Annotated in this window: 55 protein-coding genes (2 of these 55 only partly in view); 27 read left to right on the top strand and 28 right to left on the bottom strand. The window is 64.5% G+C overall.

Going from position 1 to position 56,389, the window contains the following annotated elements; genetic code table 11:
* The 3 genes in view from B5V03_RS18755 to B5V03_RS18765 are tightly spaced (at most 48 nt apart) and all read left to right on the top strand, a layout consistent with a single transcriptional unit that may run on beyond the window.
* On the top strand, positions 1-583 hold the 3' portion of the coding sequence (locus B5V03_RS18755; RefSeq protein WP_164988134.1) for an ATP-dependent DNA ligase. Its footprint begins 470 nt before the window's first position; 583 of the gene's 1,053 nt are visible here — the last part of the coding sequence; its start codon lies off the left edge, out of view; its stop codon occupies positions 581-583.
* Positions 584-631: 48 nt separating this feature from the next.
* Positions 632-799, top strand: a complete 168-nt coding sequence (locus B5V03_RS18760; protein ID WP_129271886.1) for a DUF2934 domain-containing protein — start codon at positions 632-634, stop codon at positions 797-799.
* 38 nt (positions 800-837) lie between these two features.
* Positions 838-1,230 (top strand): VOC family protein, encoded by a 393-nt coding sequence (locus B5V03_RS18765; RefSeq protein WP_129271887.1) that lies wholly within the window; start codon positions 838-840, stop codon positions 1,228-1,230.
* 18 nt (positions 1,231-1,248) lie between these two features.
* Here the strand turns inward: B5V03_RS18765 and B5V03_RS41525 are convergent, their stop codons facing one another.
* Together B5V03_RS41525 and B5V03_RS18770 are read right to left on the bottom strand one after the other, a co-directional pair.
* Positions 1,249-1,410: a hypothetical protein gene (locus B5V03_RS41525; RefSeq protein ID WP_164988116.1), complete on the bottom strand. Its 162-nt coding sequence runs from the start codon at positions 1,408-1,410 to the stop codon at positions 1,249-1,251.
* Between the two features lie 11 nt (positions 1,411-1,421).
* On the bottom strand, positions 1,422-2,306 hold the full coding sequence (locus B5V03_RS18770) for a hypothetical protein (protein WP_129271888.1): 885 nt from the start codon (positions 2,304-2,306) through the stop codon (positions 1,422-1,424).
* A 341-nt stretch (positions 2,307-2,647) separates the two neighbouring features.
* Here B5V03_RS18770 and B5V03_RS18775 point away from each other — a divergent pair, with 341 nt between their 5' ends.
* From B5V03_RS18775 to B5V03_RS41530, 3 genes are all read left to right on the top strand, one after another.
* Complete coding sequence (locus B5V03_RS18775) at positions 2,648-3,256, top strand: cysteine hydrolase family protein (RefSeq protein ID WP_129271889.1); 609 nt, start codon at positions 2,648-2,650, stop codon at positions 3,254-3,256.
* 96 nt (positions 3,257-3,352) lie between these two features.
* Positions 3,353-4,429, top strand: coding sequence for a flavodoxin family protein (locus B5V03_RS18780; RefSeq protein WP_129271890.1), 1,077 nt, complete (start codon positions 3,353-3,355; stop codon positions 4,427-4,429).
* Positions 4,430-4,448: 19 nt separating this feature from the next.
* Positions 4,449-4,622 carry a hypothetical protein gene (locus B5V03_RS41530; RefSeq protein WP_164988117.1) on the top strand — a complete coding sequence of 58 codons (174 nt, stop codon included), beginning with the start codon at positions 4,449-4,451 and terminating at the stop codon, positions 4,620-4,622.
* Between the two features lie 8 nt (positions 4,623-4,630).
* On the opposite strand, the gene B5V03_RS18785 is transcribed toward B5V03_RS41530, so the two are convergent.
* Entirely contained in the window at positions 4,631-5,353 is a 723-nt protein-coding gene (locus B5V03_RS18785) for a DUF72 domain-containing protein (protein ID WP_129271891.1), read from the bottom strand.
* 122 nt (positions 5,354-5,475) lie between these two features.
* On the opposite strand from B5V03_RS18785, the gene B5V03_RS18790 reads away from it, so the two are divergent.
* Together B5V03_RS18790 and B5V03_RS18795 are read left to right on the top strand one after the other, a co-directional pair.
* The gene (locus tag B5V03_RS18790; RefSeq protein ID WP_129271892.1) at positions 5,476-5,691 is read left to right on the top strand and encodes a hypothetical protein; all 216 of its coding nucleotides are present in this window, start codon (positions 5,476-5,478) and stop codon (positions 5,689-5,691) included.
* Positions 5,692-6,242: 551 nt separating this feature from the next.
* Positions 6,243-9,347 (top strand): DEAD/DEAH box helicase, encoded by a 3,105-nt coding sequence (locus B5V03_RS18795; RefSeq protein ID WP_164988135.1) that lies wholly within the window; start codon positions 6,243-6,245, stop codon positions 9,345-9,347.
* A gap of 31 nt (positions 9,348-9,378) precedes the next feature.
* Here the strand turns inward: B5V03_RS18795 and B5V03_RS18800 are convergent, their stop codons facing one another.
* The 4 genes from B5V03_RS18800 to B5V03_RS18815 form a co-directional block, all read right to left on the bottom strand.
* Positions 9,379-10,527, bottom strand: coding sequence for an amidohydrolase (locus B5V03_RS18800; RefSeq protein ID WP_129271894.1), 1,149 nt, complete (start codon positions 10,525-10,527; stop codon positions 9,379-9,381).
* A gap of 189 nt (positions 10,528-10,716) precedes the next feature.
* Positions 10,717-11,805: a mandelate racemase/muconate lactonizing enzyme family protein gene (locus B5V03_RS18805; protein ID WP_129271895.1), complete on the bottom strand. Its 1,089-nt coding sequence runs from the start codon at positions 11,803-11,805 to the stop codon at positions 10,717-10,719.
* A 155-nt stretch (positions 11,806-11,960) separates the two neighbouring features.
* Complete coding sequence (locus B5V03_RS18810; protein ID WP_129271896.1) at positions 11,961-13,166, bottom strand: M20/M25/M40 family metallo-hydrolase; 1,206 nt, start codon at positions 13,164-13,166, stop codon at positions 11,961-11,963.
* 56 nt (positions 13,167-13,222) lie between these two features.
* Positions 13,223-14,464, bottom strand: coding sequence for an MFS transporter (locus B5V03_RS18815; RefSeq protein WP_129271897.1), 1,242 nt, complete (start codon positions 14,462-14,464; stop codon positions 13,223-13,225).
* Between the two features lie 145 nt (positions 14,465-14,609).
* Here B5V03_RS18815 and xylB point away from each other — a divergent pair, with 145 nt between their 5' ends.
* The 6 genes from xylB (at position 14,610) to B5V03_RS18845 (ending at position 22,055) form a co-directional block, all read left to right on the top strand.
* Positions 14,610-16,055, top strand: a complete 1,446-nt coding sequence (gene xylB, locus B5V03_RS18820; protein WP_129272035.1) for a xylulokinase — start codon at positions 14,610-14,612, stop codon at positions 16,053-16,055.
* A gap of 220 nt (positions 16,056-16,275) precedes the next feature.
* Positions 16,276-17,799: a sugar ABC transporter ATP-binding protein gene (locus tag B5V03_RS18825; protein WP_129271898.1), complete on the top strand. Its 1,524-nt coding sequence runs from the start codon at positions 16,276-16,278 to the stop codon at positions 17,797-17,799.
* Positions 17,792-18,832 (top strand): ABC transporter permease subunit, encoded by a 1,041-nt coding sequence (locus B5V03_RS18830; RefSeq protein WP_129271899.1) that lies wholly within the window; start codon positions 17,792-17,794, stop codon positions 18,830-18,832. The genes B5V03_RS18825 and B5V03_RS18830 overlap by 8 nt, the downstream gene beginning before the upstream one ends.
* A gap of 66 nt (positions 18,833-18,898) precedes the next feature.
* A complete protein-coding gene (locus B5V03_RS18835; RefSeq protein WP_129271900.1) occupies positions 18,899-19,846 on the top strand; it encodes an ABC transporter substrate-binding protein in 948 nt (315 codons plus the stop codon).
* 244 nt (positions 19,847-20,090) lie between these two features.
* Positions 20,091-21,365: a PQQ-dependent sugar dehydrogenase gene (locus B5V03_RS18840; RefSeq protein WP_129271901.1), complete on the top strand. Its 1,275-nt coding sequence runs from the start codon at positions 20,091-20,093 to the stop codon at positions 21,363-21,365.
* Positions 21,366-21,485: 120 nt separating this feature from the next.
* Positions 21,486-22,055 (top strand): c-type cytochrome, encoded by a 570-nt coding sequence (locus B5V03_RS18845; protein ID WP_129271902.1) that lies wholly within the window; start codon positions 21,486-21,488, stop codon positions 22,053-22,055.
* A 111-nt stretch (positions 22,056-22,166) separates the two neighbouring features.
* Here the strand turns inward: B5V03_RS18845 and B5V03_RS18850 are convergent, their stop codons facing one another.
* The 4 genes from B5V03_RS18850 to B5V03_RS18865 all read right to left on the bottom strand — a co-directional run bounded on the left by B5V03_RS18850 (position 22,167) and on the right by B5V03_RS18865 (position 26,691).
* Positions 22,167-22,523, bottom strand: coding sequence for a response regulator (locus B5V03_RS18850; RefSeq protein WP_129271903.1), 357 nt, complete (start codon positions 22,521-22,523; stop codon positions 22,167-22,169).
* Between the two features lie 129 nt (positions 22,524-22,652).
* Positions 22,653-25,658 carry a hypothetical protein gene (locus B5V03_RS18855; protein WP_129271904.1) on the bottom strand — a complete coding sequence of 1,002 codons (3,006 nt, stop codon included), beginning with the start codon at positions 25,656-25,658 and terminating at the stop codon, positions 22,653-22,655.
* A gap of 161 nt (positions 25,659-25,819) precedes the next feature.
* Positions 25,820-26,089 (bottom strand): HGGxSTG domain-containing protein, encoded by a 270-nt coding sequence (locus B5V03_RS18860; protein WP_129271905.1) that lies wholly within the window; start codon positions 26,087-26,089, stop codon positions 25,820-25,822.
* On the bottom strand, positions 26,086-26,691 hold the full coding sequence (locus B5V03_RS18865) for a hypothetical protein (protein ID WP_129271906.1): 606 nt from the start codon (positions 26,689-26,691) through the stop codon (positions 26,086-26,088). The genes B5V03_RS18860 and B5V03_RS18865 overlap by 4 nt, the downstream gene beginning before the upstream one ends.
* A gap of 410 nt (positions 26,692-27,101) precedes the next feature.
* Here B5V03_RS18865 and B5V03_RS18875 point away from each other — a divergent pair, with 410 nt between their 5' ends.
* On the top strand, positions 27,102-28,085 hold the full coding sequence (locus tag B5V03_RS18875) for a Bug family tripartite tricarboxylate transporter substrate binding protein (protein WP_129271907.1): 984 nt from the start codon (positions 27,102-27,104) through the stop codon (positions 28,083-28,085).
* Between the two features lies 1 nt (position 28,086).
* Here the strand turns inward: B5V03_RS18875 and B5V03_RS18880 are convergent, their stop codons facing one another.
* From B5V03_RS18880 to B5V03_RS18895, 4 genes are all read right to left on the bottom strand, one after another.
* Positions 28,087-29,058, bottom strand: coding sequence for a lytic transglycosylase domain-containing protein (locus B5V03_RS18880; RefSeq protein ID WP_129271908.1), 972 nt, complete (start codon positions 29,056-29,058; stop codon positions 28,087-28,089).
* A gap of 205 nt (positions 29,059-29,263) precedes the next feature.
* Complete coding sequence (locus B5V03_RS18885) at positions 29,264-29,539, bottom strand: hypothetical protein (protein WP_129271909.1); 276 nt, start codon at positions 29,537-29,539, stop codon at positions 29,264-29,266.
* Positions 29,540-29,615: 76 nt separating this feature from the next.
* Entirely contained in the window at positions 29,616-30,473 is an 858-nt protein-coding gene (locus B5V03_RS18890; RefSeq protein ID WP_129271910.1) for a VOC family protein, read from the bottom strand.
* A 141-nt stretch (positions 30,474-30,614) separates the two neighbouring features.
* Positions 30,615-31,805, bottom strand: coding sequence for a urate hydroxylase PuuD (locus B5V03_RS18895; protein ID WP_164988118.1), 1,191 nt, complete (start codon positions 31,803-31,805; stop codon positions 30,615-30,617).
* A gap of 236 nt (positions 31,806-32,041) precedes the next feature.
* Between B5V03_RS18895 and B5V03_RS18900 the strand changes: the two genes are divergently transcribed.
* Positions 32,042-33,373, top strand: a complete 1,332-nt coding sequence (locus B5V03_RS18900; RefSeq protein ID WP_129271912.1) for a PQQ-dependent sugar dehydrogenase — start codon at positions 32,042-32,044, stop codon at positions 33,371-33,373.
* A 165-nt stretch (positions 33,374-33,538) separates the two neighbouring features.
* Here the strand turns inward: B5V03_RS18900 and B5V03_RS18905 are convergent, their stop codons facing one another.
* From B5V03_RS18905 to B5V03_RS18915, 3 genes are read right to left on the bottom strand one after another with little or no spacing between them, the layout of a single operon-like run.
* Complete coding sequence (locus B5V03_RS18905; protein ID WP_129271913.1) at positions 33,539-34,339, bottom strand: SDR family NAD(P)-dependent oxidoreductase; 801 nt, start codon at positions 34,337-34,339, stop codon at positions 33,539-33,541.
* 1 nt (position 34,340) lies between these two features.
* A complete protein-coding gene (locus tag B5V03_RS18910) occupies positions 34,341-34,895 on the bottom strand; it encodes a carboxymuconolactone decarboxylase family protein (RefSeq protein WP_129271914.1) in 555 nt (184 codons plus the stop codon).
* Between the two features lies 1 nt (position 34,896).
* Positions 34,897-35,094 carry a hypothetical protein gene (locus tag B5V03_RS18915; RefSeq protein ID WP_245502267.1) on the bottom strand — a complete coding sequence of 66 codons (198 nt, stop codon included), beginning with the start codon at positions 35,092-35,094 and terminating at the stop codon, positions 34,897-34,899.
* 230 nt (positions 35,095-35,324) lie between these two features.
* On the opposite strand from B5V03_RS18915, the gene B5V03_RS18920 reads away from it, so the two are divergent.
* Genes B5V03_RS18920 through cyoD form a run of 4 tightly spaced genes read left to right on the top strand, consistent with a single transcriptional unit; the run spans position 35,325 to position 39,175 of the window.
* Positions 35,325-36,158: a cytochrome ubiquinol oxidase subunit II gene (locus B5V03_RS18920; protein ID WP_129271915.1), complete on the top strand. Its 834-nt coding sequence runs from the start codon at positions 35,325-35,327 to the stop codon at positions 36,156-36,158.
* The gene (gene cyoB / locus B5V03_RS18925; RefSeq protein ID WP_129271916.1) at positions 36,148-38,148 is read left to right on the top strand and encodes a cytochrome o ubiquinol oxidase subunit I; all 2,001 of its coding nucleotides are present in this window, start codon (positions 36,148-36,150) and stop codon (positions 38,146-38,148) included. The genes B5V03_RS18920 and cyoB overlap by 11 nt, the downstream gene beginning before the upstream one ends.
* A complete protein-coding gene (locus tag B5V03_RS18930) occupies positions 38,148-38,789 on the top strand; it encodes a cytochrome (ubi)quinol oxidase subunit III (protein WP_129271917.1) in 642 nt (213 codons plus the stop codon). The genes cyoB and B5V03_RS18930 overlap by 1 nt, the downstream gene beginning before the upstream one ends.
* The gene (gene cyoD / locus B5V03_RS18935; protein ID WP_129271918.1) at positions 38,786-39,175 is read left to right on the top strand and encodes a cytochrome o ubiquinol oxidase subunit IV; all 390 of its coding nucleotides are present in this window, start codon (positions 38,786-38,788) and stop codon (positions 39,173-39,175) included. Before B5V03_RS18930 ends, cyoD begins: the two co-directional genes overlap by 4 nt.
* Before the next feature lie 214 nt (positions 39,176-39,389).
* On the opposite strand, the gene B5V03_RS18940 is transcribed toward cyoD, so the two are convergent.
* Positions 39,390-40,178, bottom strand: coding sequence for a thermonuclease family protein (locus B5V03_RS18940; RefSeq protein ID WP_129271919.1), 789 nt, complete (start codon positions 40,176-40,178; stop codon positions 39,390-39,392).
* Positions 40,179-40,379: 201 nt separating this feature from the next.
* Here B5V03_RS18940 and B5V03_RS18945 point away from each other — a divergent pair, with 201 nt between their 5' ends.
* From B5V03_RS18945 to B5V03_RS18975, 7 genes are all read left to right on the top strand, one after another.
* Positions 40,380-41,978 carry a GMC family oxidoreductase gene (locus B5V03_RS18945; protein WP_129271920.1) on the top strand — a complete coding sequence of 533 codons (1,599 nt, stop codon included), beginning with the start codon at positions 40,380-40,382 and terminating at the stop codon, positions 41,976-41,978.
* Between the two features lie 7 nt (positions 41,979-41,985).
* A complete protein-coding gene (locus B5V03_RS18950) occupies positions 41,986-42,435 on the top strand; it encodes a hypothetical protein (RefSeq protein WP_129271921.1) in 450 nt (149 codons plus the stop codon).
* Between the two features lie 91 nt (positions 42,436-42,526).
* Positions 42,527-43,546, top strand: coding sequence for a S1C family serine protease (locus B5V03_RS18955; RefSeq protein ID WP_129271922.1), 1,020 nt, complete (start codon positions 42,527-42,529; stop codon positions 43,544-43,546).
* A 59-nt stretch (positions 43,547-43,605) separates the two neighbouring features.
* Complete coding sequence (locus tag B5V03_RS18960) at positions 43,606-45,327, top strand: FAD-dependent oxidoreductase (protein WP_129271923.1); 1,722 nt, start codon at positions 43,606-43,608, stop codon at positions 45,325-45,327.
* Positions 45,328-45,672: 345 nt separating this feature from the next.
* Complete coding sequence (locus B5V03_RS18965; protein WP_129271924.1) at positions 45,673-46,371, top strand: cysteine hydrolase family protein; 699 nt, start codon at positions 45,673-45,675, stop codon at positions 46,369-46,371.
* Between the two features lie 11 nt (positions 46,372-46,382).
* Positions 46,383-48,047, top strand: coding sequence for a regulator (locus B5V03_RS18970; RefSeq protein WP_129271925.1), 1,665 nt, complete (start codon positions 46,383-46,385; stop codon positions 48,045-48,047).
* Between the two features lie 135 nt (positions 48,048-48,182).
* A complete protein-coding gene (locus tag B5V03_RS18975; RefSeq protein WP_129271926.1) occupies positions 48,183-49,196 on the top strand; it encodes a hypothetical protein in 1,014 nt (337 codons plus the stop codon).
* A 7-nt stretch (positions 49,197-49,203) separates the two neighbouring features.
* Here B5V03_RS18975 and B5V03_RS18980 read toward each other — a convergent pair whose 3' ends face one another.
* The 9 genes from B5V03_RS18980 to B5V03_RS19020 form a co-directional block, all read right to left on the bottom strand.
* Positions 49,204-50,028 carry a carbohydrate ABC transporter permease gene (locus B5V03_RS18980; protein ID WP_164988119.1) on the bottom strand — a complete coding sequence of 275 codons (825 nt, stop codon included), beginning with the start codon at positions 50,026-50,028 and terminating at the stop codon, positions 49,204-49,206.
* Complete coding sequence (locus tag B5V03_RS18985) at positions 50,025-50,963, bottom strand: carbohydrate ABC transporter permease (protein ID WP_129271928.1); 939 nt, start codon at positions 50,961-50,963, stop codon at positions 50,025-50,027. The genes B5V03_RS18980 and B5V03_RS18985 overlap by 4 nt, the downstream gene beginning before the upstream one ends.
* Positions 50,960-52,282: an ABC transporter substrate-binding protein gene (locus tag B5V03_RS18990; RefSeq protein ID WP_129271929.1), complete on the bottom strand. Its 1,323-nt coding sequence runs from the start codon at positions 52,280-52,282 to the stop codon at positions 50,960-50,962. The genes B5V03_RS18985 and B5V03_RS18990 overlap by 4 nt, the downstream gene beginning before the upstream one ends.
* An 85-nt stretch (positions 52,283-52,367) precedes the next feature.
* Positions 52,368-53,147 carry a sulfur oxidation c-type cytochrome SoxA gene (gene soxA / locus B5V03_RS18995; protein ID WP_164988120.1) on the bottom strand — a complete coding sequence of 260 codons (780 nt, stop codon included), beginning with the start codon at positions 53,145-53,147 and terminating at the stop codon, positions 52,368-52,370.
* Positions 53,144-53,461 carry a thiosulfate oxidation carrier complex protein SoxZ gene (soxZ, locus tag B5V03_RS19000; protein ID WP_129271931.1) on the bottom strand — a complete coding sequence of 106 codons (318 nt, stop codon included), beginning with the start codon at positions 53,459-53,461 and terminating at the stop codon, positions 53,144-53,146. Before soxZ ends, soxA begins: the two co-directional genes overlap by 4 nt.
* Positions 53,461-53,928, bottom strand: a complete 468-nt coding sequence (locus B5V03_RS19005; RefSeq protein WP_129271932.1) for a SoxY-related AACIE arm protein — start codon at positions 53,926-53,928, stop codon at positions 53,461-53,463. Before B5V03_RS19005 ends, soxZ begins: the two co-directional genes overlap by 1 nt.
* Positions 53,929-53,936: 8 nt before the next feature.
* The gene (soxX, locus tag B5V03_RS19010) at positions 53,937-54,404 is read right to left on the bottom strand and encodes a sulfur oxidation c-type cytochrome SoxX (RefSeq protein WP_129271933.1); all 468 of its coding nucleotides are present in this window, start codon (positions 54,402-54,404) and stop codon (positions 53,937-53,939) included.
* Entirely contained in the window at positions 54,397-55,680 is a 1,284-nt protein-coding gene (locus B5V03_RS19015; RefSeq protein WP_206736165.1) for an NAD(P)/FAD-dependent oxidoreductase, read from the bottom strand. The genes soxX and B5V03_RS19015 overlap by 8 nt, the downstream gene beginning before the upstream one ends.
* A gap of 48 nt (positions 55,681-55,728) precedes the next feature.
* A protein-coding gene (locus tag B5V03_RS19020; protein ID WP_129271935.1) for a xanthine dehydrogenase family protein molybdopterin-binding subunit crosses the window boundary here: on the bottom strand, positions 55,729-56,389 show its 3' end. Its footprint extends 1,526 nt past the window's final position; only the last 661 of its 2,187 coding nucleotides appear in the window; the start codon falls outside the window, past its right edge — the gene reads right to left on this strand; it ends in the stop codon at positions 55,729-55,731.

A 56,389-nucleotide genomic window follows, 5' to 3' on the forward strand; every position in this document is an offset into this window, starting at 1 on the left:
AGCGTGGCTCCGGCGCGTGGAAGACGGTCACGATGGCGTGGTCGCGAAACGCCTGGACCTCGCTTATTGCAGCGGCACGCGAGACGGGATGCAGAAGATCAAGCTGCTGCGATCGGCCGATTGCGTGGTCGGTGGGTTCAGATATGCCGAGAAGAAGCAGGGTAGGCGCAAGGTGATCGGCTCGCTGCTGCTCGGGCTGTACGACGAATCAGGGCTCCTGCATCACGTCGGCTTCACCTCGGCAATCAAGACGTCGGACCGGCCTGGCCTCACCGACAAATTCGAGAAGATCATCAGCAAGAGCAGCTTTACCGGCAAGGCGCCGGGCGGTCCGAGCCGATGGTCGACGAAGCGATCTGCCGAATGGCAGCCGGTGCGTCCCGTTCGCGTCGTCGAGGTCTGCTACGACCACGTCTCCGGTGACCGGTTTCGTCACGGCACGAAGATCCTGCGCTGGCGAGCGGACAAGAAGCCGTCGCAATGCCGGATGGATCAGCTTCGGCAAAAGTCGGCGAAAGCCCGGCGGGGAATGGTTGTGAAGCCGGACGATCGACAAGGGCGCGAGGGTGCTCCTGGAACGTGACGCGCGAAAGCAGCGTTGGAAAGAACAGATATCGAGGAGAGACACCAAATGGCAAAGCCGACAGAAGAGGACATCCGGGCCCGCGCGCACGCGCTCTGGGAATTGGCGGGCAAGCCCGAAGGGCGGCAGGAGGAGTTCTGGCGCGAAGCGGAGCGGGAGCTTGCAACCGACCCAGCCATCAACGCCGAAGAATCCTCCGAGAAGTTCACGGAATAGCCGATCGCGGTTGATCGCGACGGCGGGAGAACGAGCCGATGATCCACCACGTCTCCGTCGGAACGAACGACGTGCACCGCGCGCGCGCGTTCTACGATCCGTTGATGGCGTTGATCGGCTTTCGGGTCCTCAAGTCCTCGGATCGCTCCGTTCACTACGGCGCATCCGACATCGTCTTCAGTCTCGAAACCCCGGTCAACGGCGAGCCCGCCAGTGCGGGAAACGGCATTCATATCGCCTTCCAGGCGCCCGACCGCGAGACCGTGCGGCGCTTCCACAGCACGGCCCTGGCGAATGGCGGGCGGGATGAGGGAGCACCGGGCATCCGCGAACAGTACAACGCCAATTACTACGGCGCTTTCGTGCGCGATCCCGACGGCAACAAGATCGAAGCCGTGACCTATACGGCGCGGGAGAGTTTTGGCCTTTGAGCGCGCCGGCGTCTGGTGTCAGTCGTCATGGCCGAGATCTTCCGGCTTCGCCGGACCCAGCGTGCCGCCTTCGCCGCGCCCGAGATCTGCGCCACATGTCTTGTCGGCGTCCTGAATGATGGCCCGCTCCATTTCGCGTTCAGTGTCTTTGCGACGCCCGGTCTTTTCTGCTTTCTGCAAGCTAAGCTCCGCTAGGGCATCGGCCGCGGTGCCGGCATTCGGCGCCGAGACCATCGGTTCGAATGGACCATCCAGTCCGAGATGGGTGCTCCGTCCCGATGTCGCCCGCCGGCCGCAGCGCCGGCCCAGGCAGCGACGGCGCCGAACAGCAACGCCGCGGCGGCAGAAAACGCCACGATGATGCTTGCCGCGCGCGCTCTTGAGATGGCACTCTTCGCATTGGCGATTGTCGTATCGACCCGCCTTTCCGCATCCCCTGCAGCGAGCCCGGTCAGAGCGGTCACCTGTTGAACGAGATAGGCCCTGTCGTCGGTCGCAACGCCGTTATGGCTGGAAGACGTCATCAAGATCCGTGCCGCCTCGGCTCGCTCCGCGGTGAGGTCGACATTGGGTGGTCGACGCGGTGCGCGAAACAAGTGATCGAGCTCGAAACTCAGAACCGATGGTTCCGACGCCGACGGCGGCTGCGTGGTCGCGGCTGGTTTGCTTGACGCCCAGGCAACGAGCGCGACGAGAACGGCGCCGATCAAGACGGCCAGCGCCCATGAGGCAACGCCATGAAATCCGTCGCGGGTCTCGGTATCGTCCGCGGCTGAGACATATGGGACGCGCACGCGTCCTGCGAAATATCCGCCGCAGCCGAAGCTGATAAGCGACTGAAGGATCAGATAGATGCCCGAGAGCAGCCAGAGTGCGAAGGAGGTATCCCGCCATGTCGGCGCCGTCGAGGCCACACCCAGGCCCAGAGCCGTCGCGAACGAAAGCATGATTAGCGAGAGCGCCGATGCGGCCAGGGCGCCGGCCACAATAGGGGTCCATTGCAGTCCCCACGGCTCGAGCCTCTCAGCCGGGCGAATTGTTGCCTCATTGGCTGCAACAAGCGTTTCCATTGTCATGGCCGCACTACCGCAGGCCGAACAAGGACAAGACGAACATGATGATGACGATCAAGCCGACAAGGTAGATGATCCCGTCCATGCTGGGTTCCTCCAATTTCTGACGTAACAATTCGATCTGTGTGCGGTGGTTCCTATGTGCAGCGCGGCAATCGTTGGGCCGGCGGCTGGGGAAATAGCGATGGGTTGCGGCCAATAGAGACTGGTTTTTTACGAGCGCGTGAGCGCTGCAAAATGGTCATGACTGGAACGGATGACTTTGGCCGCCATTTGATGTCACGCCGCCATCGCGTTCTGATTGCCCGGAGTTCTGATTTGCTCGCGCGCCCAGAAAGAAGACCATGAGAGATGAAAGTTCGGCTGTAAGCCCGATCCGGCAGGCCGTTCACCTCTGCATCGATATGCAGAACATCTTTGCGCCCGGAGGACTCTGGGAAACACCGTGGATGGAAAATGTCCTGCCGACCATCGCGTCGATCGCTTCTCGATATCAGGCCAGGACGATCTTCACGCGCTTCATCACGCCGCAGGATCCGGAGGATCGTCCCGGCCAGTGGCGAGCCTATTTTCAACGCTGGCGCGAGGCGACCCGGAGCCGCGTGGCGCCGTCCGCCCTCGATCTCGTCCCGGCGCTGGCGCGCTATGTCCCTCCTGCTGCGATCATCGACAAGCCGGCCTATTCCGCATTCAGCAATTCCAGTCTTGCAGGCCTGCTGATCGACAAGAATATCAGCACGATCGTCGTCACGGGTGCGGAGACAGATGTCTGCGTTCTCTCCACGGTCCTGAGCGCCGTCGACCTCGGCTTCAGGGTCGTGATCGTCGAGGACGCGCTGTGCAGCTCGTCCGACGTCGGCCACGATGCGTTGATGACGATGTACCGCACCCGCTTTCACGGTCAGGTGGATCTTGTGACCGCGGAGGAATTGGCGGAGTTCTGGCGCGAATAGGACATCGCCTGATGCCGCGGGTGAGAGGCCTCGTCTGAGGAACCGCTTCCGTCACCCCGGGTTGGTCGGGTTGCATCAATTTGACGGGGAGCGCGCATGACGGAACCGGACGTTCGCAAGGGAATGCCGCCCGTCAAACTATCGCGCGAGGCGTTCGAGAGGCGCTACAGGAGCCGGTTCGTCGATCCCGCCTTCATGTCGTTGCAGCGCGAGCTGGATGCCATCGTCGAGGCCGCCTGGGACGCCTACAGCCATTCGCGAAAAGCTCCGCTGACGCGGAAGGCGGGTGCCGGGTTCGCCGATCCTGATTACGACCTTGCGGTCGATTGGCTCGCTGCGCGTGCCGCCGTCCTGGAGGCGCAGCGGCGGCATGACGACGCCGACGCGACGCCGCGCATCCTCATCATCAACGGCTCGTCCCGCAGCGAGCACACCTGTCCCGGCGAGATGTCCAAGACCTGGCGCCTCGTCAAGCTGGCCGAGCCCGTCTTTGCCGAGATGGGATTGGCCGTCGACATCCTGGATCTCTCTCGCCTGACCTCGGAGTTCGGCAAGACCATCCATCCCTGCAAATCCTGCGTCTCGACTGCGATGCCGCTCTGCCACTGGCCATGCAGCTGCTATCCGAACTATTCGCTGGGCCAGACCGGCGACTGGATGAACGAGATCTACCCGCTCTGGGTCGCGGCGCACGGCATCCTGATCGTGACGCCGGTGAACTGGTATCACGTCCCTGGCGGTCTCAAGGCAATGATGGATCGTCTCGTCTGTGCCGACGGCGGCAATCCCGATCCGACATCGACGCACGGCAAGAGAGCGGCTGAAGCCAAGGCGATCGAGCTGAAGGGCTGGCCGTATCCGCGTCATCTCGCCGGCCGCCATTTCGGGCTCGTCGTTCACGGCGACAGTGTCGGTGCCGAGGGCGTACGGCGGACCTTATCCGACTGGCTGACCGACATGCACCTGGTCTCCGCGGGTCGCTTCGGCGAGGTCGACGGTTATGTCGGCTACATGGAGCAATACGCGACGTCCCATCGCGAACTCGATGAGGATGATGACTTTCAGCATGAGGTGCGCAATGCGGCGCGCGCGCTCGGCAGCGCGGTACGGCTCGCCCGGAGCGGGCGGCTCGACGAGCCCGGCGCCGGCCTTGCAGATCCAAATCCCAAATGATTGCCTGAAAGGACGGCAGATGCTGGAAGAGAAACTCAAGGAAGCCATCGTTGGTGAGCTCAAGCGTCAGGCCGCCAACCGGCCGCAATCGCTGAAGGTCGACGGCTCTTCGGAGGAGTTGGTTGTCAACGGAAAGATCGATCTTGCCGATCTGGTGATGGTGATCGCGGGCTCCGTTGCCGGGGGACCGTAGCTCGCCCGTCAAAGCAGGGCTTTCAGCTTCAGCGCATCGGCCGGCGCCGCGCTCTTCTGGTCGTTGTCGAAATAGACATAGACGTCGCAGCCTTGCCGTTTCCAGGATTTGATCCGCCGCGCCCATTGCGCGAGGGCCGCCGGCGAATAGTGACCCTGATAACGGCCGCCGGGGCCGTGTCCGCGGACATAGACGAAGTCCGCGGTGCGCTTCCAGGGCGCCGGCGCGTCGTGATGGTCCGACAGGCAGAGCGAGATATTTTCGTCGGCCAGCATCCGCAGGATACGGGGCTGATACCAGCTCGGGTGACGAAACTCGAAGCAGTAGCGACGCTTCTTCGACAGCAGCTTGAAGAAGGATGCGAGCCTGTCGGCGTTCGCCTCGAACTGAGGCGGGAGCTGGAACAGGATCGGGCCGGCCTTGCCGCCCAGCAGTGAGATCCGCTGCTCGAGCAGCTCGATGCTGTTGACGGAGCGGTCAGACAGACGTTTCCAATGCGTGATGAACTTGGATGCCTTCCAGGCGAAGACGAAGCCGCGGTCGGTCTGTTCGCGCCACGCTTTCACGGCTTCCGGCGTCGGCGTGCGGTAGAACACGCCGTTGAGCTCGGTGGTCTCGAACTGCCCGGCATAGTAGCGAAGCTGCTGCTTCAGCGGCAGGCCCTCGGGAAAGAACGGGCCTCGCCAGGAGTCGTAGTGCCAGCCGGAGGTTCCGATCAGAATACGCGCCATTGTCCAGGTGCCACCGATTGCGCGGCGGGAATGGGCCGCGCCTGCTCGGAGGAACGTCCATGGAGCAGATACGTTGCTGGAAGGGAGGCTCGACCTCCGTCCGATTCAGGCAGGCCTAATCGATGTACGCGCTGTTCGAAGGCAACAAGCAGATCGGCGATCCGTTTCCCACCGAGAAAGAGGTGTGGGAGGCTGCGCTGATCGAGGGACTGGTGACCGACGTTCCGGTGGCAGACGAGGAGGGCGGCCGGCTTCTGCCGGCCGGATATCACGTCGCGCGGGTGGCCGAGATTTGCGAGCCCCGACCGGAGTGGAAGCTGCCCCGCGAAATCTCGTGAGCGGGCTCGCGCTCCCCGCGTGTTCGCCGGCATTGCCGTCTCGACGACCCTGGCCATCCCGGTGAAGCCGCGCTGACGGGATCGTGCCCCATCCGCTCGATTCGCGCGAGATGGCGTCCTTGACAGCGCCGCGATGATGCCGCAGCGTGCGACGCATCGCGAGGCGCCCGCAATCCGGGTTGTCCCGGTACCGCCTTCGAACCAGATGCGGCGAGAACGCAGTGGGATCGAACCGATCCACGCTGCGGAATGCGTGCGTTCGCATGGCAAATCCCATATGCATGGCGACGGACCGCCGAATCGGCACGGGCTCGGCGCGCGTGCCATCGACGATTGTTGACGATTTGAGATAGATGAACGTGCGGCATTCCACAAAAACGCGGCTGGCCAAGAAGTCGGGAGACAAGGTCTCGCGCAAGGCTGCGCCAAAGAAGAGTTCGCCAAGGAAGAGTTCAAGGAACAGCTCGCGCAAGGTTTCGCCGCGCAAGAGCGCTACGGCGAAGGGCAAGGCATCGCAACGCGCCGCCGTCTCGTCATCGTCGCCGCTCGGCATGATGGCGCTGCATCTGCTCGAGCAATACAAGCAGTCCGGCAGCAGCGGCCTGGTGTTCCTCGCCGAGAGCGAGAACAGGGCGGAGCGGCTCGGCAGCATCCTTCACGGGCTCGATCCGTCCTGCGAGGCGCTGGTGTTTCCGCGGCTCAACACCTTGCCGTTCGACCAGTTGGAACCCTCTCATGAAATCGCAGGCCGGCGCGCCTCCGTGCTGCGGCGCCTGGCGAAATCCAAAAATCCGATCTTTCTGATCTCGACGGCGGAAGCCGTGATGGAGCGCTTGCCGCTGCCGGCGGGCCTGCTCCGCCTCAATACAAGTCTGAAGGTCGGCGGGACGTTCTCGGAAGCCGAGCTTCGCGGGCGTCTCGAGGCGCTGGGCTACGATCTGGAAGACGAGCCGGATTATCCAGGCGGCGCCCTGTTCCACGGGCAGACCTTCGAGATCTTCCCCGCGGGCGCGCTCGGTCCGTACCGGGTCGAGCATTCGGGGCGCACCATCAGCCGGATCGTGGCGTTCGACCCCAGAGAGCACGAGGTCATTTTCGAGACCAGGGAGCTTCTGGTCGATCCGATGTCGGAGCGACTCGCCATCGCCGGCCGCGGCAAGCGCGCGACGCTGTTCGACTATTGCGGGCGCGCCAAATGGATCGCGGATGCAGGGGTGCCGCTGCATGTCGACGGCTGGCTGGACACAATCGAGGATGCCGGCACGCGCGCGGACAGGGAGCGCGAATATCTCGGGCCGCGCGACTGGAAGCAGGCGACCCGGGGCATGAAGGTGCTGCCGCGGACGGCGCCGTTCCAGCCCACGCCCGAGTTCTCGAAGCTGACAGCGTCGCGCAAAGCCCTTCGCGCCTTCGTCGAGGAGACGCGGCGAGCCGATTCGCGCCTGATCCTCGTTGCCGCGCAGGAGGAGGATTTGCGCGCGATGGAGCGGATGAGCGGCGTGAAGGCGGAACGCGTCGCGGATTGGGACGAGGCCATGCGCGCGCGCGATCGTGACGCGGCACTGATCGCCGATCTCGACGCCGGCTTCGTCATGCCCGGGCGGAAGGCCGTCGTCGTCCTGACCGCGTCCGACGTGCTCGGCAGCAGGGCCCATCATCCGCAGCCGATGGCGCGCAGCTGGAGCGCGGCCTTCGATCATGCCGACGTCCCGGAGCAGGGCACGGTGGTGGTTCATCTCCAGCGTGGCCTCGCCGTGCTCGATGGCTTGCAGACCGTCAACACCGGCGGCGGCGCCTTGCGGGAGATGGTCAGGCTGGTGTTTGCGGGAAGCAATGCCGCGCTCGTGCCGCCGCCCGATCTCGGTTTGATGTGGCCTTACGCGACCGAGCCCGGCAAGCTCGCGCTCGACAAGGCGGACGGGAGCACATGGTGGGCCCGCCGCACCTCGGCCGAGCAGGAGATCCAGCTCGCGGGCAAGGCGCTCGCCAAGCACATCAGCCAGCGCCGGCGGCGGCGCGCTGCCAAGCTGGTGCCGCCGGGGTCGGCCTACGAGAAATTCGTCGCGCGCTTTCCTTACTTCACGACCGTCGATCAGGCCAAGGCGATCAACGACGTCCTGGACGATCTCGCATCCGGCCATCCGATGGACCGGGTGATCTGCGGCGACGTCGGGTTCGGCAAGACCGAGGTGGCGCTGCGCGCGGCGGCCGCCGTGGTGCTGTCGGGCCAGCAGGTGGCGATCGCGGTGCCGACGACAGTGCTGGCACGGCAGCATGTCGCAACCTTCCGCAAGCGCTTTGCCCCGTTCGACATCGACGTCGGCAACATGTCGCGTGCGACCTCGGGCGCGGAGTTGCGCCAGACCAAGGAGGCCTTGCGCAGCGGCCGGATGAAGATCGTGGTCGGCACGCAGGCGCTCGGCTCGAAGGACGTGAAATTCGACGACCTCGGCCTCGTCATCATCGACGAGGAACAGCATTTTGGTGCGGCCGAGAAAGCGAAGCTGTCGGGCCTCGCCAAGAATGTCCATACGCTCTGGATGAGCGCCACGCCGATCCCGCGCACGCTCGCCGCAGGTCTTGCCGGCTTCAGGGACCTCAGCATCATCGCCTCGCCGCCGGTTCACCGGCTTCCGGTCGCGACCAGGATCGCGCCGCTGTCGGATGCGGCGATCGCCTCGGCCCTGCTGCGGGAGCAGCGGCGCCACGGCCAGAGTTTTCTGATCTGTCCGCGCATCCAGGATCTGGAGCCCATGCTGGCGCGCGTGCAGGCAGTGGCTCCTGATCTGCGCATCGTCTGTCTCCACGGCAAATTGCCGGCCGACGAGATCGACGACCGCATGATGAGCTTCGTCGAGGGCGAGGCCGACGTCCTGCTCGCGACCAACATCGTGGAGAGCGGCCTCGATATTCCGCGTGCCAACACCATCGTGGTGTGCTGGCCGGAAAGATTTGGTCTCGCCCAGCTGCACCAATTGCGCGGACGGGTCGGCCGCAGCGGCATCCGTGCCTTCGCCCATTTGCTGACCGAGACCGGCTCCGAGCAGTCCGAGAAGCGGCTCGCCGTCCTCGAGGAGTTCAGCCGGCCGGGCGCGGGCTTTGCCATCAGCGAGCGCGATCTCGACTTGCGAGGCGCGGGCGATTTGTTTTCGGAGCAGCAATCCGGCCATGTCCAGGTGTTCGGGCCGGTGCTTTACAGCCACCTTCTGAAAATGGCCTCCGAGAAGGTCGATGACGGACGGGTCGAGATGTGGGTGCCCGACCTCAATCTTCCGATCGCGGATATGCTTCCCGAGACCTATGTGCAGTCCGAGCCGGTGCGTCTCGAGCTTTATGCCCGTGCCGCAAGGTGCAGCAGCGAGGACGAGCTCGTCGATCTCGAAGAGGAAACCTCGCGCCGGTTCGGGCAATTGCCGAAGGTCGCGCGCGACTTCTTCGCGGCGGCAAGGCTGCGGCTCGACTGCAAGCGCAGAGGAATCATCCGCCTCGACGTCGGCGCAAGTGCGGTCGCCGCGACATTCCTGCCCGGCCGTCTGCGCAAATCCCGCGGCAAATCGCTGCAACGCGACGGCGACCGCGTCGTCTATCACAGCCCGATGCGCGATGCCCCGTTCGATCGGGTCGAAGAATTGTTCGAGCTGCTCGACGAGGTGTGATGGCGGCGGCCGGATGGCCGTCGCGCGCAGTTTAGTTCGATGCCAGCGCCGTCTTCGCGACCTCGGCCATCCAGCCGGATGCGACCGGGAGGATCGCATCATTGAAATCGTAGCGCGGGCCGTGCAGCTCGGCGCCGTCGCGTAACTCGCCATTGCCGATCCAGACGAAGGCGCCGGGCCGCTTCTGCAGGTAGAAGGCGAAATCCTCACCGGCCATGCTGGGCGCGAGATCGCGGCGAACCGGCGTCTGCACCTTCTCGGCGGCGAGGCGCGCGAGGCCCGCTTCTGCGGGCGCGTTAATCGTGACGCCGACGCCCATCACGATCTCGGGCGTGACCTTGACGCCAAAGCTCGTGGCGATGCCGGCGCAGATCTCGCCGATTCGGGCGAGCAGGATGTCCTTCACCGCCTCGCGATGATACCGCAGCGTGCCGCCGATCGTGACACGTCCTGCGATCTGGTTGCGCGCCGTGCCGCCTTCGAGCGTGCACAGTGAGAGCACGGCGGTGTCGAGCGGATCGACGCCGCGCGACACGATCGATTGCAGCGCCACGATGAGGTGGCCCGCCGCCATCACCGGATCGCGCGTCAGATGCGGCATGCCGGCGTGACCCGCATGGCCCTCGATGGTGATGCTGACACGACCGCCGGAGGCCATGACGACACCGTCATGGACCGCAACCGTGCCGGCCTGAAGGCCCGGCCAGTTGTGGAAGCCGAACACGCGATCCATCGGAAAGCGCTCGAACAGGCCGTCGGCGACCATCGCGCGCGAGCCGCCAAAACCTTCCTCGGCCGGCTGGAAGATGAAATCGACCGTGCCGCTCCAGCTGGTGTCCGCGGCGAGCAGCGCGGCTGCCCCGAGCAGCGAGGCGGTGTGCCCGTCATGGCCGCAGGCATGCATCACGCCTGGCGACGTCGACGCATAGGGCAGACCGGTATCCTCGGTGATCGGCAGCGCGTCCATGTCGGCGCGCAGGCCGACGCGGCCCTGCGCAGAGCCTCGCGTCAAGGTCGCGACGACGCCGTGGCCGCCGATTTCAGCCTCGAAGGGAATGCCGAGCTCGGTGAGTTTTTCCTGCACGAAGGCGGAGGTCTCCTTTTCCTGCAAGGACAGTTCGGGGTGGGCATGCAGATGCCGGCGCCACGCGGTCAGTTTCTGGTGCAGCTCGGGTGTCAAGGCAGGGGATCTTTCGCAAGGAGGGCCGGCTGTTGCCAGCATAGCCGAATATCCGTGCCCTGCATCAAGCGCCTTGGAATGGCTCGCGTGCAGCCAGATCGTCATGGCCGGGCTTGACCCGACCATCCACGTCTTGCTTGTCGCACGAAGATCGTGGATGCCCGGGACAAGCCCGGGCATGACGGAGCTCTACGGCGCCAGCTTCGCCAGCCCGGTCCAGTCGAAGCCGATGCCGTGGCCCGGCCGCGACGGCGCTACGGCCTTGCCGTCCTCGAGCACCAGCGGATGCTCGATATATTTGTCCAGCCCGAAACCATGCGCTTCCAGATACGAGCGGTTCGGGCAGGCTGCGAGCAGATGCACGGTGACGTCGTGCGCGCCATGGCTGGTGACGGGCAGGTTGAAGGCCTCCGCCAGCCGCGCGATCTTCATGAAGGCGGTGACGCCGCCGCAATTGGTGACATCAGGCTCGGGATAGGACACCGCGCCCGCGGCGATGTAGTTCTTGAACTCCCACAACGAGCGCAGATTCTCGCCAGCCGCGATCGGTACGCCGCCAGCTTGCATGATGCGCGCATGGCCCGCGACGTCGTCGGGAATGATCGGCTCCTCCAACCAGGTGAGGTCGTAGGGCACGAAGGCGCGGGCGGCGCGGATCGCGTCCTCGACCGTCCACTTCATGTTGGCGTCCGCCATCAGCGGAAAGCTGTCGCCGAGATGTTGTCGCATCGCCGCGACGCGCGCGACGTCGGATTTCAGGTCGGGCCGGCCGACCTTCATCTTGATGGCACGAAAGCCCTTGGCGAGATTGCCGTCGGTCTGCGCAAGCAGCGCCTCGACCGAGAGATCGAGATCGATGCCGCCGGCATAGCACGGCACGCGCGAATCGAAGCCGCCGAGCAACTGGTACAGCGGCAGTTTCGCGCGCCGCGCCTTCAAATCCCACAGCGCGATGTCGAGCGCAGACAGCGCCAGCACCGCCGGCCCGCCGCGGCCGCCATAATGCAGGCCCCACCAAACGTGATGCCAGATCGCCTCCGTGTCATCGGCCTCGCATCCTTCGACCAGCGGCGGGATCTCGCGCTTGAGAATATCAGCGACCGCGCCCCCATTGCGGCCGACCGTGTAAGTGTAGCCGACACCCTCCGCGCCATCGGCATCGCGGATCCGGCAGGTGATCAGCTCGAATGCCGCGATCTCGCCATGCGTGGAGTCCGACAGCGTGACGGGGAGGGGGATCCGGTAGAGGCCGGACTCGATACTTGCAATGCGCGGCATGTTTGCCTCCCGATTTTTCTTTTTGTTCGCGGTTCGTAGGTGGGGTAGCGCAGCGTAACCCACCATGCTTCCGCATTTGCCGAACGAAGTTGGTGGGTTACGCCAGCGGACTGCGCTTCGCGCAGCCGCGGGCTAACCCACCCTACGAGTTCACCTCACCGCATCGTCGCGAGCTGCACGGCCAGCGCACACGCCCGGTCGTATTCGTCGAGGTTGATCCACTCGTCGATGGTGTGCGCCTCGTTCTGCCCGGCGCCGAAGGTCACGGTCGGAATGCCGTGGCGGACCATCCAGTTGGCATCGAGCCCGCCATTGGCGGCGCGGACGTTCGGGGTGCCGCCGACCGCGGACACCGCCTCGATCGCGCGTTTGACGACCGGCAGGTTCTCCTTCATGCGGAACGGAAAATAGTCGGTCTCGGCCTTGAACTTGACCTTGCCGGATTTGCCTTGCGCGTTCGTGACCTTCTTGGCCGCCTTCTCGAACGCCGCCTTGTAGGCTTTGGTGATCTCCTTGAAGAATTTTCCGTCATGGCTGCGGCATTCGCCGCGCACATGCACATAGTCGGTGACGACATTGGTGGCATCGCCCGCGGGGCGGCCTTCGCCGCCGGTGACGGGGCCGACATTGCTGGTGCCCTGCCGCGCGCTCGCGCCCTTGCCCTTCACCACCTTGCCGAACCAGCCGCCGGCCTTCACGTCTGCAAGCGCGAGTGCCATGATCATGGTCGAGGAGATGCCGCGCTCGGGCGCCACGCCGGCATGTGAGGCGCGGCCAAAAATCTCGACGGTCCAGCGATCCGCGCCGACCGCGCCGATGACGACGTTGGAGGCCGAGCCGCCGTCATAGTTGAAGGCCATTACCGGCGAGCCGAGCTCGTCCAGCTTGACGTGGCGCGCGCCATAGAGCCCGCTCTCCTCGCGCACGCAGAACAGCAGCGTGATCGGCGGATGATCGAGCTTCTGCTTTTCGAGCTCGGCCGCCAGCGTCACCAGCACGCCGCAGCCGCAGCGATTGTCGCCACCGAGCGCGGTCTTGGCCTCGTTGACGATTTTGCGGCCTGATTTCTTCGGCTTGGCGCCGGCGCACAGCGGCACTGTGTCCATGTGGGTCATGAACATGATCCGCGGCTGGTTGTGCAGCGCGCCGCGGCCTGGCAGGTCGACGATGAGATTGCCGGTTTCGGTCGGCACCGGAATGCGGGTGTTGGCGTCGTCGAGCCGGATCGCCTTGGCCGGCACGCCGGCCTCCTTCAGCGCTGCGGCAAGGTCACGCCCGATCGCCGCCTCCTGTCCGGTGACGCCCTCGATCGCGAGGAAGCGCATAAGACGGTCGGTGGCGGCTTTGGTGTCGACAGGCATGATGATTCCTTTGGTGCACGATCGCGTAGGATGGGTAGAGCGCAACGAAACCCATCCTACGAATTCGCCGTCGTATAAGTCAAAAAGATCAGCACGCCGACGATCAATGCCGCCGCCATGAACAGCAGCACCGCCGGCAGCCCCGCGAACGCGGCCACTGCGCCGGTGATCGACTGCATCAGCGCCGTGCCGAGGAAGAAGGCGAGATTGATTGCCGCCAGTGCCTTGCCTGCGACCTGCGCGTCGACGAGCTGCCTGGACATGCCGAACAGCAGCGGCTGCGCGGAGGTGAAGAGCCCGATGAGCACGAACAGTGCCAGATCGTAGGACGGCGGCATGACGGTCACGCCGAACAGCCATGCGACGGGAAAGTGCGGTGCGCCCAATGCCATCAGCGCGAGCAGCAGCGCGGCGAACGCGTGGGTGCTGGCCACCAGCGCGCGGCGGCGCCCGATCCTGCGGTCGATCATGCCGACCAGCAGGGGGCCTGCGATCATCGCCAGCGTGAACGCGCCGAGCTGGTTGCCGGCCTCGACCCGCGACAGTCCCTTGACCTGCATCAGCCATGGCCCGCCCCAGAGGCCGCGCAGCACCAGCGAGCTTGCCAGCGACACCAGCGCCAGCGCGATCAGGCCGCGCAGCGGCCGTGACAGGCCGAGCCTGAGCACCTCGATCATCTGCGACAGCGGCGAAGACTCATCCTTGTGCTCGGCCGGCTGGTTCGGCACCAGCACGAACACCGCGAGCGCCACCGCGATGCCGCCGATCGCCGAAATCCAGAATCCGGCGCGCCAGCCGTAAGTGTCGATCACGAAGGCGAGCGGGCTCGACGACAGCAGCATGCCGATATTGCCGATCGAGAGGATCGCGCCCGACCACAGACCGAAGCGCGCGGCCGACAATTGCTTGGCCGCCAGCGTCATCGGGCACATCAGCATGCCCGAAGTGGCAACGCCCAGTATCAGCTGCCCGACCGCAAAACTTTCCGGCCCCGTTGCAACCCCCGACGCGATCGCGCCGAACACGGTTCCCGCCAGCAAAGCGAGCGACACCGGCCGCACGCCAAACCGGTCCATCGCCGCCCCGACCGGAATCTGCGACGCGGCAAAGGCGAAATGATAGACCGAGGTGAGGCTCGCCAGCGCCTGCGGCTCGATGTGGAAATCCGCCGCCATCAAATCGAGGCTGATCGCCGGAATGGTGCGCAGCAAGGTCGAGAGCATGTGCCCGCAGGCCAGCGCAACCAGCGCGAAGATCAGCGCGCGGGTGGCGCCTCCCGCGTCGTCAGTGGCAGTCATGAGCGTTCCGTCCCGGCGAGGTTTTGGCTGGGGTACATGATTGGAGCGGCCGTGCCAACATCGGGAACAGCATGCGCTGCATGCGACAGCTTGAAATCATCGCGCCATGCCCGCAATGTCGCGCACGCGCAAGGCAAATGGCATCATGTATCTCGGTATCGACCTCGGCACCTCTGCCGTCAAAATCGTTCTGGTCGACGATTCGCAGCGCGTGGTGGCGAGCCGCAGCCGGTCCTTGACGGTCAGCTCAAAGCATCCCGGCCATAGCGAGCAAGACCCGGCGCAGTGGATCGAGGCCACGTTCGCGACGCTGGACGCGCTGAAGACGGATCACGCGCGCGAACTGGCCGCCGTCGCGGGCATCGGCCTGTCGGGCCAGATGCACGGCGCAACGCTGCTCGATGCCGGCCTGATGCCGCTGCGGCCTTGCATTCTCTGGAATGATGGCCGGTCCGCTGCGGAATGCACTGAGCTGGAACGGCGCTGGCCCGCCTTGCGGGCGACCACGGGCAACAAGGCGATGCCGGGATTCACGGCACCGAAACTGTTGTGGGTGGCCAGGCACGAACCGGAGATTTTTGCGGCCACCCGGCTCGTGCTGCAACCCAAGGCCTATCTGCGGCTGGTGCTGACCGGCGAGGCGATCGAGGATGTCTCGGACGCCTCGGGGTCGCTGTGGCTCGATGTGGCGCGGCGCGATTGGTCGGATGAGGGGCTCGCCGCGACCGCACTGTCGCGGCAACAGATGCCGCGTCTGGTCGAGGGCTGCGCGCCGGCGGCACGGCTGCGCAGCGAGATGGCGCAGCGCTGGGGCATGACCGGGCGGCCGATGATCGCCGGCGGGGCCGGCGACAATCCGGCGGGCGCTGTCGGCATCGGCGCCATCAATCCCGGCGCGGCCTTCATTTCGCTCGGAACCTCCGGCGCATTGCTGGTGCCGACCGACACCATCGCCGCCAATCCGGAGCGGGTCGTGCACACCTTCTGTCACGCCGTCCCCGACAGGTGGATTCAAGCCGGCGCGATCCTGTCGGCGGCCTCGTGCCTGGCCTGGATCGCGCGGCTGTTGGAGACCTCCGAGGCCGACCTGCTGGCGCCGCTCGGATCGCGTCCGAGCGCGCCGTCGCCGGTCAGCTTCCTGCCGTATCTCTCCGGCGAACGCACCCCGCATGATGACCCTGACGTGCGCGGCATGCTCGACGGGCTCAGTCACGCCACCGATCGTGACGCCATCGTGCAAGGTGTGCTCGAAGGCGTCGCCTTCGCGCTCGCGGATTGCCGGGACGTGCTTGCCGAGACCGGACTTGTCATCGCGGAAGCGGATGTCATCGGCGGTGGCTCGCGGTCGCGGTTCTGGCTGTCGGTGCTGGCCAATGTCCTGAACGTGCCGATGCATCGCTTTGCCGACGGCGAGACCGGTGCCGCGTTCGGTGCGGCGCGGCTCGGCCGCCTCGCCGTTACCGGAGAGGCGATCGAGGCCGTCTGCACCGCGCCCCGGCGCGTCGAGACGTTCGCGCCCGACCGCGCACTCGCGAAGGCCTATGCCGAGCGGCTTTCGCAATGGCGCCGCCTGTACCGGCCGCGGCGCTGATCGCGCACGCGGATGGTGCGCGATGATGTGGCGAAGAAAAGGCATCACCTCCGAGATCGGTTCCGTCTGCAAAAGATAAATCCGCGCCCGGTTGTTCGTCAGCATGCGGAAGGTATTGCCCTGCGCCGCGGCCTTTTGTTTAATGCGACCATCCGCGCCAGGGACCGAACGAGACGCGGGTGAGATTGCGATGCCGCCACTGGCGCGTCGGGGAGGTGTGATGAGCGAGCCCATCCTCGAGATGCGCCGGGTCTCCAAATCGTTCTTCAGCATCAAGGCGCTGCGCGACGTCGACCTCACCGTCTACGCGGGCGAAATCCACGCCTTGATGGGCGAGAACGGCGCCGGCAAATCCACCCTGATGAAGATCCTGTCGGGCGCCTACCGGCCGGACCCGGGCAGCGAAATCCGGATCGACGGCCAGCCGGTGCAGATCAGCGGCCCGCTCGGCGGCCGCGCGGCCGGCATCGCGATCATCTATCAGGAGCTCTCGCTCGCCCCCAATCTGAGCGTTGCGGAGAATATCTATCTCGGTCGCGAGACCTCCCGCGGCGGCCTGCTGGCGCGCGAGGCGATGCAGGCCGGCGCAGGGCCAATCCTGGCGCGGCTCGGCGCGGATTTCACGCCGCAGACGCAGGTTGCCAATCTCTCGATGGGCCAGCGCCAACTGGTCGAGATCGCGCGCGCGCTGCACGCCCGCTCCAGGATTTTGATCATGGACGAGCCGACCACGGCGCTGTCGGCCGGCGAGAGCGAAAGGCTGTTCGCCCTGATCCGCCAGCTCCGCGCCGAAGGTCTTGCCATCATCTACATCTCGCATCGCATGGACGAGGTCTACGCGCTCGGCGACCGCGTCACCGTATTGCGCGACGGCACGCTGGTCGGCTCGCTCGACAAGCCTGACATCCGCGCCGACACCATCGTCCGGATGATGGTGGGACGCGACGTCTCGTCCTTCTACAAGAAGGAGCATGATCCGAGCGCGCGGCCGGGCGCACCCGTGCTTGCGGCCGTCGACATCGCCGACAACAGCCGCGTCAAGGGATGTTCCCTGACGGTGCATGCGGGCGAGGTCGTCGGCCTGGCCGGCCTGGTCGGGGCCGGCCGCACCGAGCTTGCGCATCTCATCATCGGCGCCGCGCCCATGACCTCGGGCCATGTCGAGATCGAGGGCCGCGCGGTCAGCATCCGCACCCCCGGCGAGGCGCTGGACGCCGGCATTGCCTACCTGACCGAGGACAGGAAGGCGCTCGGCCTGTTCCTCGACATGTCCTGCCTCGACAACATCAATCTTGCGGTGCTGGGCCGCGATGCGAAATTCGGCGGCATCCTCGACCGCGACAAGGCCCGCGACCGCGCAAAGCGGGCGTTCGCGACGCTCGGCATCCGCGCCGCCAATGTCGGTGTCCCCGCCGGCGGGCTCTCCGGCGGCAACCAGCAGAAGGTTCTGCTGTCGCGGCTGCTTGCGATCGGCCCGAAAATCCTGATCCTCGATGAGCCGACGCGCGGCGTCGACGTCGGCGCCAAGTCGGAGATCTATTCGATCATCGACAATCTCGCCAAGTCCGGCACCGCGGTGCTCGTTATCTCGTCCGACCTGCCCGAGATCATCGGCATCTGCGACCGCGTCGTCGTGATGCGCGCGGGGCATATCGCCGGCCAGATCCGGCGGGACGCGACATCGCCGCTCAGTCAGGAGGAGATCATGGCCCTCGCCACCGGAACGGAGCAGCTCGATGCCTGACAACGGCGCTTCCGCCAAAGCCGCCCCCGCCGCCCCCGGTCTTGCCGCCGCGCAGGAGACCAAGCGGCAGCGTACGCGGGCGATCGTTCGCGCGGTCGGCATGCTGCCGGTGCTGCTGCTCCTGTGCATCGGCTTTCATGTCCTGTCGGACGGCCGCTTCTTCACCGGCCAGAACATTGGCATCGTGGTGCAGCAGTCCGCAGTCAACACCGTGCTGGCCGCAGGTATGACCTTCGTCATCCTCACCGGCGGCATCGACCTCTCGGTCGGCTCGATCCTGGCGGCGTCGGCGATGGCCGGGTTGATCGTCTCCAAATTCGCCGATTTCGGGCCGCTCTGGTTGCCGGTCGCGGTGCTCACCGGCGCCGTCTTCGGCATTCTCAATGGCGCCTTGATCGCGCTGTTGCGCCTGCTGCCCTTCATCGTCACGCTGGGGTCGTTGACCGCCGTGCGCGGCGCGGCGCGCCTGCTCGGCGCCGACACCACGGTGTTCAATCCGTCGGTACCCTATGCCTTCATCGGCAACGGTGCGCTCACGCTCATTCCCGGAATCGTGTCGATACCCTGGCTCTGGGTGATCGCGCTATTGGTCATCCTGGTGTCGTGGCTGGTGCTCAAGCGCACCGTGCTCGGGGTGCACATCTATGCGGTCGGCGGCAACGAGAGCGCCGCGCGGCTCGCCGGCATCAAGGTCTGGGCCGTGCTGATCTTCGTCTATGGCGTGTCCGGCCTGCTCGCGGGCCTCGGCGGGGCGATGCAGGCGGCGCGCCTCTACGCCGCCAATGGCTTGCAGCTCGGCCAGTCCTACGAGCTCGACGCCATCACCGCCGTGATCCTGGGCGGCACCTCCTTTGTCGGCGGCATCGGCTCGATCTGGGGAACGTTGGTCGGCGCGCTGATCATCGCCGTGTTGTCGAACGGCCTGATCCTGATCGGCGTATCCGACGTCTGGCAATATGTGATCAAGGGCCTGGTGATCATCGGCGCGGTGGCGCTGGACCGTTATCGGCTGCAGGGCTCGGCCCGCACGTAAAATCAGAGATCCGTCACGGCAACTGGTCGCCGTGCCGGAGATTGAAACAGACCAGGGAGGAAGCCAATGTTGAAGACGATCTCGTTTGCCGGCGCCGCGATGGCGCTCGTCCTGAGCTCTGCGCCGTCCTTCGCCAAGGAGCTCAAGTCGATCGGCATTTCGCTCGGCTCGCTCGGCAATCCGTTCTTCGTCGCGTTGTCGAAGGGCGCCGAGTTCGAGGCCAGGAAGACCAATCCCAACGTCAAGATCACCACCGTCGGCTTCGAGTATGATCTCGGCAAGCAGGTCACCCAGATCGACAATTTCATCGCCGCCGGCGTCGACCTGATCCTGCTCAATCCCGGCGATCCCAAGGCGGTCGGCCCGGCGATCAAGAAGGCGCAGGCCGCCGGCATCGTCGTCGTTGCCGTCGACACCGCGGCCGAAGGCGCCGACGCCACGGTGACCACCAACAACGTCCAGGCCGGCGAGATCTCCTGCCAGTACATCGTCGACAAGCTCGGGGGCAAAGGCGACGTGATCATCGAGAACGGCCCGCAGGTCTCCGCGGTGATCGACCGCGTCGTCGGCTGCAAGAACGTGCTCGGCAAGAACCCCGGCATCAAGGTCCTGTCCAACGATCAGGACGGCAAGGGCTCGCGTGAAGGCGGCCTCACGGTGGCGCAGGGCTATCTGACCCGCTTTGCCAAGATCGACGCCATCTTCGCCATCAACGATCCGCAGGCGATCGGCACCGACCTTGCGGCACGCCAGCAGCAGCGCACCGGCATCGTCATCACCGCCGTCGACGGCGCGCCCGACATCGAAGCCGCCCTCAAGGACCCGCAGGCGGCGCAGATCCAGGCCTCGGCCTCGCAGGACCCGTTCTTCATGGCCCGCCGCGCCGTGCAGGTCGGCGTCGGCATCCTCAACGGCCAGAAGCCGGCGTCCACAGTCGAGCTGCTGCCGTCGAAACTCGTGACGCGCGACAATGTCGGCGAATACAAGGGCTGGACGTCGGACCGGTCGCAGTAGAGGCGAGAGGACGGCCGGCGCCGGATGCGGCGCTGGCCTGTCGAGCGGAGTACAAAGCTGCTTGCATGGCGGGTAGCCTCGCCAACCGCACGCGATTCGAAGCGGAAACGACCGGACGCGATGTCAGGCGTCCTCAGCTTCGTTTCCGATTGCATTTGCTCGTGCAAATTCTCACACTGTCACTCGGAAAAGCCGCGGACGCGCCCGCGTCGGCAAGACGGCTTCCGCTTCTGGGGAGATCACCATGCTGGGACTTTCATCTGCGTCGCGCAGCCTGTTGCTGGCCGGCGTTGTCTTCGGTGCGTTCACACTGTCCGCTGCGGCGCAGCAGCCCGCAAGCCCGCCTGCCGCGGGCGCAGCGCCGGCCGCCCAGCCGCTTCCTCCGGGTTCCCCCATGATCGGGCGCCCGGATGGTGAGGCCGCCGCAAAACTCGCCCCCGTCGCGCCGCCGCCGATTCCGGCACAGGCCGACAAGCTGCCACTCGCCAAGCTCAAGGTGCCCGCGGGCTTCAATGTCGAGGTCTATGCGTCCGGCATGGCGAACGCGCGCTCGCTCGCGCAGAGCGACAAGGGCACGGTGTTCGTCGGCAGCCGCCTCGTCGACAAGGTCTATGCCATCACCAACAAGGACGGCCAACGCGCGGTCAAGGTGATCGCATCGGGCCTCTATCGCCCGAACGGTGTCGCCTTCAAGGACGGCACGCTCTACATCGCCGAATTGTCGAAGATCTCCAAGATCGAAAAGATCGACGAGAACCTGGACAACCCGCCGAAGCCGACCGTCATCTACGACAAGCTGCCGAAGGACGAGGCGCATGGCTGGAAGTTCATCGGCATCGGCCCCGACAATAAGCTCTATGTGCCGGTCGGCCAGCCCGGCAACAACGTGCTGCATGATGCCGATCACGGCCAGATCCGCCGGATGAATCTCGACGGCTCGGGCGCGGAGGTCTACGCGGTCGGCGTGCGCAACACGGTCGGCTTCGACTGGAATCCTGATACCAAGCAGCTCTACTTCACCGACAACGGCCGCGACTGGCTGTCGGAGACGGTGCCTGAGGACGAGCTCAACCGCGTCACCAAGGCCGGCGAGGACTTCGGCGCGCCGTTCTGCTACCAGGGCAACATCATCGACCAGGAGCTCGGCTGGGGCAAGGACTGCAAGAACTACACGGCGCCGGTCGGCCTGATGGGCCCGCACACAGCGGCGCTCGGCATGCGCTTCTACACCGGCAGCATGTTCCCGAAGCCGTACAAGAACGCGATCTTCGTCGCGCGCCACGGCTCCTGGAACAAGTCGCAGAAGCAGGGCGGTGACGTCGTCGTCGTCAAGCTGAACAAGGATGGTACCGTGAAGTCGATGGAGCCGTTCCTGACCGGCTTCATTGAGGACAACAAATATGTCGGCCGCCCCGTCGATGTGATGCTGCTGAAGGACGGCTCCATGCTCGTCTCCGACGACTGGAACGGCGCGGTCTACCGCGTCAGCTACGGCAAGCAGAAGGTCGCGGCGCAGTAGGTGCCAACCACACCGTCATTACGAGGAGCCCTTGCGACGAAGCAATCCAGAATCTCTCCGCAGGGACAGCCTGGATTGCTTCGCTCCGCTCGCAATGACGGAGTACGCAGGAAGCGGCTCATGCACAAAACAATTACCGCCGCTCTGGCGCTTGCCTCCATCGCATGCGCCGCGTCCGCCGAAACCACCCAGGAGCGCACCGTGCCGTGCCTTGCCTGCCACGGCGAGCGCGGCACGTCCGAGACCGAGAACACGCCGTCGCTTGGCGGCCAACAGGCGCCTTATGCGCTGATCCAGCTCTTCATGTTCCGCGAGAAGCTGCGCGTGTTCGAACCGATGAACGAGATGGCGAAGTCGTTGACGGACGATGATCTGCGCACCTTCTCCGACTTCATCGCCGCGTCGCCGAAGCCCGCAGCGCCGACGGATGCCACTGATGCCGCACGCATGGCGCGCGGTGAAGCACTGGCGGCGCAAAACCGCTGCAACACCTGCCACAACACCGATTATTCCGGAAAGGAAAACGTCCCGCGCATCGCCAATCAGCGCGAGGACTATCTCGCTAAAACGCTCGCCGAATACAAGGACAACACCCGCCACGGCTATGATGCGACGATGGCCGACGTGATGCAGACGGTCGGCAAAGACCAGATCGGCGATCTCGGTTATTATCTCGCGCATGTCCGCTGAGATATCCCGCCGCAAAACGAGACCTCATCCTGAAGAGCCCGCCAAGGCGGGCGTCTTGAAGGGTGGCGGCAAGGAGGAGAACGCTTTCCCCCGACGGACAGCAAACCGCTTCTATTGAGCAGCTTCCCCGAGCAGCGCTGCCGGGTAGACCGGTTTGGTGAAGAACTTTGCGCCGGGCGGCAGCGGCCGGGGGAGCGGGTGACCGGAGATCACGATGATCCGCACATTGGAGCTCTGCTGCTGCGCATAGTATGCGAGATCGACGCCGTCCATCTTTCCGACCAGGTTGATGTCGGTGATGATCAGGGACGGGTGCCGCATCTTCAGTGCCAGCGTCGCTGTCTCCGCATCCTCGCATTGCAGCACGTCGAAATTTCGCTCTTCAAGCATCAGCGCGAGCATCTCGCGCTGGATGTCGTCGTCCTCGACGACGATCGCGATCGGGCGGATCGGCTTTGACTGGCCCATGATTGCACCTCGCTGACACTATCATTTGTTAAGTGCGCAGGGAGGAGTCGGTTCCCGCCATGATGCGTCGAGTTCCGCTCACATCGGAGTGTTCACGGCAAAGTCATCCATCGTCGCACCGACCGCTCTTTACGCGGCGGCGGGCTTGGCCGCTGCGGGCTTCTGGCTTTTGAGCGTCTTCATGATCGACAGGAACGTGGGCGGCGCCTTGGTCGTCGGGTCGACCACAAGCCCTCCGCCGGATTGGAACGCGCGGTCTGCGATCTCGTAGCCGAGCGCACGGTAGCTCTCGAATTGCGATTCCGAGAAGAACTGGTTCAGCGTCGACTCATGCGGAAACGTCCCGTGGGCGATCGCATAGCTCAGGACGCTCATGGGCTCCGTGCCGTGCAGGCCCGACTTGAAGTACAGGAGCAGCCCGTCTTCTGAATCGCCCTCGTCGGCCTCGCTATAGCGAATGTCGCCAATCGCCCAGTACGGCGCTGCTTCAGCAGGGCTCGGACGTTCCTTGAAGCGCTTCTTGAGGAGGTCCAGCCCTTGCAGGTCGATCCGCACGCCGAGATCGATCCATATCTTGCGAAGCGCGTTGCCGAGGTCCTCGAAGGTGTAATCGGGATCACAGCCGGCGTCGCTGACCACGATCACGCGGCAGCGCCGGCGCACCATCTCGTAGAGGCCGAGATTCTCGAAGTGCCCACCGTCGGTCAGGTAGACCCAGCGTTCGGTCTCGCTCGTCAGGCCGAACATTTCCATGAAGAACGGCCGGAGCGCGAACCGCGGCTTGACCCTCGCGTAGTCGGTATTGTCGCCGCGCGGGTTGGCCAGCCACCAGCCGAGGCGCACGTTGAACAGCGCCATCAGGAAGGCGACGCCCGGCGATGAATTGTAACCCATGCTCGGGCTGACGGCAGCGCCCGAGATCGCCATGGCGGTCCCGAGCGTCAGGCCAAGCGGCGGTCCGCCGTAAGGATGCGGCTGCTTGGCCGTGGCGTACGTCGTGCGATACGCGCCATCGGAAAATACAGCGCTGCCGCTGCCGCAATGCAGAGGCGAGAACGTGAACGGCGCAGCCATCCGTTCCTGCCATGCCAGGTTCTTGGATGACACGAGGTTGAGCGCCGCGCTGATGACGTGGAACGGCTTCCAATGTGGGCCTCTCGGTTGAACGCCGTGCTCCCACAGCTCGTGTAGATACGGGCTGTCGCTGCTGTCGAAATCGGTAAAGGCATTCTTGGTCTTGTCGCGGTCTCTCTCGCGGCGTGAAGCACCCAGGAAGGCGCGCACCAGGCGATTCCGGTAAATGCTATGGAGCGAGTAGCGGTTGATGCTGAGCACGAGGGAGGCTGCGATGATCAGCCCCGCGAGCAAGACACCGACCAGGAGCACGATCCCCCAGGGCATATGATCGGCGCCAGCCTCGAAAGAGCTGAACGCCGCGTCCCAGCCGATGGATAGCAGAGCGACCAGGACTGCCGCGAAAATCGCGGCTGCGATTGCTGCGATCGTGTTGAGGCTGAGATATTGACGAAGGCCCGACACCTGCTCGGCGGCGGCCTTGGTCTTCGAGCTCGCGCCCAGGACGACTGAAATCAGTCCGGAAAGTCCTCCGCCGGCCACCAGCGAGGGGACGGATGCGGTGCCAAGATAGCTCTTGATCCATTCTGCGGCGGGCGGTGCGCCGAGCACGAGTCCGAACCACAGCAGCCAGCCGATATAGGCCAGCGTGAAAAGGCCGCTCGAGCGCGCCTGGAATTCGAGGCCCACGTCGACCTCGGACAGGAATTCGGCAAACGAGATATAGATCACGTCGGCGACGATGCGCGCCATCACGATCCAGGGCAGCCCGAGCACGCAGGCAAAACGCGCTGCCGCGGCGTCGGCGCCCGGTGGGCTGTAATACCAGAGCAAGGCGAGTCCTGCCGCACTCAGCAGGCCAAAAGCTGCGCCGGCGACGCACCAGGCGAAAAGATCGATCCATGGATGTTTGGGACGGTTCGCGAGCGATAGCTGGGCCGACCTTCCAAAAACAAATGGCCATGCGCGCGCCAGCACCCAGGACAAGAAGAAGAACAAAACGCCAAGGATGGCGCCGCGCATGACCACGTGGACGTAGAATTGAGCTCCCTTGTCCTGCGCGCCGAATTTGAATCCGAGGATATCGGTCACCTTCGTGAGGGTCGAGAGGCCGTATTCGCTTTGCAGCACGAAAACCAGCAGTGCGGCTCCGATGAGGAAGGGGGCGAGATCGCAAACAAGAAACCGCGGTTGCGGGACATTGATGCATCCGCGCGCGGGACGGTTCGCGGCGGAGAACGACAAGGACATCAGGAAGCAGAGGGTCGGTACGATCATCAGACCCAGAAACCACCCCGACGTATTGTCGGTTGTGATCTTGTGGGCATCGATGACGGCATAGGAGAGTGCTTTGGTGACGAGCACCGCAAGGATCATCGGCGGGACGAGCAGGATCCAGTTCAGGAACAGATTGCGCAGGACGCCGGCGACATCACTCCACAGATCGGGAGAGATCGACGAGAAACTTGGCGCGAGAAAGTGGGAGTTGCGCCGGAGGTTGGAGACCGGCTCGGCTTCCTCGTGATCCCTGATTTGGCCGACGGTGCACCGCTCGTTGAGCGCCGAAACCACCGGGTTCGCAGCACCCTGCTTGCGCTCCCGGCAGAGCCAGGCGGATAGCCAGCTGCCGATATAGCCGCCTCCTGATACGGTCGACAGATACTCGAACTGTGTCAGAGCCGGGCCGGCTTCCTCGCCCTGGCGCTTCGACGTCACGTTCAGGGCCGCGATCCTTTGCAGGATACCGAGGGCGAACGACGCACTGCGGATTCCGCCGCCGGACAGACACAGGGCCCATCGATCGTCAGCGTTCAGTGCCTGGTAGACTTTCTGGAGGTCGTCGGGGACCGCCGCGGTCGGCGGCGGGATTTTGGGAGGCGCATCGGCGAAGAGATAGACCGGTTCCGGCGAGGTCGCGGGTGCCGGCTTTGGCGGCTCTGGTTGCTTGGGCGGCTCTGGTTGCTTTGGCGAACCGTTGCCGTTTCGCTCGAATTGCAGAGCTGCGCCCGCGAGCGCGCGTCGCTCCTCCCAAAGCACCTGTGAAAGGTTCAATGCCCCCATGACGCCCCTCCGCCTGTTTCACCGAGACCGGCCCAAGCTACCGAGATCGGCGAAGGTGTACGTGTGAAGCAGTTCACACGCACGTGCAAATTGTTATGGCCGGCCGGACGGGATGCGAAGCCGATCAAGTCCAGGGAGAGGCGGGAAGGTTCGACGGCCGATCACTTCAATTTCTCCAGCAATTCTTGCGCGTCGCCGAGCAGGACCCGGATTTGATCTCGCTCGGCCGTCGCGTCCCGCGCGAACAGCCCATGCTTCCGGGCATTCCGGTTTCCTTTCGGCGCGCCGCACCTCCGCGCTCCCCCGTGCATACGGCAGCGAGTCTTGCCGATCACCGCCGGCGCGCAGCACGCGCCGCCCTCGCGGGTTTTGGCGCCGCAGCGGGGACTGGCCAGCATCGCCTCCGTGTTGCGGGCGTGCGAGCTGGTCATCGGCCGGCGCCTTGCGTTACCTCCCTCGGCCCCGTCTCCGCAACAAGCACGTTCGCATGCTGGGTGACGTTGCCCACGATCGCCCGTCCGCCGTCCTGCACGGACAGGTTCTTCACCGTGATCGCGCGCTCGTCGCTGTTGCGGTGGCGGCTCAGCGCCTCGACCTGGGCGGCGAAGGTGCGGGTGAGCCGGGTCAATGCGCGTGTGACGCCCTCCTGCTGCGGAAGATTGTCCGTGCAGGCGAGGCGACACGCGCAGCGCATCGCCGCCACGTGAACGGAGGCCATCTGCGACAGCAGCATGGCCTCGATGGAATCCCTCGGCGCGATGCTCCTGATCATCGAGATCATGAAGGCGAGGTTGGTCTCATCGGGGGTCTGTCCGACTGCGCTCGCCTTGGCCAGCTGCCTGAGCAGTCCGTGCAGCGCATCGCGGTCGACGGCGCCGAGCGCTTCGGACAGCAACTGTTCGCCGGCCTGTGGGTCGGGATGGCTGATCGCAATGCGGCGCTTGTAGAATTTGACTCGCGGATTCGCTGCGGGGGCGCTGCGATCGTTTGCCGCAAGCGGTGAGGCGATGTGAAGGCTTGGAACTGTCGTCATGGGCCGTGTCCTTTGTTGCTGGCGCAGGCGCGCGCGACCGTTCGCCGTCGCGCGCGGATGCGGATTTCGGGATGTCGATGAAGGGTTTACGCGCAACAACGCCGGGGCGGCCGTGGCCGCGCAGGGGAGCATGCTTGCTATTGTTGCGATGATGCCATTATGCCCCTGTTTTGCCCGACGAGTCAAATCGTTTTCGTAAAATCCGTAAGCGCTTGATTTTGCAGCGGCGCCCTACTGTGCATGGGGTTGTTTTCGCATTCTTGTTCGCAAGCGAGGCTCTCCTGCCGCACGGCGGAATGCCGGTGGGGAAACGCGATTGCGAAATCCGGCGTGACCGCTAATCATGCGGCCTGCATGCGCCGCACCAACAAACATGCACAAGCAGCGCATCGAGGTCCGGGAGAAAGCGAATGCAACGAACGGCTCGCCTGCTGGCGCTGATTGCCGGATTGTGCGCCTGTGCGCTGGCGACGGAGGCCGCCGCGCAAAAATACCCGACGCGGCCGGTCAAGATCATGGTCGGCTTCAGCGCAGGCGGTCCGGTCGATGTGGTCGCGCGCATCATCGGCGATCGGTTAGGTGCAAAACTCGGACAGCCCTTCGTGGTCGAGAACCGCGCCGGCGCCAACGGTATGATCGCCGCCGAAGGCGTCGCGCATGCGGACGCGGACGGCTACACGATGCTGGCCTGCAACTCGTCCACGATCACGCTCAACAAGACGCTGTTCAAGGACATCCGCTACGACCCGCAAGGCGACTTCGCGCCGCTGACCACCGTCATCTCGGCGCCGCTCGTGCTCGTGGTCAATCCCGAGAATCCCAAGACTGCGAACATCAAGACCCTCGCCGATCTCGTCGCAGCGGCAAGGGCCGCGCCGGGCGAGCTCGCCTACGGCTCCGGCGGCAACGGCAACCTCGCCCATCTCGCCATGGAGCTGTTGAGCCAGCGCGCCGGCATCAAGATGATCCACGTGCCCTATCGCGGCGGCGCGGCCTCCGAGGTCGGCATCCTCGCGCAGGAGGTGCTGGCGGTGTTCGATCCGCTCTCCGCGGTGCCGCTGGTGAAGGGCGGAAAGCTGCGCGCGCTCGCGGTGTCATCGGCCGAGCGGCTGCCGTCGCTGCCAGATGTGCCGACCGTCGCGGAAGCCGGCTATCCCGGCTTCGACCTCTCGTTCTGGGTCGGCTTCTTCATGCCGAAGGCTGTGCCCGCGCCGATCCTCGAGACGTTGCACCGGGAGATCGTCACGGCGGCCAAGGATCCGGCCGTCGCGGAGAAGCTCGGCTCGCAGGGCGTCGTCAACGTGCTCAGCCCGGCCGAGTATGCCGCGAAGATCGCGAAGGAGACAAAGGAGCTCGCTGAGGTCGTGGCCGCCGCGAACATCAAGGCGGAGTGATCTAGCCTGAGGAGCGTTCGCGCGCCGCCATGCGGATGGTGCGCGTTTTCGAAGCCTTCGCGGCGCGGGTCGCGATCATGCCGCGCGCCTTGCCATGGGCCGAGGCGTTCTTGCGGAGCAGGGACACGAACCGCTTGCGCGCTCGGTTGGCCGAGAGACGCGCGGCCAGCTGCTCGGCCTTGCGCATGATGATGACGACCGACGGCGTCAGGTTCACCGGAACCCAGGCCACATCCTTCGTCTTCGACAGGCGGCCGACGCCTTCGCAGGGTGCCTCGCGCGGCAGGTCGATCCGGATCGCGAGCGCCTCGGTGCGTTCGGTCCAGTCCTCTGCTTTGGTGCCGGTGATGATGCGGACATAGTCGCGCGTCTCTCGCGGGAGTTCGCTCTCGCGGGCGAGCCATTTCTGGATGCGGCCGGGCCCTGCGTTGTAGGCGGCCGCGGCGAGGCCGAGATTGCCGAAATCGTCGCGGAGCTTGCGCAAGAACTTTGCCGATGCCGGCAGCGCCTTCATGGCATCGAAGGGATCATCGAGCCCGACCTCGGCGGCCGTCTCAGGCATGAACTGCGCGACGCCCTGCGCGCCGGCGGGGCTGACTTCGTTCGACTTGAACCGGCTCTCCTGCCAGAGCAGACGCGCGAAGAACGGCACGGGAATGCCGCTCTCCTCGGCCGCCATTCTCAGTGCGTGGCAAAATTGCTCGGTCGGTGAAGCCGGGGCCTTGACTGCGGTTTCGACTGTGCGCTCCGGCTCGAACGTCTCCACGTAAGCCGCGCGTGCATTGGCGAGCTCGATGGCTTGCACGCTCGCAAGGAAGAGTTCGACGACGGGAACCAGAGAGGGCGCACGATCGGTCTTGCGATCAGTCTTGGACGTGGCGCGATTGAGGCTTGATGTTTGCAAGGAGGGCGACGAGCCGATGTCGCACATCAGAATCAGAAACGCAGCGCAAGCCGCGACGAGAAATCGCATCTCGGTAAGAGTCCTCGAACTGTGGGGAACAACCAGCGCGGGCGCCGGTGACGAGGACTTCATTAACCGTAATTGCGGCGAAGCTGCGATTCCGCGGAAGGGCAGGTGTTAGTACGGTGTTCCCGCGCGCCGACATGCGAAGTTGATGCCGCGGATCTACGGGGACCGCAGGACATGCCAGCGGTCGTGCGGCAGACTGTGGCGGCTACGCCTTGGGAAAATCCTTGCGCATCGCGATCTCGGCGGCATCGCCGGGCGACAGCACGGTCTGGTCGAAGGCTGGCTGCGGCCTCGTCATGATGTCGTAGAGCGAGATGCCCTTGATGGGCTTGCCCATCAGCTCGCGGACGCAATCGGCGAGTGTACCGTTGTAGACCATATAGGGCGGACCACGGTCCTTCTGTCGCTCGCCCTTCAGCGACGGCCACTTCTTCAGCTCGGCCGGCGCGTCATAGGCGATCGGCGATTCCTCTTTGAACATGCGCTTGGCCCCGACGGCTTGGACTGCGGGAATCCTAGAGCCGCCGGGTAAACACGCGTTAAAGAATTAGTTCAAATCAGCCGGCAATGAAGGCGAGCAGGGTGCCGTTGGCCTTGGCCGGCGGCACGCAGATCGCAGGCCCGCTGCGGACCGCGGCCGAGCCCAGTGCCTTCTCGGTCGCCGTGAGATCGCCGCTGACAAGCACCAGCGCCGCACCGCCGCGCTCGGAGAGACCGGCGAGCGGCACGCCGGGATAGCGCTTGCCGAGCTGGTCCAGCGTCAAATAGACGAAGTCGGCACGATCGCCGCCGGAGGGCACCGTGACCGCGCCATCCGCCTTGGCCTTCGGTTCGCGGTCGATCAGCCGGCCGAGATGCGCCGCGTCCTTCGCGGGCTCAGGCGTTGCGATCAGCGTCTGCTTGATCCGCTTGGCCGCATTGGCGTGCTTCATCAGTTCTGGGATCCACACGGTGTCGCGGGTCTTGTGCTGGCAGGCGAAGATGCGGACGCCGCCGGGTGCTTCCGCGGTCGGCCACATGAAGGTGCGGAATTTGGCCGCCGACACCGTGCCATCGGGCAGCGTCACCGGCCGTTCGAAATCAGTCGGGCCGATCGGCGTCAGGCCGCGCGCGCGAATCTCCTCCGCGCCGGCTGCGCTATCAATCGCGGTGAAGGCGATGCGCTCGATGCCTTCGCCATGCCTGTCGACGAAGGCACGGGCCGGCGCATTGTGCTCTGTTGCCACCAGAACGCCGAGCAGCTCCATATAGTCGGGGTCGAACATGATGGTGTAATTGCCGGTGCCCATATGCGCGCTGTGGGTGCCGCGCGGGGAGAGGGTGAAACCGAGCTGTCGGTAGTTCTCGGCGGCCTTGTCGAGGTCCTTCACCATGACGACGGCGTGGTCGATACCGATGACGTTCTTGAGGGCCACTGTTCTTATCCCCGAATGCAAACTGACTTTGGACCGCGTCTCGCGGCCGCTGATCCTGTCTACGCCGGATAGGCGGTCAAGTCATTTTCAAATCGGCGGGGAAGGCGGAATTTCATTCCGCGAAAGGTAGCCTCGATGGCCTCAGCGAGCCTGCTCGATATAGGCGGCGAGGATGGCGCGCTCCTCGCTGGTCATCTCGGTGATGTTGCCGGGCGGCATTGCCGTGGACCAGGCCGCGACGCGGCCGATCAGTCGGATGTTGCGATGGATGTGCTCGGGCGCATCGAGCAAAATGCCCTTCGGGGCGGTGACGATGCCGGCCCAGACCGGCTCGGCCGCGTGGCACATGCTACAGCGGGACATCACGATCTCCTCGACATTGGCGACCGTGACCGGCGCGGATAGCGCGCCGGACTTCACCTCGCGCGGGCCGGCGGCGGAGAGGAAGAGGATCGCGATCACGCCGATCGCGGCCACGCCCCACACCCACCATGGCGATTTGCGCCCGGCATGGCCCTCGTTGAAGAAGTGGCGGATCACCGGGCCGAGCGCCAGGATGATCGCGACGATGATCCAGTTGAAGCGGGTGGCGTAGAGCAGGGGATAGTGGTTGCTGATCATCAGCACGACCACGGGGAGCGTCAGGTAGTTGTTGTGGACCGAGCGCTCCTTGCTGGTCTTGCCGAGTTTCGGATCGGGCGCCTGCCCTGCAATCAACGCGGCCACGATCTTCTTCTGGTTCGGGATGATCACCGCGAAGACGTTGGCGACCATGATGGTGCCGATCAGCGCGCCGATCTGGTTGAAGGCGCCGCGGCCGCTCAAGACATGCGTGAAGGCATAGGTCAGCGCGACTAGGAAGACATAGCCGCCGATGGCGAAGGGCAGCTCGCGCTGCGCGAGCCCGGTGCGGCAGGCGGCTTCATATAGCAGCCACGCCAGCGCGAGGCTGAAAAAGCTGAACAGCCCGGCCTGAAATGGCGTGAGGTCGAGGATCGACCTGTCGACCAGGAACAGATCGGCCTCGAGATAATAGACCACCACCATCAGCGCGAAGCCGGACAGCCAGGTGGTGTAGGCCTCCCATTTGAACCAGGTCAGCTCGTCCGGCATCTGGCTCGGGGCGACCAGATATTTCATGATCCGGTAGAAGCCGCCGCCATGGACCTGCCAGGCTTCGCCCTGCACGCCGTCAGGCAGATCGCCCTTGGGCTTGAGACTGAGGTCGAGGGCGATGAAATAGAAGGAACTGCCGATCCAGGCGATCGCCGCCACCACGTGCAGCCAGCGGAGCAGCAGGCTCGTCCATTCCGATATGATGGATCCCCACATGATCACCCCATCAATTGCGACACCAAGGCCGCAGCTTTGATAACCGCAACCGGCGGCCACGCCCTTACAATGTGTCGCACCGATCAGCCACATTTTCCAGTATGATGGGTCGCGGCTGATGCACATCGTGCGGGCATGAGCTGACGTGGGATGCGGCAGGCGTTTTGCCTGTTGCAGACCCTTTGTGGGTCGATCGGCGTTGACGCGCGAGACATGCAGTCCGGGAGGACGACGGCGTGAAAAGCAGGATATCGTCCGTTGCGATGGCCGCGGGATTGCTGGTTGCGGCCGCGACCGCTGCGCAGGCCGAGCCGGTGCTACAGGGCAAGGACGCCTACGGCGATTGGCAGGCTGACAAGCCCGGCACGGTCAGATTGATCCGGCCGCAGGATCTGGTCAGGCCCGGCGCCACGAAGTCGGTTGCGAGCTCGTCGCGGGTGGTGCCGCGTCCGCCGGAGGCCGTGCTCCAGGTGCCGGCCGGCTTCAAGATCGAGTTGTTCGCGGAAGGTCTGCGCGCGCCGCGCATCATCAGGGTTGCACCGAACGGCGATGTCTTTGTCGCGGAGACGCGGGGCGGCACCATCCGCGTGTTGCGCGCGGGCGAGGGAGGCAAGGTCGCGACCAGCGAGATGTTCGCCAGCGGCCTGCGGCAACCATTCGGCATCGCCTTCTTCCCGAATGGCGACAATCCGCAATGGGTTTATGTCGCCAACACCGACAGTGTCGTCCGCTTTCCCTATCAGGCCGGCGATCTCAAGGCGCGCGGCAAGGCGGAGACGATCGTGGCGAGCCTGCCGCATGACGGTGGCCATTCCACCCGCGACATCGTCTTCACGCCTGACAACAAGCGCATGCTCGTCTCGGTCGGCTCACTCAGCAATGTCGCTGAGGGCATGGGCACACCGCCGGGCGGGTTGGATAGCTGGTCGAAAGCGCAGCCGCTCGGCGCGACCTGGGCAAGCGAGCTCGAGCGCGCCGCCGTGCTGGCTTTCACGCCTGATGGCAAGGAGCGGAAAATCTACGCCACCGGCATCCGCAATTGCGTTGGCCTTGCGATCCAGCCGCAGACCGGCCTGCCCTGGTGCTCGACCAACGAACGCGACGGCCTCGGCGACGATCTCGTGCCCGACTATGTGACGAGCGTGAAGGAGGGCGCGTTCTATGGCTGGCCGTGGTTTTACATCGGCGGCAACGAAGACCCGCGCCACGCCGGCGCGCGGCCTGATATCAAGGACAAGGTGACGGCGCCTGATGTCCTCATACAGCCGCACTCGGCCTCGCTCGGCATGACGTTCTATCAAGGCGCGCAGTTTCCCTCGGAGTATCAGGGCGACGCTTTCGCCGCCGAGCACGGCTCCTGGAACCGCTCCAAGCGCACCGGCTACAAGGTGATCCGTATCAGGATGAGGGACGGCAAGCCGACGGGCGAGTACGAGGATTTCGTCACGGGGTTCGTGGTGAGCGATACGGAGGTTTGGGGGAGGCCGGTGGGAGTCGCAGTGGCAAAGGATGGATCGCTGCTGGTGTCGGAGGATGGCAACGGGACGATCTGGCGGGTGACGCATTGACGCAGAGCGAGCCTTCTTCGCCTCTCCCCGCTTGCGGGGAGAGGCCGACGCGCGCAGCGCGGCGGGTGAGGGGGACTCTCCGCGAGTCCATCTGTCACCGTCCTTGCGGAGACTCCCCCTCACCCCGACCCTCTCCCCGCAAGCGGGGAGAGGGGGAAGACCGACCTACCCCCGTCTCACACTCGCCCCACCATCCACCGGCAGCGTCACGCCGGTGATGAAATTCGCTTCGTCCGACGCCAGGAACAGCGCGGCATTTGCGACGTCCCAGCCCGTGCCCATCTTCCTGCGCAGCGGTACCTTGCTGTCGCGTTCGGCTTCGACTTCGGCACGGGTCTTGTGCCATTCGCGGGCGCGGGTGTCGACGGCCATCGGCGTGTTCATCAGGCCGGGCAGGATGACGTTGGCGCGGATGCCGTATTCGGCGTTCTGGTAGGCGAGCTGCTCGGTGAAGGCGATCATCGCCGACTTCGTCGCCTTGTAGGCGACGTAAGGGTAGGTGGTGATCGCGGCCATCGAGGAGATGTTGATGATGGCGCCGCTGTTCTGGGCGCGCATGATCGGGATCGCTTCCTTCGCCGCCAGGATGCAGCTCTTCAAGTTGATGGCGACGACGCGGTCGAAGGCCTCCTCGGTGATTTGAAGCAGCTCGGCATCGCCGCCGGAGAGACTAACACCGACATTGTTGTGGAGCACGTCGATCCGGCCCCAGCGCGATTGCGCGTCAGCTACCATCGCCTTGATGTCGGCGGAGCTGGTGACGTCGGCCTTGAAGGCTGCGGCGGTGCCGTTCTTCTCGGCGATCATCGCGACGGTTTCCTGCGCCGACTCCAGATGATGGTCCACGCACAGCACCTTCGCGCCCTCGCGCGCGAAGGTGAGTGCCGTGGCGCGGCCGTTGCCCATGCCTTCGCCGGGGCTCTGGCCGGCGCCGACAACGATCGCAACCTTGTCCTTCAAGCGCATCTCACTTCACTCCCGGGATCGGGTACTGCTGGAGTACCTCTTTGTAATGGGGCTCGTTGTCGATCTTCATGGTGGCGAGCACGCGCACCACGCCGCAATAGAAGGCGATGGTGAGGACGAGGTCGACCATATGCTCGTCGGAAACGTTCTGCTTAATCTCGGCGAAGGTGGCATCCGACATCGCGAGCTCACGCACCATCTCGCGCGCGCCTTTGAGGATCGCCTTGGCGAGCGGATCGAGCTTCGACGGCTTGCCCTCGGTCTCCGCCATCAGGCCGGCAATGTCCTCGTCGGTGACCCCGAACTCCTTGCCGATCTTCACATGATGGGTGAATTCGTATTCCGACTTTTCCATCCAGCCGACCTGGAGGATGGCGAGCTCGCGCAGGCGCGGGTCGAGCTTGCTCTTGAAGCGGATGTAGCCGCCGATGCCGTTGAAGGCGCGCGCCATCTCCGGCGAATTGACCAGCAGCTTGTGCAGATTGGTGTTGCGCTTGAGCATGTCGCGATATTCGGGCGCGACCTGGTCGGCCTCGAGATAGGGCAGGCGGGCCATCTCAGTGTTTCCTCTCGTGTTCTTGGGACTCGCGTTCGGCGGGCTTGGGATCGCGATCGGCCACCAGCACTTTTGCGCCGGTGCGGGCCAATAAAATTGCTGCAGCGCGGCCGTTGCCGATGCCGCCGCCCACCGCGCCTCCGCCGCTGATCAGCGCCACCTTGCCGGCAAGGCGGGCATCGTCCTCAGGGCCCTGCATGTCGTTTCATCCGATATTTTCGTGCAAGTTAGCAATGCGGGGTGGACGTGAGAAGGCCGGTCGTCCCGCGCGGATGTCATTGACATCGCATGGAATTGCATGCCGCCACGCGGCATCGGGCACTTCTGAAAGACGGCTTCCGGAACCGTCGTCATACAACTGCGTTTGTTGCGGGGAGATTTTCGCGTTACGCTTCTCTCGGGGCTTCCCAAATCGCCAGTGGTGTATCGATGAATCTGCTCGATCCACAAGGGCCGGTGGCTGCCGCCAACAGCACCATCCTGGTCGATTCCGTCTTCATCATGCTCGTGATCGTGGTGCCCACGATTTTCGCGATCCTGGCGTTTGCGTTCTGGTTTCGCGCCTCGAATCCAAAGGCGCGTTACCAGCCCGGCTTCGTCTATTCCGGACGCGTCGAGATGGTGGTGTGGGCAATCCCCGCGCTCACCGTGATCCTGCTCGGCGGTGTCGCCTGGATCGGTTCGCACCAGCTCGATCCCGCCGCGCCCGTGCCGGGCACCGGAAGCCCGATGCGGATCCAGGCGGTCTCGCTCGACTGGAAGTGGCTGTTCATCTATCCGGACCAGCGCATCGCCACCGTCAACACGCTGACGGTGCCGGCAGGTGCGGAGCTGAATTTCCAGCTGACCTCGTCGAGCGTGATGAACGTGTTCTTCATCCCGCAGCTCGGCAGCATGATCTACACCATGAACGGCATGGTGACGCGGCTGAACCTGCGCGCTGACAATGAGGGCAAGTTGCAGGGCCTGTCGGCGCATTTCTCCGGCGACGGCTTTCCCGACATGATGTTCGACGTCAACGTGATCTCGCCGCTCGCCTTTCCGGATTGGGTGGTGGCCACGGCGAAAACCGACGCCGTGCTGAACGAGGAGAGCTACAAGAAGCTGATGCAGCAGGGCATCGAGAAAAACAGGCTGACCTTTCGCCTCGACGATCCCCGGCTGTTCGACCTGATCGCGACCCAGCACATTCCGCCAGGACCTGGTCCGGAACTGCTATCCGATGCGGGCCGCCCGCACAGTGGAGGCCACGATGCTCGGTAAGCTCGATTGGTCGGCCATTCCGTTCGACCAGCCCATTCCGCTCATCGCAGGCGCGATCGTGCTGGTTGCGATCCTCGCGGTGCTGATCTGGGTCGTGGTGAAGGGGCATCTACCCTACCTCTGGCATGAATGGATCACCAGCGTCGATCACAAGCGGATCGGCGTCATGTATATCCTGCTGGCCTCGGTGATGCTGCTGCGCGGCGGCAGCGATGCCATCATGATGCGAGTCCAGCAGGCGATCGCCTACCAGTCGAACGGCTTTCTGCCGCCGGAGCATTACAACCAGATCTTCTCGGCCCACGGCACCATCATGATCTTCTTCGTGGCGATGCCGTTCGTGATCGGGCTGATGAACCTCATCGTTCCGCTCCAGCTCGGCGTGCGCGATGTCGCTTTCCCGACGCTCAATTCGGTCGGTTTCTGGCTGACGGCAACAGGCGCATTGCTCGTAAACCTCTCGCTCGTGATCGGCGAGTTCGCGCGCACCGGCTGGCTCGCCTTTCCGCCGCTGTCGGGGCTGTCCTATTCGCCGGGCGTCGGCGTCGACTATTACGCATGGTCTTTGCAGATATCAGGCGTCGGCACGCTGGTGGCCGGCATCAATCTCGTGACGACGGTGCTGAAGCTGCGCACCAAGGGCATGAACTATCTGCGCATGCCGATGTTCTGCTGGACCACGCTGGCCTCCAACCTCCTGATCGTCGCAGCGTTTCCGATCCTCACCGCCACACTCGCGATGCTGCTGCTCGACCGCTATCTCGGCTTCCACTTCTTCACCAACGAGGCCGGCGGCAACGTCATGATGTTCATGAATTTGATCTGGGCCTGGGGACATCCGGAGGTCTACATCCTGGTGCTGCCGGCCTTCGGCATCTTCTCCGAGGTGGTCTCGACCTTCTCCGGCAAGGCGTTGTTCGGCTACCGCTCCATGGTGCTCGCGACCATGGCGATCTGCGTCATCTCCTTCATGGTCTGGCTGCATCATTTCTTCACGATGGGAGCGGGGCCCGACGTCAACGCCATCTTCGGCATCGCCAGCATGATCATCGCGGTTCCGACGGGGGTGAAGATCTACAACTGGCTGTTCACGATGTACGGCGGCCGCATCCGCTTCGCGACGCCGATGTTGTGGGCGGTCGGCTTCATGGTCACCTTCATCATCGGCGGCCTCACGGGCGTACTGGTGGCGGTCCCGCCGGCCGACTTCATGCTTCACAACAGCATGTTCCTGGTGGCGCATTTCCACAACGTCATCATCGGCGGCGTGCTGTTCGGCGCCTTCGCCGGCTTCGAATACTGGTTTCCGAAGGCGTTCGGCTTCCGCCTCGACGAGCGCTGGGGCAAGCTGGCGTTCTGGTTCACTTTCCTGGGCTTCTACGTCACGTTCTTGCCGCTCTACATCGCGGGCATGCTCGGCATGACCCGTCGCCTGCAGCATTACGATGTCGCGGCCTGGCGTCCCTGGATGTTCATTGCAGCGTTTGGCATGCTGATCCTGTCGATTGGGGTGATCTGCCAGATCATGCAGCTCGTCGTCAGCATCCGCAATCGTGAGGCCTTGCGCGACCGTACCGGCGATCCCTGGGACGGCCGCTCGCTGGAATGGGCGACCTCGTCGCCGCCGCCGGTATTCAACTTCGCCTTCCATCCCGACGTGCGTGGCGAGGACGCCTATTGGGACATGAAGAGCCGCGCCCAGCAGCAGTCGCTGGAGCACGAAGCGCCCGAGTATCAGGACATCGAGATGCCCCGGAACTCGCCGACCGGTTTCATCTGCGCGTTCTTCGCCACCATCATGGGCTTTGCGCTGATCTGGCACATCTGGTGGATGGTGATCCTGGGCGGCATCGGCGCATTCGCGACCTTCGTCGTGTTCGCCTGGCGCGACCATGACGAATACGTCATTCCGGCCGCGGAGGTCGCCCGCATCGATCGCGTCAATCTCGAGGAGCGTCGCAGCCTCGTCAGCATGGCGGGAGCGCTCTGATGGCGATGACGGCAACCGTCGGCCACGCCCACGCCGATCCCCATCACATCGGGCTCGTCATCGAGCATCCGGGACCAGCACCGAAGCGGATCGTGACCGCCTACGGCTTCTGGGTGTTCCTGCTCTCCGACATCGTGATGTTCTCCTGCTTCTTCGCGGCCTATGCGGTGCTGTCCGGCCAGACCGCCGGCGGCCCGAAGGGTTCTGAGATCTTCGAGCAGCGGAACGTCGCGATCGAGACGGTCTGCCTGCTGCTGTCGAGCTTCACCTGCGGTATGGCGAGCATTGCCGCCGACGTGCACAACCGCTTCTGGTTCTATCTCGGCATGGCCGTGACCTGCGTGCTCGGGCTCATCTTTCTCGCCATCGAGTTCAACGAGTTCGCCGATCTCATCGCCCGCGGCTATGGCCCGTCACGAAGCGCGTTCCTGTCGTCGTTCTTCTCGCTGGTCGGATGCCACGGCCTGCATGTCTCCGCCGGCGTCTTGTGGCTGCTCACCATGATGGCCCAGGTCTTTGCCAAGGGTTTTCGCGCCGACGTATTGCGGCGGATGATGTGCTTTGCGCTGTTCTGGCACGCGCTCGACATCATCTGGGTCGGGGTGTTCTCCGTCGTCTATTTGCTTGGAGGTAGCGTATGAGCGATCAGGCGCACGTACCGGCCAGCCATGACCTCGCGCCGGGCGATGAGGAACAACACAGTGTCGGCGCGCGTATCGTCGGCTACGTGGTCGGTCTTGCTCTCGCGTTGCTGCTGACGGCGACCTCATTCTTCATCGCCGGCACCGACCTGGTCTGGCAGCCCTCCATCCCCGTCGCGTTGATCGTGCTCGCGATCGCGCAGATGGGCGTCCACCTCGTGTTCTTCCTGCACATCACGACCGGCCCTGACAACACCAACAACGTGCTGGCGCTCGCCTTCGGGCTGCTGGTCGTCTTCCTGGTGGTTGGCGGCACCGTCTGGATCATGGGGCATCTGAACGCGAACATGCCGCCGATGGACCAGATCATGAAGACGCGGATGTAGGGGCGCCCAAAAAAGAAGAGCCGCTTGTTGTGACAAGCGGCCCAAGTCTAGGGAGGAAACGCCCGAGCAAAGACAATCCAATGAGGATCGTCTGCCAAGGAAACGCTCGCGCAAAGCGCTTGCGTACACATATAGGTGCCGCAACTCGCGTTGGAGTTCAATTCCGGATCAATACTGTCTCCGGCTACCGCTCACGGCTGCGTGAACCAATTGTTCACTTTGGCCGGCGGCAATTATAGGCCCTGCGGAAGCCGGCAGCCTGGGCGTCGTCCTCCGAGCAGAACCAGCGGTCCGGCTTGGTGGTCGCGGGATAGCTCGGGCAGCCCCGCAAATGATAGATGCCAATATTGCCGGTGACGCGAGCGCGCACCGCGAGCTTGCCTTTGATGCTGCAACTGGGCGGCATCGTCAGGTCTTCCGGAAACAGAACGCTGCGGATCTCCTTGTCGCGGTCGGCGCGGCAGGCAGCGCCCAGCAGCACGCCGTCCTTCTTGCCGGTGCGGAACTCTTGCGGCGCCACAAAGCAGCCCTTCCAGATGCCGGCCGAGGCGGACTTGGCGTCGGCTGCGGCGGGCTTGACGTTCGCCTTGATCGGCTCGCGGGCGATGGCATAGCCGAGCTTGACCAGCTGTTCGTTCAGGCTGGTCTTGTCGCCCTCGGCCGTGCAGATCGCGCGGTGGCGCTTGCCAAAGCTCTTTTCCGGCCCGACATCGTCGCAGCGCACGGAGCGCTTGTTGATCAGCTTCGCCAGCTGGTCGCGCGCCTCGATGCCGCAGGTCCAGGGATCGGCGTGATCATCGATGCAGACCTGGTCCAGCTCCGGCGCATCGACGCCGTCGAGCCGATAGGTAACGTCGCCGAGCTGGATCGAATTGGCATCCCGGACGGTCGCGGCCGCCGTCAGCGCGGAGACGGGGTTGGAGGCACCCAGAAATCCGGACAGAGCGAGAAACAAAACAAGCGCGAAAGCGCGGGCGGCGGCAAATGGATTCTCGAAGGACATACGGTCTCGCTACGATTGCTCTGACGCCTCGTTCCTAGCATCCGGACGTCACGATACCAATGGTCTGCGCCCTGCGAAGTGCGACATTCGCCCGCCAGCCTTTACTCGCCTGCCGGTCTGCCCCTATCGTTCGGCGCTGCAGACATGGCAGCAAAGGCCGAATCGCCCGGGAAGCGGCGAGGGCGGGAGGAAAATGCTTCGATGAAAGACCCCGTGGACGTCCTGATCATCGGCGCCGGCGCTTCAGGCGCGGCGATGGCGTGGTCGCTGGCCGAGACCAAGATGCACATCCTTTGCCTGGAGCAGGGCGGCTGGATGAACCCGGCGGAATATCCCAGCACGGGTCGGGACTGGGAGGCCAAGTTCTACGGGGAGTGGTCGTCGAGCCCCAACATTCGCGGCCGGCCCGAGGACTATCCGATCAACGACGACAATTCGCCGATCAAGGTCGTGAACTATAATGCGGTCGGTGGCTCGACGGTGATGTACACCGCGCACTGGCCGCGGCTGCATCCCTCCGATTTCAAGGTGAAGACGCTCGACGGCGTCGCCGACGACTGGCCGATCGACTACGACGCGCTGACCCCGTTCTTCGAAGAGAACGACCGGATGATGGGGACGTCAGGTCTGTCGGGCGATCCCCTCTCTCCGTTGACGCATCCGCCGATGCCGCAGCAGCCGATGGGATTGTCGGGCGCGATCATCGGCAAGGCCATGAACGAGCTCGGCTGGCATTGGTGGCCGTCGGACACGACGGTCGCGACCACAGACTATGAGGGGCGCGCTCGCTGCATTAATCTCGGCCATTGCACGCCGGCCTGCGCGCAAGGCGCAAAGTCCTCGACCGACATCACCTATTGGCCGCATGCGGTCCGCGCCGGCGTCGAGCTGCGCACCCATTGCCGGGTGCGCGAAATCACCACCGACGAGAACGGCATGGCCACGGGCGTGGTCTATTACGACAAGGACGGTGTCGAGCAATTTCAGCCCGCGCATGTCGTCATCATCGCCTGTAACGGCGTCGGCACGCCGCGGCTGTTGCTCAACTCGAAGTCCAACCGTTTCCCGAACGGCCTTGCCAATTCGTCCGGCCTCGTCGGCAAGAATTTGATGTTCCACCCCTATGCGCAGATCTACGGTTATGTGAAGGAGCCGACTGATAGCAACCGCGCGCCGCCGACCTGCCTGTGGAGCAAGGAGTGGTACGACACGGATCTCTCGCGCGGCTTCGTGCGCGGTTACGGCGTCCAGTTCGTGCGCGGCGCGGGGCCGGTATTTGAGGCCGTCGTCAGCGAGCAGAAGGGCATTCTGCCGTGGGGCGAGGATCATCACCGAATCTTCCGCAAACTCAACGGCCATCGGCTGGGTTTCTCCGCGATCTGCGAGGATCTGCCGGAGGAGCATAACCGGGTCACGCTAGATCCCGTCTTGAAGGACAGCCATGGCATTCCCGCGCCGAAGATCGACTATACGATCAGCGAGAACAGCCGGAAGATGATGGACCATGCGCTCGCCCGCGGCCGCGAGGTATTGGAGACGGCGGGGGCGACCGACATCTGCGTCAATTCCCCGATCCCTTGGGGTGGCTGGCATCTGCTCGGCACCGCGCGAATGGGCACCGACCCCAAAAAATCCGTCGTCAACGAATGGGGCCGCACGCACGACGTGAAGAATTTGTTCATCGTCGACGGCAGCATCTTCGTCACCTCGGGCGGCGTGAATCCGACGTCCACCATCCAGGCCCTCGCGCTCTACATCGCCGACCAGATGAAGCAGCGCCTCGCAAACTTGTTTGATTGAGGCCGTCATGTCCGCAGACAATCAACTCACACGCCTCCAGCGCGACGACCTCCGCACCGTCGCCGCGATGATCGTCCCCGCCAGCGACGAGTATAAGGTGCCCGGTGCCGACGATGCCGCGATCCAGGCAGATATCCTTGCGACGCTCGGCCGCGATACCAAATTAGTGGTAGCGGCGCTGGACCATCTGGCGCGGTTGGCAGGTCAGCCGCTCGCCGAGCTCGACGCTGCGAAGCGCGATGCGGTGGCGCAGGAGTTTCGCGGCACCGGCGGCGCGGCTGCCGCAACGCTCGTCCGCGTGGTGCTGCAATGCTACTACCGTGATGACCGTGTGCTGCGTTCGCTCGGGCTCGAGCTGCGCGCGCCGTTCCCCAAGGGCTATGCGCTCCCCGACGGCGACTGGTCACTGCTCGATCCGGTGAAGGCCAGGGCGGGCACGCTGCGGCGGGCGCCCTAGCCACCTTGGCAGTCCAGCCTTACGCCCCTGGCGAGCCACTTGCGCCGGGGGGAACAGGCCACCATCTGTGTGAGCCTCAAGGACTTTTGCCATGCTGGATTTTTCCTCAGATATCGCCGATGACGGACCGTCATCGCGAACGGCGGAGGCTGCCCCGGACAATGACCGGGCTTTGCTGGACGCCTATTCCAACGCCGTGATCGACGTGACCGACCGGGTCGGCCCTGCCGTCGTGCGCGTCGAGACCGGTCCAAAGGTACCGAACGGCCGCGAGCGCGGCGGGCTCGGCTCCGGCATCGTGATCTCGCCGGATGGGCTCGTGCTCACCAACAGCCACGTGGTCGGCTCGTCGAAAGAGATTCGCCTGCGGGATGTCGAAGGAAACGTCGGCGATGCCCGGGTGCTCGGCGTCGATCCCGACACCGACCTCGCGCTGCTGCGTGCCGATGGCGTGCGCGACTTGCCTTATGCCGCGCTCGGCAACTCCAAGAGTCTCAAGCGTGGCCAGCTCGTGATCGCGATCGGCAATCCGCTCGGTTTTGAATCGACCGTGACCGCCGGCGTGGTCTCGGCGCTGGGGCGCTCGATCCGCTCGGTCAGCGGGCGCACCATCGAGGACGTGATCCAGACGGATGCCGCGCTCAATCCCGGCAATTCCGGCGGGCCGCTGGTGTCGTCGAATGCCGAGGTGATCGGCATCAACACCGCCATCATCAACGGCGCGCAGGGCATCTGCTTTGCGGTGGCCAGCAACACCGCGCAATTCGTGCTGTCGGAGATCATCCGCCACGGTTACGTCCGCCGCGCCTTCATCGGCGTTGCCGGGCAGACTGCGCCGGTCCCGCGCCGGCACGCGGTGCTGGCCGGCGTCGAGAACAAGATGGGAGCGCTGCTCGCTCAGATCGAGCCTGATGGCCCGGCGGCAAAGGCGGGCCTGTTGCCCGGCGACGTCGTGATCAGGCTCGATGGCGTCGAGATCAACGGCGTCGACGATCTGATCCGCGTGCTCGACCGCGACCGGATCGGCCGGCGGCTCGCCATGGACGTGCTGCGGCTCGGCCGCCTGCGGGCGATCGATATCGACCCCATCGAGCGCAAGCCGGCCCGCTAGCGTTCGGCAGGCGAGGCGGGGTATGACGGTGTCATGCCTTGCTTCCAGAAGCTCGCCGCATGATGCCGGCACATGAGACCTACGACGTCATTGTCATCGGCGCTGGCGCCGGTGGCATGACGGCCGCGGCGGTGGCCGCTGCCGAAGGCTTGCGCGTGCTCGTGATCGAGAAGACAGCCTTCGTCGGCGGCACCACGGCTTGGTCCGGCGGCATGATCTGGATCCCCGCCAATCCCAAGATGAAGGAGGCGGGGTTTTCGGACAGCATCACGGATGCCGTCCAGTACCTGTCGAGCACGGTGCCCGAGCCTGCCAATGCGGGATTGCGGGCCGCGTTCCTTGCGCGCGGGCCGGAGGCGGTCGCCTGGTTCGAAGCCAACACCGAGGTGCGCCTCCAGCCCGTGACGGTCTATCCGGACTATTATCCGGAGCGGCTAGGCGCGACATCAGGCGGGCGCGTGCTGGAGCCCGTCGCATTCGACGGCACAAGGCTGGGTGCGCATTTCGCGCGGCTGCGCGCGCCGCTGCCGGAGTTCACGCTGTTCGGCGGGATGATGGTCAATCGTCTCGACATCCCGCATCTGCGCCGGGTCGGAAAATCGCTGCGCTCGACCCTGCGCACAATGCGGCTGGTTTCCGAATACGCCTTGCAGAGGTTGCGCAGCCCCCGCGGTACGACGCTGCATCTCGGCAATGCGCTCGCGGCGCGGCTCTATGCCTCGCTGCTGGCGCGGCAGGTCGAGATCTTCTTCAGCGCCGACGTCGAGGATTTGTCGATGCAGGGCGATCGCGTCAGCGGCGTGGTGATCCGTCACGGCTCACGCGATCGCCCGATCGCCGCGCGACGCGGTGTTGTGGTCGCAACCGGCGGATTTTCACACGATGCTACGTTGCGCAAACGCTTCTTTCCGGCGGCGACTGGATTCGTCTCAACCACCAACACGGCCGGCACGGGCGACGGCCTTCGGCTGGCGATCACGGCCGGTGCCGCGCTCAACACGGAGGCGACCAGCCCGGCCTATTGGGTGCCGGCCTCCCTGTTCCGCCGCGCCGACGGCAGCCGCGGCGTATTCCCGCATACGGTGACAGACCGCGCCAAGCCCGGTGTGATCGCCGTGAATGCGGCGGGCCGGCGCTTCGTCAACGAGGCGCTATCGTACCACGAGTTCGTGCTCGCCATGCTGCGCGACGCCAACGGTGAGCCGGACCGCCCGTTCTACCTGATCTGCGACCGCCCGTTCCTGTGGAGCTACGGCCTCGGCCGCATCAAGCCGTTCACACATAGCGTTCGGCGTTACGTGGCGAGCGGTGAGTTGGTCGAGGCTCCCGATATCGCGCAGCTCGCGGCGAAGATTGGCATCAAGCCGGCTACGCTCGCTGCGACGGTCGCAGGCTACAATGCCAGCGCAAAGGAGGGCCGTGATCCCGAATTCGGACGTGGCAGCACGATCTACCAGCGCTACTTCGGCGACGCCGCCCACAAGCCCAATCCCTGTGTCGCGCCGATCATGCGCGCGCCGTTCTTCGCGATGCGCATCTATCCCGCCGACCTCGGCACCGCCATCGGCATGAGGGTCGATGCGCAGGCGCGCGTGCTGCGCGAGGACGGCACGCCAATCGCGGGCCTCTACGCCTGCGGCAACGACATGGGCTCAATCATGAATGGCAATTATCCCGGGCCGGGCATCATGCTCGGGCCGGCGCTGACGTTCGGGTACATTGCGGGGCGGCATCTGGCGGAGGGGGCGACGGTGGCGAGCGCTGCGACGGCAACTGTCTGACTGTCGCCCTCGCTCTATCCCCGCCATTGCGAGCGCAGCGAAGCAATCCACAATCCTTCCGCGGAAACAGTCTGGATTGCTTCGTCGCAAGGGCTCCTCGCAATGACGTGGAGGGAGCACGGGAGACGCTGCCCGCTAAAAAGCAAGCTTCACTGTCGCTCATCGTTTAAGCAAATGCCCGTCGCAAAGCCGTCGCACAGCGAATAAGCAGACCCCCGCTCTTCCGATAACATTTTGACAGAGCAGCGAATTTTCCCGTGCCGTTAGCCCGGTCGCTATTGTACACAATGGCACGGCGCTTGCAGAACTCCTGGCAAAAGAGAGTTCTCGCGGGGGCCTTGCGTCATGTTGAACTCAACCAAGCCAACACTGGGCGTCATCAGCGCCGAGCCCGAGCCGATCAAGCTCGACTGGTCGAGCACGGCACTCGTCATCATCGACATGCAGCGCGATTTCATGGAGCCCGGCGGGTTCGGCGAGACGCTCGGCAACGACGTCAGCCAGCTTGCGCGCGCGGTGAAGCCGATCGGTGCGCTGCTCAAGGCGGCGCGCGACACCGGCATGCTGGTGGTTCACACCCGCGAGGGCCATCTGCCCGATCTCTCCGATGCGCCGCCCGCAAAGGTCGAGCGCGGCGCGCCGTCATTGCGCATCGGTGATCCAGGCCCGATGGGGCGCATTCTCATTCGCGGTGAGGCCGGCCACGACATCATCCCCGAGCTCTATCCGCTCGACAGCGAGGTCGTGATCGACAAGCCCGGCAAGGGCGCGTTCTACGCCACCGAGCTCACCGACGTGCTGGAGAAATACGGCATCGAGAATCTTCTGGTGTGCGGCGTCACCACCGAAGTGTGCGTCAACACCACCGTGCGCGAGGCCAATGACCGCGGCTATCGCTGCGTCGTCATCTCGGACGGCTGCGCATCCTACTTCCCCGAATTTCACGAGATGGGCCTGAAGATGATCAAGGCCCAGGGCGGTATCTTCGGCTGGGTCGCGGACTCAGCCGCAGTCTTGGAGGCAATGAAGACTTCGACCACATAGGGGGTGATATCATGAGCACATCGACGGGGACGGCCGGCAAATCTGAGATGAACAAGTCCGAGTTCAAGCCGGCACTATGGACATCAGGCGACTGGAACGCGTTTTTCGGCTTCGGCACCAACATCCTCGTCAACATGCTGGTGCTCACGGGCCTGTTGCGCTTTGTCTTGAAGATGCCGGACTCACTCGTGTTCGGCCGAATCCTGCCCGCGCTTGGGCTGATGATGTGTCTGTCGACCTTCTACTACGCGTACCTCGCCTATCGTCTCGCGCAGAAGACCGGTCGCAGCGATGTCTGCGCGCTACCGTCAGGCGTCAGCGTGCCCCACATGTTCATTGTCACCTTCGTGATCATGCTGCCGATCACGATCAAGACCGGCGATCCGCTCAAGGGTTGGTCGGCGGGTCTGGTCTGGGTGTTCTTCCAGAGTTTTATCCTCATGATCGGCGGCTTCATTGCGCCTTTCATTCGTAAAATTACGCCGCGCGCGGCACTGCTCGGCACGCTCGCCGGCGTCTCCGTCACCTTCATCTCGATGCGCCCTGCGCTCGAAATGTACATGACGCCGCAGATCGGTCTCGTGTGTTTCGCCATCATTCTGGTGAGCTGGTTTGGTGGCGTGAAGTACCCAAAGAGTATCCCGGCGGGCCTGATCGCGATCGCGGTCGGCATGATTATCGCCTGGGGCTCGAACCTGTTCGGGCTCAATCTCGGCGGACTGAGCATCAAGGGCGTCGGCGATGCCTTTGCCAGCTTCGGCTTCTCTGTGCCGATCCCGGCCGTGGGTTACGTCTTCTCCGGCTTCGAATTCCTCGGAATCATCCTGGTCACAGCCATTCCGTTCGGCATCTACGACCTCGTCGAGGCCATGGACAATGTCGAGAGCGCGGAAGCGGCCGGCGACGAATATCCGACCACACGCGTGCTGACCGCCGATGGCGTCGTCAGCCTGATTGGCTGCCTGATGGGCAATCCGTTCATCAACGCCGTCTATATCGGCCATCCCGGCTGGAAGGCGATGGGCGGCCGCATCGGCTACTCGGCTGCGACCGGCGTCATGGTGGTCGTGCTGGCCTGGTTCGGCATCATCCCGGTGCTGTTGGCGCTGGTGCCTGTCGTCGCGATCTCGCCGATCCTGCTCTATATCGGCATGCTCATCGGTGCGCAGGCGTTCCAGACTACGCCGGTCAAGCACGCGCCCGCGATCGTGCTAGCCTTGACCCCGCATCTTGCGGCCTGGGCCAAGCTCCAGATCGACACGATGCTGGGCTCGACCATGAATGCGGCGGCGACCGTCGGTGGCATGGCCGCCGACAAGGCCGACGCGGTCAAGACCGCCGCGATCGCGGCACTTCCGCAGCAGGGCGTGTTCTACCACGGGCTCGAGATCATGGGCGGTGGCTCCATCCTCGGTGGCCTCATCCTGGGCGCGATCGGTGTCTTCATCATCGAGCGTGACTTCGAGAAGGCTTCCGCCTTCGCGCTGGTCGGCGCGGTCCTCACCTATTTCGGCTTCATGCACGGTGAGTCCGTCGGCATCGGTGGCGGCTTTGGCGTCACGCCGTCCGTCGCCTTCGCCTATGCCGTCGTGGCCGCCGGACTGTACGTTCTCAGCCGTCGCACCAGCGAGCACTACATTGCGCATGCGGACATGCACGCGGCACCGGCGGAGTAGGCATCGACTTCAATTGTTGCGGAACGGCCGGGCTGTGTCCCGGCCGTTTCTTTTTCCCGGGTCAGCTGATGCGGGGCTATGTTCAAGCGCTACCTCGGCTGTCTTGCCTGACTTGGCCAAGCTGCTCTACTCTCGATGGCAGACAAGCTCTCAACGGGCCTTTCGATGCTGCCGCTGGACCATCCACTTTGGAAGAAGCTGGACGACGCGCATCGCGATCGGGACATTCCGCAACTGCTGGCCAGACTTTCGGAAGCTTGGGACGACGAGAGCGCGAGGTCACTCTTATGGGACTGCTTATGTCACCAGGGCACGTGTTATGGGGCAACTTATGCCGCGATCCCGCATCTTCTGACGATTGCGCAAGTCGACGCCAACCGGCACCAACGGCTCGAAATCGCGCTCTTCTGCGGATACGTCGTGCTCAACGCGTTGATGCCTGGCCACCAAGGCGAAGATCAATCGCTTTCCGGACTTCCCCAGACCCTTGAAGAATGGGATCAAAAGCTCGACTGCTATCGTGATCTCGTCGCGCGCCTTGAAGGGCCGGGCAGGTTGAACGCGCATCATGAACGTACGATATTGTTGCCGCGCTATAAGCAGATCTTGCTTGCGGGGGCGATCGTTGGCTCAGACCTCGGTACGATCGAGGAGATCAGGCGCGAATTCCTGTCCTCTCTGACGGCCGTGAGCGAGATATGTGAGCGCGCACTTCTGGAAAACCGTGGAGATGAGAATGTTGTGATGCCGCTGCTCGGAGGCCTCGCCGCGACAGACAGGCGTCTCGATCTTGGCCATCTTTTCCATCAGGGAAGAGAAGGTTGGTTGAAGTGTAGGCAATGCCGTTTGGACTATCAGTATGCCCTGTTTGGAAGTCAGGTGGTCCTCTATGCCGAAGAAGGTTCTTCGACGTCTGCAGCAGGGTTCGATCAGCGGCCACTTCTTGATCTGAAAGAGGGAACGGCGTCGAGATGTGACGTCCTTGTCGAGCCTGTCGACGACAGCAAGGCCCTCGTTTCCTCGATCGGGCGGATGATCCTGCTCGCGGACCGGGCGCAGGCTCGGTCGCCTGCCGTGCTTCTGCGTCATTTCCTCGGCAGCTTCCGCTGCCGGCGCTGTGGTACGAGTGCCCCGGTCTGTGGCGACTAAGGCACAGCTACCCGCCCTTGACGGCCCCCGCCGTGAGCCCGGCTACGATCTGGCGCTGGGCAAACACCGTCAGCAGCAGCACCGGGAGCGTCACGATCAGCGCGGCAGCTGCGAGCGGGCCCCAGCTCAACTGGTCGAACGAGATCATGTTGTAGACCGCAACGGGCAGGGTGCGCGTCTCGCGTCCCGCCAGCACGATGCCGAACACAAAATTGTTCCAGGAGAAGATCACGGCCAGAATGAAAGCGACCGCGATGCCGGGCTTGGCGATCGGTAGCGCAACGTGGCGGAACACCTGCCAGCGCGTGGCGCCGTCGATCAGCGCGGCTTCCTCCAACTCCAGCGGCGTGGTTTCGAAATAGCCGATCATGATCCAGATCACGATCGGCACCGTCACCACCAGATGAATGATGATCTGCGGCACCAGCGTGCCCAGCAGGCCGAGCCACTGGAACAGCAGGAACAGCGGGATCAAATAGGACAGGCCGGGCGTGATGCGCGCGATGAGGATCACGATGGCGGATTTGTGCGCAGCCATGCGCGCGATGCCGTAGCCGGCGGGCACGCCGACCATCAGCGCAAGCGCGGTCGCACTGCCCGTGACGATCAGGCTGTTGATGAAATAGGTCAGGAAGCGGTTGGAGGCGAGCACGTCGGCATAGTTCTTCCAGGCGATATGCTCGGGGAAGAACACCGGCGGGTAGGCAGCGTTGTCGATCTCGAATTTGAGCGACAGCGACAGCATCCAGAGGAAGAACAGGATGGCCGGCGATACGATGACGAACACCGAAAGCCACAGGCCGATTTTGCCGATGATCTGACGGGGTGTCATGCGTCGCTCGCGATTTCTGTCCACAGCATGCGCTGACGGGCGTAGAGCATCACGGCTGCAAGGGCGACGATGAGGAGGAAGAACACCACCGCGATTGCCGAGCCGTAGCCGAGGTCGTAATAGGTGAAGGCGACGCTGTAGAGATAGATATTGATCGTCTCCGACGCCGAGCCCGGGCCGCCCTGCGTGATCGCGAAGATGATGTCAAAGCTCTTCACCGCGTCGATCATGCGGATCATGCCGGCGATGAACAGGAACGGCATGATCAGCGGCAGCGTGATGAAGCGGAACACCTGCCAGAGATTGGCGCCGTCGATCTGCGCACTCTCATAGGGCTCGGTCGGGATGGCGGCGAGGCCGCCGAGCACGATCAGCATGACCAGCGGCGTCCATTGCCAGGTCTCGACCAGCACCAGCGAGGGAATGACGGTCGCGGGATGAAACACCCAGAGCTGCGCGGGGATGCCGACCAGCGACAGCAAATAGTTCAGCACGCCGAGCTGCGGGTGGAACATCATGGTCCAGACCAGCGCGATCGCGACGGGTGTCGCCATCATCGGCATGATGAAGACACCGCGCAGAAAACCGCGGCCGGCGAATTTCTGGTGGAACACCACGGCCGCGAACGTGCCGAGCACCAGCGGCAGCAGCACCGACAGCGCGGTGTAGGCGATGGTGTGCACCACGGACTCGAGAAAGCGCGGATCGCTGGCCAGCCGCAGATAATTCGAGAACCCGACGAAGGTGGTCGGCGAGCCGACCTTCCACTCGTTCAGGCTCATCCAGATGGTGAAGACCCAGGGGAAGATGATGATCGCGAGTACGACGACCAGCGCCGGCACCACGAACGGCCAATAGGACGGCGGCCGCAATTCCTTCTCCGGCGCGGCACCAGACTGTGCCGCAGCCGGAGTCGATTGTGTCAACGCACTCACGTCTTTTCGCTACGCTCCAGGATCGGCCGGTACTGGTCGTTCGCCTTCTTCAACTCGGCCGCGGGATCGGCGCCTGATAGCGTGGCGGTGAGTGCCGCGCCGACGATGTCGCGGAATTCGGCGACCGGGATCACGACGGGCAGCCCGAGCTTGCTGATCTTGCCTGACTCGATCACCGACTGCAGCCACTCCTTGGTCTTCACGCCCTTCTGGACCTCGGGATCGCCGAGGATCGAGTTGCGGAACGGCACACCGCCGCCGGCCTGCAGCAGCCGCGCGCCCTGCTGCTTCGAGACCGCCCACTGGCAGAGCAGATAGGCGGCTTCCTTGTTCTTGCTCGCCGCCGCAATGCCGATGCCGTCGCCATAGGTCGAGGAATATTGTCCCTTGGGCCCGGCGGGCACGACGGTGTAGCCGACCTTGCCGACGACGCGCGAGGCGGCCGGATCTTCCAGCGGCGGCGCCCAGCCGACGCCGTCGATCCACATCGCGGACCTTCCTTGCGTGAAGGAGGCCATCGACTCCATCCAGTTGAAGCCGGCGACGCCGGGCGGGGCGGTTTTCGTCAGCAGTGTCTGGTATAGCTTGGTCGCGGCGATGGCTTCCGGACCGTCGGTCAGGATGTTGCCTTTGGCATCGAGGAATTCGCCGCCATAATCGAGGAAGAAGTTGCTCCACATCGCCATGTTGGCATTGCGCAAGCCTCGTCCGACGAAGCCGTAGATGCCTTCCTTGGGATCGGTCAGCTTCTCGGCAGCCGCGACCATCTCGTCGAGGGTTTTGGGGACGGCGACGCCCTTCTTCGCGAACAGCTCCTTGTTGTAATAGAGGATGAAATAGTCCACCGACCAGGGCAGCGACAGCATCTGGCCCTTGTCGTTCTTGGCGTATTGCAGGCCTGCGGCGGAAAAATCGCTCTCGACGAGGTCGGGCGCGGTCAGATTGGGGTCCTTCATGAAGGGCGTCATGTCGGCGAGCCAGCCGGCCTTCTCGAACTGCCGCTTCTGCACGTGATAGCTGAGATGCACGACGTCAAAGCTCGGCCGGCCCGAGGTGAACTCGATCACCACCTTCTGGCGCTGCTGCTGCTCGGGGATCTGCTCCGCTTCGACCTGGATGCCGGTGAGGTCGGTGAATTCCTTGAGGTTCTTTTGCAGATTGTCGCCGCGCGGACCCTTGGCGAGGATCACCTCCAGCTTAGTCCCGGCATATTTCTTCCAGTTGACCTCGGCGCGCGCCGGTAGTCCCGTCAGGCTGAGCGCGCCAGCCGCTGCGGTCCCGGTCAAGAGCGTACGGCGCGAGATTCTGGTGTCGACCACTTCTAGTCCTCCCCTTGTGACTCATCGTCTTTGGAGGCGGATACTAGCGACCGCGCCGCGTCTGCCTAGTCCTAATTCGCGCCGATCAGGGCCTCACGGCCGGTGTCTCCATCGGCAGGCCGCGCGCCCGCGACATCAGATAGAGCTCGAGCGCGACCAGCTCCGGCGCGCCGTAATCGTAGGCCTGGGCGCGAACGCCGCTCATGCAGCTGCGCAAGCGCCGCTCCAGCGATCCCAACGTCTGCCATTCCAGCCGATACAAGGGATAGCCGGTCGGCTGCGCTTGCGTGATCGGTGCGCCAGCAAGACGCCTGTCAAAGTTGTCGTCGTGGCAATTGGTGCACGCGAGGTTGAGCTGGCCCTCGCGCTGCATGAAGAGGTCGCGGCCCTGCGCGAGGAACGGCTTCAGCTCCGGATCGTCGCCAGCGGTGATAGCGACGCCGCGCGACTGGTGGGCGACGAAGGCGGAAAGTGCCAGCAGGTCACGGCTCTCATAGGGGAGCGGGCTCGCCTGCTGATGATTGGCGCGGCAGAGATTGATGCGCTGGTCGAGCGTGACAGGGCGCGCCAGCGCCTTGTCGAAGGCGGGATAGCGCGCCGCCACGCCCTTCATGCTGCCGCGCGCATCGCCGTGGCAATCCGCGCAGGCTTTTTCGGCGCTACCTGTTTTTTTCGCCCAGAGCGCCTCGCCGTCGAGCACGAACAGCATGCCCGGATTGGCGGTGTCGTCATCCTGCATGGCGCGCGTGTCCGGACCCATGAAGGTGTAGCCGGACCGGCGCGCATCGGACGGGATTTCGCCGGCAACCAGGGCAGGGGCCGCGGCCAACAATGTGGCCGCCGCTATCGCGCGCCAAGAGATCATTCGACCGTGATCGGGGCCGATGCGGTCGACGAATAGCCGTTGTCGCCGATCCATTCGAATTCGAACTTGCCGCTCTCCTTCGCCACCGTGAAGAAGGAGAGATATGGGTTGGCGGCGATCGCCGGAAACAGGTCAGCACGGAAAACTTCGGTGCCGTTGTAGCGGCAGGTAAAGCTCGTGATGATGTCGCGCGGCACCAGCGCGCCGTCCGCGGTGTGGCGGAAGCCGGTTTCCATGATGTGCGAGGTCAGCGTGCGGATCTCGATGATGTCGCCGCGCTTGGCCTTGGCCGGAACGTTGATGAGCGCGGCCATCAGTTCATCTCCTCGGTGCAGGCGGCTAGCGTCACGACGATCTCGGTGGCGACCTGCCAGAACGTGTCGTCGGAGAGCCGGGCGATGGCAACCACCTTCTGGGTGTCGGCGAGGCGGATCCTGGTTGAGACCTGGGCACGGCCGGAGGCGGCGTTGAGATAAAAATTGCCGATGTTGGGCTGCGGGTTCTTCTCGTTGAAGACGTGGATGCTCTTGACGTAATCGTTCGCCGTCATCGGGCTTGCGACGCTGACCGTCATCGGCACGGTGTTGCCGTTCTCGACCAGCGGCGGAATGTCGAGCTTGACCTTGCCGGTGCGAATCTGGGCTTCGCCGACGACGTTGCGGATCGCGGTGTTGAGCATCGCCGGCGTCGCTTGAAGTGGCCGCATTGTCACGATCGGGATCGTCCCGGCGATCGTGACGCCTCCGGTGAGGCTCAGGAATTGTCGTCGTGTGGTCGGCATGAACAGTCCTAGTCCCGAAGCGTTGCAAGAAAAGCCACGATGTCCTCGATCTCCGCGGCGGATAATATCGGCTTGTCGGCGAAATTGCGCCCAACCCGCACGAGGCCGTCATTGCGATAATAGGACGGCATGATGGTCTTCGGGTTGAAGCGCGACGCATCGACCAGCCGCAGCCGCAACTGGCCCGCCGACCACCAGTTCCCGGTACCTTTGAGGTCGGGTGCAAGGTCACCCTGGAACCGTACTTCCGGGAACGGACCGGAATGGCAGAGGATGCAGGTCGTGGTGCGCGCCAACACCAGCGCGCGTCCACGCGCGGGATCACCTGGCGAATCCGTGAGGGACTGCGGGATGGTGTCACCGATGATCTTGTAAGGCACGAGCTCATCGGCTCTTGCTCCGCAAGCCAGGGCTCCGCAGGCCAGCACAAGGCCGGCGGCGATCAGCGCTGCGATATGGAGGGGTGCACTAGCCAAAGGTGTCCGCCGTGATGGTTTCAAACCAGCGCTCGGCCTCAGCCGCCTCGCGGGCGCGCAGCTCGCGCGGGGCATCGACCGGGCTGGTCGCGCCGCCCTCGACCTCGGCAAAGATGTCACCCCTGGGCTGGTAATTGCCGGCGAGCGAGAAGCCGTAGCCGGGCGCGACGGTGTTGTAGCAGATGCCGGTCAGCCGCGGTGTCCCCGGCGCACGGTTCGCGAGCAGGGCGACGATCGCGGCGGCGCAGGCCTTGCCCTGTGCGCCCGCTGCCGATGCCGATTTAGGGATGCCGCCGCCGAGACAGGCATCGCCGATGACATGGATGTTCGGGACGAGCTTCGACTCGAAGGTCACAGGGTCGATCGGACACCAGCCGGTCGCATCAGTCGCGCCTGCGATCTCGGCGATGCGCCCGGCGCGCTGCGCCGGGATGACGTTGGCGACGTCAGGGGTGTAGTTGCCGAACTCGGTGATGATGGTCCGCGTCGAGGGATCGACCGAGGTGACGCGGCCGCCTTGCGACAGCGCGATGCGCTCGATCATATCGCCATAGAGCTCCTTCCACGCCTTCTCGAACAACCGCTGCTGCGAAAAATTGTCCTTGGCATCGAGGACCAGCACTTTTGAGCGCGGCTTCTTCGTCTTCAGGTAGTGCGCGATCAGGCTGGCACGCTCGTAGGGAGCTGGCGGACAGCGCGAGGGATTGGCCGGAACTGCGATGGCGACAGTGCCGCCGTCTTCCATCGCCTCCAGTTGCCGGCGCAATAGCAGCGTCTGCGCGCCGGCCTTCCAGGCGTGCGGCATTTTTTCCGACGCGGCCTCGTCATAGCCGGGCAAGGCTTCGAAATGGAAGTCGATGCCGGGCGAGAGCACGAGGCGATCGTAGGGCAGCGCGACGCCATCGGTCGTCATCACGCTGCGCCGCTGCGGCTCAATTGCGGTCACGGCCTGGCTGATCATGGTGACGCCCTCGGCGGCGAGCTTGTCGTAGCCGAACTGCTGGGCTTCGATGTCGCGCAGGCCCGCGATCACCTCGTTGCTCAGGGGGCAGGAGGTGAAGACCGCATTGGGCTCTATCAGGATGATTTGCAAGTCTGGCTGCGCACGCTTCAGGGCGCGGGCGCACGCCGCGCCGCCGAAACCGCCGCCGACCACGACGACACGCGCCGTGGATTGCGCGTGCAGGATCGATGGCCGCGCCAGCGCTACGGCTGCCGCGGTGATGCCGAGCACGGCATTCCGCCGTGTCACCGGGCGCGTGGTCATCGGGATCATCCAGACAAAAATACTGCGGCGGCCGTCATGGCCGCCGCAGCGCTTCGTTTACGCGAAGGTGATGTTCTGGTCGCGCAGCGGCACCGAGCGGATGCGCTTGCCCGTCGCGGCGAAATAGGCGTTGAGCACCGCTGGTGCTGCGACGCCGATGGTCGGCTCGCCGACACCGCCCCAGAATCCGCCGCTCGGCACCATCACCGATTCCACCTTCGGCATCTCGTTGATGCGCATCGAGTTGAAGGTGTCGAAGTTGGTTTGCTCGATCTTGCCGTCCTTGACGGTGCAGCCACCGTAGAACAGCGCAGACAGGCCATAGACGAAGGAGCCCGCGATCTGCCGCTCGACCTGCGCCGGATTGACGACGTAGCCGGGATCGGTGGAGGCGACGATGCGATGCACCTTGATCTTGCTGCCCTCGGTCACCGAGATCTCGGCGGCGCCGGCGACATAGCTGCCATAGCCCATGACCTGCGCGATGCCGCGATAGACGCCTTGCGGCGCGGGCTTGTCCCAGCCGATCTTTTCGGCGACGGCATTGAGCACCGCCAGATGCTTGGGATGGTTGCCCATCAGCTTGCGGCGGAATTCGAGCGGGTCCTGGCCTACGGAATGGGCCAGCTCGTCCATGAAGCATTCCATGTAGATCGCGTTGTGATTGACGTTGACGCCGCGCCAGAAGCCCGGCGGGACGTGCGGGTTGCGCATCGCA

The organism is Bradyrhizobium betae, from assembly GCF_004123905.1.
GTDB lineage: Bacteria > Pseudomonadota > Alphaproteobacteria > Rhizobiales > Xanthobacteraceae > Bradyrhizobium > Bradyrhizobium betae_A.

Bases quoted from the DNA above. Each gene is read 5' to 3' on its own strand.
- B5V03_RS18805 (WP_129271895.1), bottom strand. From the start codon at position 11,805: ATGCCGCGCATTGCAAGTATCGAGTCCGGCCTCTACCGGATCCCCCTC.
- B5V03_RS18975 (WP_129271926.1), top strand. From the start codon at position 48,183: ATGGCAGACAAGCTCTCAACGGGCCTTTCGATGCTGCCGCTGGACCAT.
- B5V03_RS18810 (WP_129271896.1), bottom strand. From the start codon at position 13,166: ATGCCTGTCGACACCAAAGCCGCCACCGACCGTCTTATGCGCTTCCTC.
- soxZ (WP_129271931.1), bottom strand. From the start codon at position 53,461: ATGGCCGCGCTCATCAACGTTCCGGCCAAGGCCAAGCGCGGCGACATC.
- B5V03_RS18940 (WP_129271919.1), bottom strand. From the start codon at position 40,178: ATGTCCTTCGAGAATCCATTTGCCGCCGCCCGCGCTTTCGCGCTTGTT.
- cyoD (WP_129271918.1), top strand. From the start codon at position 38,786: ATGAGCGATCAGGCGCACGTACCGGCCAGCCATGACCTCGCGCCGGGC.
- B5V03_RS18785 (WP_129271891.1), bottom strand. From the start codon at position 5,353: ATGGCGCGTATTCTGATCGGAACCTCCGGCTGGCACTACGACTCCTGG.
- B5V03_RS18790 (WP_129271892.1), top strand. From the start codon at position 5,476: ATGTACGCGCTGTTCGAAGGCAACAAGCAGATCGGCGATCCGTTTCCC.
- B5V03_RS18865 (WP_129271906.1), bottom strand. From the start codon at position 26,691: ATGACGACAGTTCCAAGCCTTCACATCGCCTCACCGCTTGCGGCAAAC.
- B5V03_RS18825 (WP_129271898.1), top strand. From the start codon at position 16,276: ATGAGCGAGCCCATCCTCGAGATGCGCCGGGTCTCCAAATCGTTCTTC.
- B5V03_RS18765 (WP_129271887.1), top strand. From the start codon at position 838: ATGATCCACCACGTCTCCGTCGGAACGAACGACGTGCACCGCGCGCGC.
- B5V03_RS18945 (WP_129271920.1), top strand. From the start codon at position 40,380: ATGAAAGACCCCGTGGACGTCCTGATCATCGGCGCCGGCGCTTCAGGC.
- B5V03_RS18910 (WP_129271914.1), bottom strand. From the start codon at position 34,895: ATGGCCCGCCTGCCCTATCTCGAGGCCGACCAGGTCGCGCCCGAATAT.
- B5V03_RS18860 (WP_129271905.1), bottom strand. From the start codon at position 26,089: ATGACCAGCTCGCACGCCCGCAACACGGAGGCGATGCTGGCCAGTCCC.
- B5V03_RS18905 (WP_129271913.1), bottom strand. From the start codon at position 34,339: ATGCGCTTGAAGGACAAGGTTGCGATCGTTGTCGGCGCCGGCCAGAGC.
- B5V03_RS18880 (WP_129271908.1), bottom strand. From the start codon at position 29,058: ATGCGATTTCTCGTCGCGGCTTGCGCTGCGTTTCTGATTCTGATGTGC.
- B5V03_RS18950 (WP_129271921.1), top strand. From the start codon at position 41,986: ATGTCCGCAGACAATCAACTCACACGCCTCCAGCGCGACGACCTCCGC.
- B5V03_RS19015 (WP_206736165.1), bottom strand. From the start codon at position 55,680: ATGATCCCGATGACCACGCGCCCGGTGACACGGCGGAATGCCGTGCTC.
- B5V03_RS18795 (WP_164988135.1), top strand. From the start codon at position 6,243: ATGATGGCGCTGCATCTGCTCGAGCAATACAAGCAGTCCGGCAGCAGC.
- B5V03_RS19005 (WP_129271932.1), bottom strand. From the start codon at position 53,928: ATGCCGACCACACGACGACAATTCCTGAGCCTCACCGGAGGCGTCACG.
- B5V03_RS18960 (WP_129271923.1), top strand. From the start codon at position 43,606: ATGATGCCGGCACATGAGACCTACGACGTCATTGTCATCGGCGCTGGC.
- B5V03_RS41530 (WP_164988117.1), top strand. From the start codon at position 4,449: ATGCTGGAAGAGAAACTCAAGGAAGCCATCGTTGGTGAGCTCAAGCGT.
- B5V03_RS18815 (WP_129271897.1), bottom strand. From the start codon at position 14,464: ATGACTGCCACTGACGACGCGGGAGGCGCCACCCGCGCGCTGATCTTC.
- B5V03_RS18845 (WP_129271902.1), top strand. From the start codon at position 21,486: ATGCACAAAACAATTACCGCCGCTCTGGCGCTTGCCTCCATCGCATGC.
- B5V03_RS18855 (WP_129271904.1), bottom strand. From the start codon at position 25,658: ATGGGGGCATTGAACCTTTCACAGGTGCTTTGGGAGGAGCGACGCGCG.
- B5V03_RS18915 (WP_245502267.1), bottom strand. From the start codon at position 35,094: ATGCAGGGCCCTGAGGACGATGCCCGCCTTGCCGGCAAGGTGGCGCTG.
- B5V03_RS18830 (WP_129271899.1), top strand. From the start codon at position 17,792: ATGCCTGACAACGGCGCTTCCGCCAAAGCCGCCCCCGCCGCCCCCGGT.
- B5V03_RS18840 (WP_129271901.1), top strand. From the start codon at position 20,091: ATGCTGGGACTTTCATCTGCGTCGCGCAGCCTGTTGCTGGCCGGCGTT.
- B5V03_RS18760 (WP_129271886.1), top strand. From the start codon at position 632: ATGGCAAAGCCGACAGAAGAGGACATCCGGGCCCGCGCGCACGCGCTC.
- B5V03_RS18775 (WP_129271889.1), top strand. From the start codon at position 2,648: ATGAGAGATGAAAGTTCGGCTGTAAGCCCGATCCGGCAGGCCGTTCAC.
- B5V03_RS18920 (WP_129271915.1), top strand. From the start codon at position 35,325: ATGAATCTGCTCGATCCACAAGGGCCGGTGGCTGCCGCCAACAGCACC.
- xylB (WP_129272035.1), top strand. From the start codon at position 14,610: ATGTATCTCGGTATCGACCTCGGCACCTCTGCCGTCAAAATCGTTCTG.
- B5V03_RS18780 (WP_129271890.1), top strand. From the start codon at position 3,353: ATGACGGAACCGGACGTTCGCAAGGGAATGCCGCCCGTCAAACTATCG.
- B5V03_RS18770 (WP_129271888.1), bottom strand. From the start codon at position 2,306: ATGACAATGGAAACGCTTGTTGCAGCCAATGAGGCAACAATTCGCCCG.
- B5V03_RS18970 (WP_129271925.1), top strand. From the start codon at position 46,383: ATGAGCACATCGACGGGGACGGCCGGCAAATCTGAGATGAACAAGTCC.
- soxA (WP_164988120.1), bottom strand. From the start codon at position 53,147: ATGATCTCTTGGCGCGCGATAGCGGCGGCCACATTGTTGGCCGCGGCC.
- cyoB (WP_129271916.1), top strand. From the start codon at position 36,148: ATGCTCGGTAAGCTCGATTGGTCGGCCATTCCGTTCGACCAGCCCATT.
- B5V03_RS18955 (WP_129271922.1), top strand. From the start codon at position 42,527: ATGCTGGATTTTTCCTCAGATATCGCCGATGACGGACCGTCATCGCGA.
- B5V03_RS18850 (WP_129271903.1), bottom strand. From the start codon at position 22,523: ATGGGCCAGTCAAAGCCGATCCGCCCGATCGCGATCGTCGTCGAGGAC.
- B5V03_RS18875 (WP_129271907.1), top strand. From the start codon at position 27,102: ATGCAACGAACGGCTCGCCTGCTGGCGCTGATTGCCGGATTGTGCGCC.
- B5V03_RS18885 (WP_129271909.1), bottom strand. From the start codon at position 29,539: ATGTTCAAAGAGGAATCGCCGATCGCCTATGACGCGCCGGCCGAGCTG.
- B5V03_RS18895 (WP_164988118.1), bottom strand. From the start codon at position 31,805: ATGTGGGGATCCATCATATCGGAATGGACGAGCCTGCTGCTCCGCTGG.
- B5V03_RS18930 (WP_129271917.1), top strand. From the start codon at position 38,148: ATGGCGATGACGGCAACCGTCGGCCACGCCCACGCCGATCCCCATCAC.
- B5V03_RS18980 (WP_164988119.1), bottom strand. From the start codon at position 50,028: ATGACACCCCGTCAGATCATCGGCAAAATCGGCCTGTGGCTTTCGGTG.
- B5V03_RS18965 (WP_129271924.1), top strand. From the start codon at position 45,673: ATGTTGAACTCAACCAAGCCAACACTGGGCGTCATCAGCGCCGAGCCC.
- B5V03_RS18835 (WP_129271900.1), top strand. From the start codon at position 18,899: ATGTTGAAGACGATCTCGTTTGCCGGCGCCGCGATGGCGCTCGTCCTG.